The sequence below is a fragment of the Pseudomonas alkylphenolica genome (genome assembly GCF_016009175.1).
Classification (GTDB): Bacteria; Pseudomonadota; Gammaproteobacteria; order Pseudomonadales; family Pseudomonadaceae; genus Aquipseudomonas; species Aquipseudomonas alkylphenolica_B.
In genome coordinates this window covers 114229-171720 of the sequence record NZ_JADUCM010000004.1, presented here as the reverse complement: position 1 = coordinate 171720, position 57492 = coordinate 114229, and the positions used below count along the sequence as shown (strand labels likewise).

At 60.9% G+C, this 57492-nt stretch carries 51 protein-coding genes (2 of these 51 cut by a window edge); 20 read left to right on the top strand and 31 right to left on the bottom strand.

Annotated elements, in window-relative coordinates; translation table 11 throughout:
- Both I5S59_RS06725 and I5S59_RS06720 read right to left on the bottom strand, forming a co-directional pair.
- Positions 1–230: the 5' portion of a RidA family protein gene (locus I5S59_RS06725; protein ID WP_128326247.1), read on the bottom strand. The gene continues 148 nt to the left of window position 1, outside the view; 230 of the gene's 378 nt are visible here — the first part of the coding sequence; its start codon is at positions 228–230; its stop codon lies beyond the left edge, outside the window.
- An 18-nt stretch (positions 231–248) separates the two neighbouring features.
- Entirely contained in the window at positions 249–1379 is a 1131-nt protein-coding gene (locus I5S59_RS06720) for an NAD(P)/FAD-dependent oxidoreductase (protein WP_197875918.1), read from the bottom strand.
- 125 nt (positions 1380–1504) lie between these two features.
- Between I5S59_RS06720 and I5S59_RS06715 the strand changes: the two genes are divergently transcribed.
- Positions 1505–2125 carry a helix-turn-helix domain-containing protein gene (locus I5S59_RS06715; RefSeq protein WP_197875917.1) on the top strand — a complete coding sequence of 207 codons (621 nt, stop codon included), beginning with the start codon at positions 1505–1507 and terminating at the stop codon, positions 2123–2125.
- Between the two features lie 129 nt (positions 2126–2254).
- On the top strand, positions 2255–3040 hold the full coding sequence (locus tag I5S59_RS06710) for a sulfite exporter TauE/SafE family protein (RefSeq protein WP_128326244.1): 786 nt from the start codon (positions 2255–2257) through the stop codon (positions 3038–3040).
- A gap of 13 nt (positions 3041–3053) precedes the next feature.
- On the opposite strand, the gene I5S59_RS06705 is transcribed toward I5S59_RS06710, so the two are convergent.
- Positions 3054–4619: a methyl-accepting chemotaxis protein gene (locus I5S59_RS06705; protein ID WP_197875916.1), complete on the bottom strand. Its 1566-nt coding sequence runs from the start codon at positions 4617–4619 to the stop codon at positions 3054–3056.
- A gap of 105 nt (positions 4620–4724) precedes the next feature.
- Positions 4725–5702 (bottom strand): LysR family transcriptional regulator, encoded by a 978-nt coding sequence (locus I5S59_RS06700; protein WP_197875915.1) that lies wholly within the window; start codon positions 5700–5702, stop codon positions 4725–4727.
- A 436-nt stretch (positions 5703–6138) separates the two neighbouring features.
- Between I5S59_RS06700 and dusA the strand changes: the two genes are divergently transcribed.
- The 3 genes from dusA (at position 6139) to I5S59_RS06685 (ending at position 10262) form a co-directional block, all read left to right on the top strand.
- A complete protein-coding gene (gene dusA / locus I5S59_RS06695) occupies positions 6139–7149 on the top strand; it encodes a tRNA dihydrouridine(20/20a) synthase DusA (RefSeq protein ID WP_197875914.1) in 1011 nt (336 codons plus the stop codon).
- Positions 7150–7272: 123 nt separating this feature from the next.
- Positions 7273–8199, top strand: a complete 927-nt coding sequence (gene tal / locus I5S59_RS06690) for a transaldolase (protein WP_197875913.1) — start codon at positions 7273–7275, stop codon at positions 8197–8199.
- Positions 8200–8357: 158 nt separating this feature from the next.
- Complete coding sequence (locus I5S59_RS06685; protein ID WP_197875912.1) at positions 8358–10262, top strand: alkaline phosphatase D family protein; 1905 nt, start codon at positions 8358–8360, stop codon at positions 10260–10262.
- 42 nt (positions 10263–10304) lie between these two features.
- Here I5S59_RS06685 and rssC read toward each other — a convergent pair whose 3' ends face one another.
- Positions 10305–10787 carry an anti-sigma factor antagonist RssC gene (rssC, locus tag I5S59_RS06680; RefSeq protein ID WP_013971741.1) on the bottom strand — a complete coding sequence of 161 codons (483 nt, stop codon included), beginning with the start codon at positions 10785–10787 and terminating at the stop codon, positions 10305–10307.
- Positions 10784–11968 carry a two-component system response regulator RssB gene (rssB, locus tag I5S59_RS06675; protein WP_128326194.1) on the bottom strand — a complete coding sequence of 395 codons (1185 nt, stop codon included), beginning with the start codon at positions 11966–11968 and terminating at the stop codon, positions 10784–10786. Before rssB ends, rssC begins: the two co-directional genes overlap by 4 nt.
- Positions 11969–12423: 455 nt before the next feature.
- On the opposite strand from rssB, the gene I5S59_RS06670 reads away from it, so the two are divergent.
- Positions 12424–13209 (top strand): hypothetical protein, encoded by a 786-nt coding sequence (locus I5S59_RS06670; protein WP_197875911.1) that lies wholly within the window; start codon positions 12424–12426, stop codon positions 13207–13209.
- A gap of 36 nt (positions 13210–13245) precedes the next feature.
- Here the strand turns inward: I5S59_RS06670 and I5S59_RS06665 are convergent, their stop codons facing one another.
- From I5S59_RS06665 to I5S59_RS06650, 4 genes are all read right to left on the bottom strand, one after another.
- A complete protein-coding gene (locus I5S59_RS06665) occupies positions 13246–15678 on the bottom strand; it encodes a TonB-dependent receptor (RefSeq protein ID WP_197875910.1) in 2433 nt (810 codons plus the stop codon).
- 110 nt (positions 15679–15788) lie between these two features.
- Positions 15789–16766: a FecR domain-containing protein gene (locus I5S59_RS06660; RefSeq protein ID WP_197875909.1), complete on the bottom strand. Its 978-nt coding sequence runs from the start codon at positions 16764–16766 to the stop codon at positions 15789–15791.
- The gene (locus I5S59_RS06655) at positions 16767–17279 is read right to left on the bottom strand and encodes a sigma-70 family RNA polymerase sigma factor (RefSeq protein WP_197875908.1); all 513 of its coding nucleotides are present in this window, start codon (positions 17277–17279) and stop codon (positions 16767–16769) included.
- Positions 17280–17435: 156 nt separating this feature from the next.
- Entirely contained in the window at positions 17436–18143 is a 708-nt protein-coding gene (locus I5S59_RS06650; protein ID WP_197875907.1) for a VacJ family lipoprotein, read from the bottom strand.
- A 196-nt stretch (positions 18144–18339) separates the two neighbouring features.
- Here I5S59_RS06650 and I5S59_RS06645 point away from each other — a divergent pair, with 196 nt between their 5' ends.
- Positions 18340–18906 (top strand): phosphonoacetaldehyde phosphonohydrolase-related protein, encoded by a 567-nt coding sequence (locus I5S59_RS06645; protein ID WP_197875906.1) that lies wholly within the window; start codon positions 18340–18342, stop codon positions 18904–18906.
- A 124-nt stretch (positions 18907–19030) separates the two neighbouring features.
- The gene (locus tag I5S59_RS06640; RefSeq protein ID WP_128326189.1) at positions 19031–19294 is read left to right on the top strand and encodes a DUF4404 family protein; all 264 of its coding nucleotides are present in this window, start codon (positions 19031–19033) and stop codon (positions 19292–19294) included.
- Between the two features lie 46 nt (positions 19295–19340).
- Here I5S59_RS06640 and queF read toward each other — a convergent pair whose 3' ends face one another.
- Both queF and I5S59_RS06630 read right to left on the bottom strand, forming a co-directional pair.
- Positions 19341–20171, bottom strand: a complete 831-nt coding sequence (gene queF / locus I5S59_RS06635) for an NADPH-dependent 7-cyano-7-deazaguanine reductase QueF (protein ID WP_197875905.1) — start codon at positions 20169–20171, stop codon at positions 19341–19343.
- Between the two features lie 68 nt (positions 20172–20239).
- Positions 20240–20734, bottom strand: a complete 495-nt coding sequence (locus I5S59_RS06630) for a cupredoxin domain-containing protein (protein WP_197875904.1) — start codon at positions 20732–20734, stop codon at positions 20240–20242.
- A gap of 156 nt (positions 20735–20890) precedes the next feature.
- Between I5S59_RS06630 and I5S59_RS06625 the strand changes: the two genes are divergently transcribed.
- Complete coding sequence (locus I5S59_RS06625; protein ID WP_197875903.1) at positions 20891–21571, top strand: heavy metal response regulator transcription factor; 681 nt, start codon at positions 20891–20893, stop codon at positions 21569–21571.
- Positions 21568–22926, top strand: a complete 1359-nt coding sequence (locus I5S59_RS06620; RefSeq protein WP_197875982.1) for a heavy metal sensor histidine kinase — start codon at positions 21568–21570, stop codon at positions 22924–22926. Before I5S59_RS06625 ends, I5S59_RS06620 begins: the two co-directional genes overlap by 4 nt.
- Before the next feature lie 69 nt (positions 22927–22995).
- Here I5S59_RS06620 and I5S59_RS06615 read toward each other — a convergent pair whose 3' ends face one another.
- From I5S59_RS06615 to I5S59_RS06605, 3 genes are all read right to left on the bottom strand, one after another.
- A complete protein-coding gene (locus I5S59_RS06615; protein ID WP_197875902.1) occupies positions 22996–24240 on the bottom strand; it encodes a lipoprotein-releasing ABC transporter permease subunit in 1245 nt (414 codons plus the stop codon).
- Between the two features lie 72 nt (positions 24241–24312).
- Positions 24313–24996, bottom strand: a complete 684-nt coding sequence (gene lolD, locus I5S59_RS06610; protein WP_197875901.1) for a lipoprotein-releasing ABC transporter ATP-binding protein LolD — start codon at positions 24994–24996, stop codon at positions 24313–24315.
- 7 nt (positions 24997–25003) lie between these two features.
- Positions 25004–26254: a lipoprotein-releasing ABC transporter permease subunit gene (locus tag I5S59_RS06605; protein ID WP_128326182.1), complete on the bottom strand. Its 1251-nt coding sequence runs from the start codon at positions 26252–26254 to the stop codon at positions 25004–25006.
- 94 nt (positions 26255–26348) lie between these two features.
- On the opposite strand from I5S59_RS06605, the gene I5S59_RS06600 reads away from it, so the two are divergent.
- Positions 26349–26936: a PilZ domain-containing protein gene (locus I5S59_RS06600; RefSeq protein ID WP_128326181.1), complete on the top strand. Its 588-nt coding sequence runs from the start codon at positions 26349–26351 to the stop codon at positions 26934–26936.
- A 27-nt stretch (positions 26937–26963) separates the two neighbouring features.
- A complete protein-coding gene (locus I5S59_RS06595) occupies positions 26964–27686 on the top strand; it encodes a glycerophosphodiester phosphodiesterase (RefSeq protein ID WP_197875900.1) in 723 nt (240 codons plus the stop codon).
- A gap of 42 nt (positions 27687–27728) precedes the next feature.
- Here I5S59_RS06595 and sthA read toward each other — a convergent pair whose 3' ends face one another.
- The 3 genes from sthA to I5S59_RS06580 form a co-directional block, all read right to left on the bottom strand.
- A complete protein-coding gene (gene sthA, locus I5S59_RS06590; RefSeq protein WP_197875899.1) occupies positions 27729–29123 on the bottom strand; it encodes a Si-specific NAD(P)(+) transhydrogenase in 1395 nt (464 codons plus the stop codon).
- A 175-nt stretch (positions 29124–29298) separates the two neighbouring features.
- Entirely contained in the window at positions 29299–30333 is a 1035-nt protein-coding gene (locus I5S59_RS06585) for an FAD:protein FMN transferase (protein WP_197875898.1), read from the bottom strand.
- Positions 30334–30408: 75 nt separating this feature from the next.
- The gene (locus I5S59_RS06580) at positions 30409–31872 is read right to left on the bottom strand and encodes a glyceraldehyde-3-phosphate dehydrogenase (RefSeq protein ID WP_128326178.1); all 1464 of its coding nucleotides are present in this window, start codon (positions 31870–31872) and stop codon (positions 30409–30411) included.
- 169 nt (positions 31873–32041) lie between these two features.
- Here I5S59_RS06580 and mfd point away from each other — a divergent pair, with 169 nt between their 5' ends.
- The 3 genes from mfd to I5S59_RS06565 are packed head-to-tail and all read left to right on the top strand — an operon-like array spanning position 32042 to position 38344.
- A complete protein-coding gene (mfd, locus tag I5S59_RS06575) occupies positions 32042–35491 on the top strand; it encodes a transcription-repair coupling factor (RefSeq protein WP_197875897.1) in 3450 nt (1149 codons plus the stop codon).
- A 10-nt stretch (positions 35492–35501) separates the two neighbouring features.
- Positions 35502–36017, top strand: coding sequence for a CsiV family protein (locus I5S59_RS06570; protein WP_197875896.1), 516 nt, complete (start codon positions 35502–35504; stop codon positions 36015–36017).
- A gap of 2 nt (positions 36018–36019) precedes the next feature.
- A complete protein-coding gene (locus I5S59_RS06565; protein WP_197875895.1) occupies positions 36020–38344 on the top strand; it encodes a DEAD/DEAH box helicase in 2325 nt (774 codons plus the stop codon).
- A 141-nt stretch (positions 38345–38485) separates the two neighbouring features.
- On the opposite strand, the gene nagZ is transcribed toward I5S59_RS06565, so the two are convergent.
- The 3 genes from nagZ to I5S59_RS06550 are packed head-to-tail and all read right to left on the bottom strand — an operon-like array spanning position 38486 to position 40791.
- Complete coding sequence (nagZ, locus tag I5S59_RS06560; RefSeq protein WP_197875980.1) at positions 38486–39484, bottom strand: beta-N-acetylhexosaminidase; 999 nt, start codon at positions 39482–39484, stop codon at positions 38486–38488.
- A gap of 22 nt (positions 39485–39506) precedes the next feature.
- Positions 39507–40031, bottom strand: coding sequence for a L,D-transpeptidase (locus I5S59_RS06555; RefSeq protein WP_197875894.1), 525 nt, complete (start codon positions 40029–40031; stop codon positions 39507–39509).
- 46 nt (positions 40032–40077) lie between these two features.
- Positions 40078–40791, bottom strand: coding sequence for a TetR/AcrR family transcriptional regulator (locus I5S59_RS06550; protein ID WP_128326172.1), 714 nt, complete (start codon positions 40789–40791; stop codon positions 40078–40080).
- A 231-nt stretch (positions 40792–41022) separates the two neighbouring features.
- Between I5S59_RS06550 and lexA the strand changes: the two genes are divergently transcribed.
- Both lexA and sulA read left to right on the top strand, forming a co-directional pair.
- A complete protein-coding gene (gene lexA, locus I5S59_RS06545) occupies positions 41023–41634 on the top strand; it encodes a transcriptional repressor LexA (protein WP_197875893.1) in 612 nt (203 codons plus the stop codon).
- Between the two features lie 10 nt (positions 41635–41644).
- A complete protein-coding gene (gene sulA / locus I5S59_RS06540; protein ID WP_197875892.1) occupies positions 41645–42139 on the top strand; it encodes an SOS-induced cell division inhibitor SulA in 495 nt (164 codons plus the stop codon).
- 65 nt (positions 42140–42204) lie between these two features.
- On the opposite strand, the gene I5S59_RS06535 is transcribed toward sulA, so the two are convergent.
- From I5S59_RS06535 to I5S59_RS06505, 7 genes are all read right to left on the bottom strand, one after another.
- Entirely contained in the window at positions 42205–42438 is a 234-nt protein-coding gene (locus tag I5S59_RS06535; protein ID WP_128326169.1) for a hypothetical protein, read from the bottom strand.
- Positions 42439–42487: 49 nt separating this feature from the next.
- Entirely contained in the window at positions 42488–43009 is a 522-nt protein-coding gene (locus I5S59_RS06530; protein ID WP_197875891.1) for a DUF6586 family protein, read from the bottom strand.
- Between the two features lie 141 nt (positions 43010–43150).
- A complete protein-coding gene (gene topA, locus I5S59_RS06525; protein ID WP_197875890.1) occupies positions 43151–45763 on the bottom strand; it encodes a type I DNA topoisomerase in 2613 nt (870 codons plus the stop codon).
- Between the two features lie 86 nt (positions 45764–45849).
- Complete coding sequence (locus I5S59_RS06520; protein ID WP_128326166.1) at positions 45850–46113, bottom strand: DUF1653 domain-containing protein; 264 nt, start codon at positions 46111–46113, stop codon at positions 45850–45852.
- Between the two features lie 78 nt (positions 46114–46191).
- Positions 46192–47367: an acetyl-CoA C-acyltransferase FadA gene (fadA, locus tag I5S59_RS06515; RefSeq protein ID WP_128326165.1), complete on the bottom strand. Its 1176-nt coding sequence runs from the start codon at positions 47365–47367 to the stop codon at positions 46192–46194.
- A 29-nt stretch (positions 47368–47396) separates the two neighbouring features.
- Positions 47397–49544, bottom strand: a complete 2148-nt coding sequence (gene fadB, locus I5S59_RS06510) for a fatty acid oxidation complex subunit alpha FadB (RefSeq protein ID WP_197875889.1) — start codon at positions 49542–49544, stop codon at positions 47397–47399.
- Between the two features lie 496 nt (positions 49545–50040).
- Positions 50041–50478, bottom strand: a complete 438-nt coding sequence (locus I5S59_RS06505; RefSeq protein WP_197875888.1) for a hypothetical protein — start codon at positions 50476–50478, stop codon at positions 50041–50043.
- Between the two features lie 110 nt (positions 50479–50588).
- On the opposite strand from I5S59_RS06505, the gene I5S59_RS06500 reads away from it, so the two are divergent.
- Positions 50589–51029, top strand: a complete 441-nt coding sequence (locus tag I5S59_RS06500; RefSeq protein WP_128326161.1) for a universal stress protein — start codon at positions 50589–50591, stop codon at positions 51027–51029.
- A 39-nt stretch (positions 51030–51068) separates the two neighbouring features.
- Here the strand turns inward: I5S59_RS06500 and I5S59_RS06495 are convergent, their stop codons facing one another.
- Positions 51069–52988: an ATP-binding cassette domain-containing protein gene (locus I5S59_RS06495; RefSeq protein WP_197875887.1), complete on the bottom strand. Its 1920-nt coding sequence runs from the start codon at positions 52986–52988 to the stop codon at positions 51069–51071.
- Between the two features lie 221 nt (positions 52989–53209).
- On the opposite strand from I5S59_RS06495, the gene I5S59_RS06490 reads away from it, so the two are divergent.
- Positions 53210–55138, top strand: coding sequence for a transglycosylase SLT domain-containing protein (locus I5S59_RS06490; RefSeq protein ID WP_197875886.1), 1929 nt, complete (start codon positions 53210–53212; stop codon positions 55136–55138).
- 104 nt (positions 55139–55242) lie between these two features.
- Here I5S59_RS06490 and I5S59_RS06485 read toward each other — a convergent pair whose 3' ends face one another.
- Together I5S59_RS06485 and I5S59_RS06480 are read right to left on the bottom strand one after the other, a co-directional pair.
- Positions 55243–56046, bottom strand: a complete 804-nt coding sequence (locus tag I5S59_RS06485; RefSeq protein WP_197875885.1) for an MOSC domain-containing protein — start codon at positions 56044–56046, stop codon at positions 55243–55245.
- Positions 56047–56091: 45 nt separating this feature from the next.
- The gene (locus I5S59_RS06480) at positions 56092–57027 is read right to left on the bottom strand and encodes a chemotaxis protein CheV (protein WP_197875884.1); all 936 of its coding nucleotides are present in this window, start codon (positions 57025–57027) and stop codon (positions 56092–56094) included.
- 347 nt (positions 57028–57374) lie between these two features.
- Here I5S59_RS06480 and I5S59_RS06475 point away from each other — a divergent pair, with 347 nt between their 5' ends.
- Positions 57375–57492 carry the 5' portion of a histidine kinase gene (locus tag I5S59_RS06475; RefSeq protein ID WP_197875883.1) on the top strand. The gene runs 314 nt beyond the window's last position, so only the first 118 of its 432 coding nucleotides appear in the window; it begins with the start codon at positions 57375–57377; the stop codon falls past the right edge of the window.

Below are 57492 nucleotides of genomic sequence, written 5' to 3'. Positions count from 1 at the left end.
AGCCACACCGTGGCCTTGACCACCTGATCGAAGCCTACCCCGCACTCCGCCAGGGTTTCGCCAATGCGCTCCAGGGTGGCCTGGGTCTGGGCCTGGATGTCGCCCTTCACCACTTCGCCTGCAGCATTCATCGGGATCTGCCCGGAGAGGAACAGGAAGCCACCGACCTTGACCGCCTTGGAGAACGGATATGGCAGGTGGCTGGGAATACGCTGGATTGTCGAGCTCATGTAAATGTCCTCTTGGGATTAACGAAAACGCGCCGGCGACAAGCGTTGCGGCTCGACACCTTCGGCGCTCAGCGAAGCGGGAAGCGCTTGATCCAGCAGCAGCGCACAGGCCAGCTGGGAAACGCCGGCTGCCGACTGGATGCCATAGCCACCCTGAGCAGCCAGCCAGAAAAATGCGGGGTTCTGTGGCTCACGGCCAATGACCAGGTCGCCATCGGCAACGAACGAGCGCAGCCCGGCCCAGGTATGGTTGGGTCGGCGGATGCTCAGGTGGGTCATGGCCTCGATGTTGTAGATACCGATCGCTATGTCCAGCTCCTCGGCCATCACATCCTGCGGCTCGACCGGGTCGGCATTGGCGGGTGAGCCCAGCAGTTGCCCGGCATCGGGCTTGAAGTAGAAACTTTCATCGATGCCGATGACGGTCGGCCAGCCGGCAATCGTCTGGCCTGTCGGCGCTTCGAAGGTAAATGCACTGCGACGGCAGGGCTGCAGGCCAACCGGTGACACGCCGCAGGCAAGCGCGACCTGATCGGCCCAGGCACCCGCCGCGTTGACCAGCTGGCGCGCCTGTACCACCGCGCCATCGCCCAACTGCACTTGCCATACACCTTCGACAAAGCGTCCTTCGACGAACTCGGCGTTGCAGCGCAGCTCGCCGCCAGCCTGACGAAAGCCGCGCAGAAATCCCTGATGCAGGGCATGCACGTCCAGGTCCATCGCCCCCGGCTCATGGATTGCGCCGGCCAGCACCTCGCCGCGCAGGCTCGGCACCATCGCCAGTGCGGCCTGTGCATCGAGCAGACTGACTTCGGTGCCGTTGGCCAGGTTTTGCGCGTAACTGTCCGCCAGCAGTGCCTGCTGCTCCAGGTTGGCGATGTAAAGGCAGCCGCGCGGCTCCAGCAAGTGGTGGTCGCAGAACCCGGCCGGCGGCGACTCATAGAACGCCCGGCTGGCGCGGGTCAGCGCCTGGATCTGCGCCGTCCCGTAAGCCTCCATGAACATCGCCGCCGAACGCCCGGTCGAGTGGTAGCCGGGCTGCGATTCACGCTCCAGCAGCAGCACGCGTTGCTGGCCGGCCAGCCGATAGCCCAAAGAAGCACCTGCGATACCGGCGCCAATGATCACGCTGTCGAAAATCTGCGTCATAACCTTGCCATTGCCTGATGGAAATCTAAAATTATCACTTATGAGAATTCTAATATATGAGAATTTTAATTTACGCAAGCGGCCACGGTAAGATGCTCGCCCGTAATGCCTGATTGAGATTCTTGATGAGTGACCGCTCCCCTGCTGCCGTCCGCCCTGGCGCGCTCCCCCCGATCGACCGCTCCGAAGTCGGAACCCGCCTGCGGAGCGTGCGAAAGAGCCAGCAACTGACCCTCAAGCAGTTGTCGGAGCGCTCCGGTGTGCCCGTGTCGACCTTGTCGAAAATGGAACTGGCGCAGGTCTCTGTGAGCTACGAAAAACTGGCGGCGGCGGCGCGGGCCCTGAATGTCGATATCGCCCAGTTGTTTCGCAGCGCCGAAGTCGGCGATGTCCCGGCGTCGACCACTGTGGTGGTCAATACCCTGCCCTCTGCCCCGGGCTACAGCACCGGGACCTATGACTACCACGTGATTGCCGGCGAGTTTCCCGAACGCCTGATGACCCCGATGTACGCGCGGATCATTGCCCGTGAACGCCAGCAGTTCGACGACTTCATCCGCCATCCTGGCCAGGAATTTGCGCTGGTGCTCAGTGGCCGGGTGCGGATCGTTTTCGAAACCGGAGAAGCCGTCAGTATCGGCCCGCAAGAGACCGCCTACTTCAACAGCAACATTGGCCATATCTACCTGTCCGAGAGCGACGACGGCGAGGATGCCCATGTGATGGTGGTGATGACGGATCGATGAAGCGGCGGCCTGGGTAAACCTGCGCCCGCTTCAGTTATAACCTAATAACGAACTAGTCTATTTCGCTATAAAAAAACCTTTATGCTGGCTGCCATCCGATCACGGGCCCGTTGAGCGTTTAGGTAGATTATGGATGTAGGATCTTTCGGCTTCACCATTGCAGGCCTTGTCGTTGGTTTTATCGTCGGCATGACCGGCGTAGGCGGCGGTTCCCTCATGACCCCGATCCTGCTCTGGTTCGGCATCAACCCCGCCACAGCGGTCGGTACCGACCTGCTGTATGCCGCCATCACCAAAGCGAGCGGCGTCTGGGTGCATGGCAAAAACAAGAACATCGACTGGAAAATCACCGGCTGGCTGACCCTGGGCAGTGTGCCTGCCGCTGCCGCGACCCTGTACTTCCTCAGCACCCTGGACACCGACACCCAGGCTGCCAACGCCGTGATCAAACAGGGCCTGGCGGTCGTACTGATACTCACCGCGCTGGCCATCCTGTTCAAAAGCAAACTGCAGGCCTTTGCCAGCAAACACGCCGGTGACCGCTATCACCTGAGCGGCCGCGCCCTCAACACACTGACGGTCGTGACCGGCGTGGTCCTTGGCGTGATGGTCTCGCTGACCTCCATCGGCGCCGGCGCGCTGGGTACCGTGGCGCTGTTCCTGCTGTACCCCTACCTGGTCACCCGCCGCCTGGTCGGCACCGAGATCGCACACGCCGTGCCGCTGACCCTGGTTGCCGGCCTGGGCCATGCCAGCATGGGCAACATGGACTGGTCGCTGCTGGGTTACCTGCTGCTGGGTTCGTTGCCAGGCATCTACCTGGGTAGCCACCTGACCGGGCGTATTTCCGACAGCGTGCTGCGCCCGTGCCTGGCCGCGATGCTGCTGATGATCGGTTACAAGCTCGCGTTCTGAGGCCTGCCGCGGCCTAACGGTTGAACCTGTCCACCAACGCGTACATGTCGTGCGCGGTTTGCTGCAGCTCGCGGCCAAGGGTGGCGGAGCTGGCGGCGATATCGACGTTTTGCTCCGACACCTGAGCGATGGTGGTGATCTGTCGGCTGATGTCTTCGGCCACATGGGATTGCTGCTGGGAGGCCGCCGCCATCTGCTCGGTCATCTGGTGAATGCGCTCCACAGCAACGCCAATACCGTCGAGGGCGTTTTGTGTGGCAATCACCTGGTCGACGCCCACATGCGCCTCATCGCTGCCCTGACGGGCAATGTCCACAGCCTGATTGGCTGCGCTGTGCAGCGACTGGATGATGCTCTGGATGGTCTCTGTCGATTCCTGGGTCTTGAAGGCCAGTGCCCGTACTTCATCGGCGACCACGGCGAATCCACGGCCCTGCTCGCCCGCACGGGCCGCCTCGATCGCGGCGTTGAGCGCCAGCAGATTGGTCTGGTCTGCGATCTGCCGAATCATGTTCGAGGCGATCTGGATCGACTGCGTTTCACCGGCAAAGTGCTCAACCGACTGACTGATCTGGTTCACCGTTTGCTGCAACGTCTCTATCACCAGGCGGGTCTTGCCCGCTTCTTGCGAGCCAACCTGGGTCAACTGGTTGACGCCTTCGGCTTCGTCAGCGGTGTCATGAATATGGGTCGAGACCTCGGCAATCGACGCCGCCATTTGTGTCATGGCCGTGGCAACCATATCGGACTCATCACGCTGGCGCTGCAAGGATGAAACCGAGGCCTGTGCCAGCTGCCCGCTCTGGGCCGCCATCGCCTCGGTCCGGTTGGCATAGTCGCTGGAACGGCTCAGAGCCGTACGCAGCTTGGCCTGCTCGCTGATCAGCGACATCATCAGTTGCGCCACTACGCCCTGCTCATCGGTGTACGTGCGGGCGATCAACTCACTGTCGAAACTGTCTGGCGTTGCGCTTCGCACCTTGGCGAATGTGTGCTGCAAACGCCACTGCGACGCGGCCTGCAAAGCAACAAACCCCGCCACCAGCACGCCGATTGCGGGCCAGCGATCCAGGTACATCACCGCCGCCAGGCACGGCACGCCCACCAGCACTGGCACCAGCCCCTGCCCCACCAGCGCACGACCCAGGCCCTTGAGACTCCAGCCGGCTTTGCCTGAGCGCATGCGCTCGTAAAGCGCAGACGCACGTTCAATATCAGCTCGCTGCGGCTTGACCCGGACCGACTCATAACCCACCACCACGCTGCCTTCCAGCACCGGGGTGACATAAGCACTGACCCAATAGTGGTCGCCATTGCGGCAGCGGTTCTTGACGATCCCCATCCAGCTCCTGCCGTCCTTCAAGTAGGACCACATATGGGCAAAGACGGCCTCGGGCATGTCCGGATGGCGGACAATATTGTGCGGACTCCCCAGCAACTCCTCTCGGCTGAAACCACTGATGGCCACTAGCTCGTCATTGCAGTACGTCAGATTACCCTGCAGGTCAGTGGCGGAAATCAGCCGCTGTTCATTCTGGAAAATGACTTCCTGTTGGCTGACCGGCAGATTACTTCTCATGCTCAAGGATCCGTATGTTCTTGAATCAATTCAGATTGCGTTCCCCTTAGTATATGTGCGGCTATTAGCCAGCTCTCATCAACAGACTGATTGTGACTATTACGTTTAGTAATGGCTGGGTGCATCCGTCGACGCCAGCAACGTTTGATTGGCCAGGGTCAGGCACTCCCTGAACAGACGGGTGGCCGGGTCGAGGTTGCGAATGGCGGAGTAAAAACAGCCGATGCTGCCAAAGGTCATCGGTTTGCCCAGATCAAACGCCTTGAGCTTGCCGCTCTGGGCCAACTGCTGAGCAGTTTGCAGGGGAAGGAAGCCTATGGTCTGTTGGTCTTGCATCAGTTCGTAATTGGTTAGGGTCGCGATCGACTCGATCACGTTGGTGGGCGGCCCCAGCTCAAGTGCCTCGAACAGGCCATCGACAGTACGGCGCAACAAGCCGCTGCGCGGCGGTAAAATCCAGGGAAACGGATGCAGATCCGCCAGGCTTACCGGCTGCCCGCTGGCATGCAGCAGGTGGTCAGCGCCAGCAACAATGCACAGCCCCTCTTCGCACAACACGTCGACCTTCAGCCGTGGCTCATACTCGTGCCAGCGCCAGTCATCGGGAATGCGCCCGATCACAATATCCAGCTCGCCCGCCAGCAGGCTTGAGAACAATTGATCCATCTGGCCGACTCTTACAGTCACCAGCACCCCGGGTGCGCGTGCCTTGAGATGGCGCAAGGTGTGTGGCAGCAGCAGGGTCGATGCCGAAGTCAGCGAACCCACCATGACCTGGCCGGTGGTACCACTGTGGTAAGCGTTGACCTCGTCGGTCAGGCTGCGCAGCTCGGTAAGCATGGCGTGGACCCGACGCAGGACCACACTCCCGAGTTCGGTTGCGTGCACACCGCGGTTGCCACGCACCAGCAACGCTGCACCGAGGAACGCCTCCATGTCGTGAATGATCTTGGTGACGGCGGGCTGGGTGAGGTTCAACGCCTGCGCGGCCCCCATCAGTGAGCCGCTGCGCAGTACCTGGTCGAAGACCACCAATTGATAGAGTTTGAGTTTACGGGCGACGGAAACGACAGTTGACTTCATGAGCAAGACCTTGCGGCTATCGTGCGTTCACCGCCTGGTGCGACGAACGCTCGATACAGGGGCGACTCCTTATTATTTTATTGGCGCTCGTACCAACGCTGTGTAGCGAAGGCAAGAGACACTACTCATTCCTTTAACAGCAATATAGAAGGCATGGATGGGGAGAAAATTGATGCACATCATTGGTTTATTGGCCGTAGCTACCAGCCTTTTCACCACGCCCGATAAAGGCCCCGGATCAAATGAAGTTAAAATACAGAGCAGCGCAGGCTGCCGGTTGATCATTTGAGCGACCGGCCAACGGGCGAACACCTGGCAGTCTTGGTAGACTATGTCACCTTTGTTTTTGCACCGACCAGCGCGGCATCACCTGTACCAACGCCCCCTGTGAAACGCCAAAAACGCCCCGAAATTGGTACAAGACACGTCGTAGACCATGCCCCTAGAATCCGCCGCACCCCCAGTAAACCCGCGCCCTGAGCCGTCCCGCCGCTTCAGCGTGGCGCCGATGATGGACTGGACTGACCGCCACTGCCGGTACTTCCTGCGCCTGCTTTCGCGCAATGCCCTGCTCTACACCGAAATGGTCACCACCGGCGCCCTACTGCACGGCGATGCCGAGCGTTTCCTGCGTCACGACGAAGCCGAATACCCGCTGGCCTTGCAACTGGGCGGCAGCGTGCCGGCGGATCTTGCCGCGTGCGCGAAGCTGGCGCAGGACGCTGGCTACGATGAGGTCAACCTCAACGTCGGCTGCCCCAGCGACAGGGTGCAGAACAACATGATCGGCGCCTGCCTGATGGGCCACCCGGCGCTGGTCGGCGATTGCGTCAAGGCGATGCAGGATGCAGTGCAGATTCCGGTGACGGTCAAGCACCGTATCGGTATCAATGGCCGCGACAGTTACGCCGAGCTGTGCGACTTTGTCGGGCAAGTGCGTGACGCCGGTTGCCGCAGCTTTACCGTGCATGCGCGCATTGCGATTTTGGAAGGCCTGTCGCCGAAGGAAAACCGCGAGATTCCACCGCTGCGCTACGACGTGGCGGCGCAGTTGAAGGCTGATTTTCCGGAGCTGGAGATCATCCTCAACGGCGGCATCAAGACGCTCGCCGAATGCCAGGCGCACCTGCAGACCTTCGACGGGGTGATGCTGGGACGCGAGGCGTACCACAACCCCTATGTACTGGCCGAAGTCGACCAGCAGCTGTTCGGTAGCCAGGCCTCGGTGATCAGCCGCAGTGAAGCACTGGCGCAGCTTCGCCCTTACATTGCCGCGCACCTGGCCTCAGGTGGCGCCATGCACCATGTGACCCGGCATATTCTCGGACTGGGCCAGGGCTTCCCGGGGGCGCGCAAATTCCGCCAATTGCTTTCGGTGGATATCCACAAGAGCAAGGACCCGCTGGCGCTGCTCGACCAGGCGGGTGCGTTGTTGCAGGGCCGCTAGCTCCGGAACCTGTGCCGGCTTCGCCACTCCAAGGCATATCCTTTACCCCGCCTGCCAGCCAGCCCTTGAGCGGCTGGCAGCGCTCGGGTAATGTCGATCCATTGCACAGGACAGAGCACGCCCATGACCTCCAAGCTGGAACAACTCAAGCAGTTCACCACTGTGGTTGCCGACACTGGCGACATCGATGCCATCAGCCGCCTGAAACCGGTCGACGCCACCACCAACCCTTCCCTGCTGCTCAAGGCCGCCGCGATGCCCGGCTATGCCGATCTGCTGCGCCAGTCGGTCGAACACAGCAAAGGCGATGTGGGCCTTGCCTGTGATGCCTTTGCCGTGGCGGTAGGCGCCGGCATTCTCAAGGTCATTCCGGGGCGTATCTCAACCGAGGTCGATGCCCGCCTGTCTTTTGACCAACCAGCACTGCTGGCCAAAGCCCGGCAGCTGATCGCGCTCTACGATAAGGCTGGCATCGGCCGCGACCGCGTGCTGATCAAGCTGGCGTCGACCTGGGAAGGTATCCGCGCCGCCGAAGTGCTGGAGAAAGAAGGCATCCAGACCAACCTCACCCTGCTGTTCTCCTTCGCCCAGGCCCAGGCCTGCGCCGATGCCGGGGTGTTCCTGATTTCACCGTTCGTGGGCCGTATCTACGACTGGTACAAAAAAGCTACCGGCAAGGAATACGTCGGCGCCGAAGACCCGGGCGTGCAGTCGGTCACACGGATCTACGACTACTACAAGACCAACGGTTACAAGACTGTGGTCATGGGCGCGAGCTTCCGCAATATCGGCCAGATCGAGCAACTGGCCGGCTGCGACCGCCTGACCATCAGCCCTGAACTGCTGCAGCAACTGAGTGAAGACCAGGGCGAGTTGCCGCGCGTCCTGGTGCCGGGCAACAAGGGTGAAGCCCGTCAAGAACTGACCGAGGCGCAATTTCGCTGGGCCTCCAATGAAGATGCCATGGCCACCGAGAAACTGGCCGAAGGCATTCGCCAGTTTGCCCGGGATCAAGAGAAGCTCGAAGCCTTGCTCGCAGCAAAGGCTTGATACAAAACAGCAATTGCCACTACGGCAGTGAATGCCGAGTATCGCTGTTTTTTACGGCCTAGACGGCCTCATCGCGGGCCAGCCCCGCTCCTGCCGCGCTGTCGATGCAGGAGCAGGTCTGGCCCGCGCTGCTTGCAGTTGTGCTTTTCGAGATGTTGATGCCTGAATCCTCCGTTTTACCCGTCGTCCTTGCCGGCCCTGTGCTGCGCCGTGTTGAACCGGCACGCCTGGTGTTCTGGCTGGTGGGCTCCCAGCCCCTGCAGCCAGCGCTGCAACTGAGCCTCCCGGGTGTTACCTCGAGCATCGACTGCCAGGTCATTCCAATCGGTCGCCAGGCCTTTGTGCACTTGATCGACGTGCAGCTCGACACCCCGCTGCCCTGCAATGAACAGATCGACTACGACCTGAGCCTGGCGACTGCCGAAGGCGCCCAGGGCATCGCACAGTGGGCACCACACCTGCTTTATGACGGTACTCAACGGCCCAGCTTCGTGGTGCATTCGCGTATTGAACAACTGCTCCACGGTTCATGCCGCAAGCCCCATCACCCCGCCGCCGATGGCCTGCTGTGTGCCGATCGGCTACTCAAGGAGTGTTCCGATCCCAGGTCGCGCCCCGCGGTGCTGATGATGAGCGGCGATCAGATCTACGCCGATGATGTCGCCGGGCCCATGTTACGGGCGATCCATGCGCTGATCGAACGGCTGGGGCTATTCGACGAAACCCTGCAAGGTGCGGTGGTTGATGACAGCCGCGCGCTCTATCGACACCCGGCCAGCTATTACCACAGGGCCGACCTGCTGCCTGCACTGGAGAGCAACGAGACCCTGCGCGAGCGCTTTTTCGGTGGCGCACGCAAGCCGATTTTCACCAGCAGCAACGCCGACAACCACCTGGTGACCTTTGCCGAGGTCATGGCCATGTACCTGCTGGTCTGGTCGCCGGTGCCCTGGACCCTGATCACGCCGCAGATGCCGCCGGGGCTCACCCCGGAGCGCCAGGCGCGCTACCGGCAGGAGCAACAGCTGATCGACAACTTTGTCGGCGGCCTCGGCGGCGTGGCGCGGGTTTTGGCCCATCTGCCCAGCCTGATGATCTTCGACGATCACGACATTACCGATGACTGGAACCTGTCGGCACAGTGGGAAGAAACCGCCTATGGTCACCCTTTTTCCAGGCGCATCATTGGCAACGCACTGCTTGCCTACCTGTTGTGCCAGGGGTGGGGAAACGACCCCGACGCCTGTCGCGCGCTGGTGCACAAATGCCAGGCACTGAGCCACAGCGCCCTGACCGACCAGCACCTGGACGCCCCGCTGCAGGATGCGCTGATTGATGAAACACTGCGTTTTCAAGGTTGGCAGTTCGTGCTGCCGAGCAATCCGCCACTGTTGGTTCTGGATACCCGGACGCGACGCTGGCGCAGCGAAAGCAACCTGAAGAAACCCTCCGGCCTGCTTGACTGGGAAGCCCTGAGCGAACTGCAACAGGCCCTACTCGACCACCCCTCGGCCATCATCGTGTCACCGGCGCCGATCTTCGGGGTCAAGCTGATCGAGACCGTGCAGCGGGTGTTCAGCTGGCTGGGTTATCCGCTGCTGGTCGACGCCGAAAACTGGATGGCCCATCGCGGTGCCGCACAGGTGATCCTGAATATTTTCCGCCACTCACGGACGCCCGGACACTACGTGATCCTGTCCGGCGATGTGCATTACTCCTTCGTCTATGAAGTACTGATCCGTCATCGCCAGCGCAGCCCGCACCTCTGGCAAATCACCAGCAGCGGCATAAAGAACGAGTTTCCACGGCGCCTGCTGGATACCTTCGACCGCCTCAACCGCTGGCTGTATTCGCCTCGTTCGCCGCTGAACTGGCTGACAAAACGTCGGCAGATGGAAGTGATTCCGCGCACACCGAGCCACAGCAAAGCGGGCGAGCGACTGTGGAACAGCGCCGGTCTCGGCCAGGTGTTTTTCAATGAACAGGGACAGCCGCAGCGGATTTTCCAGCTGAACGCCAACGGCGGCGCAGCGACGGAGTTTCCACCACGGGTCAAGGATTAACGTCAGGGGTCTGCAGGCGCCTGATGGCGCCTGTGGGGCGCGTCAGGTGCGCTCGAGGGCGTTGACCAGGTCGTGAAAGGCTTCACGGTTGGAATCGTTCAGTCCCATTAGGATCTTGTGCGCTTCCAGCACCTTGGAACGCACCACGTCTTCGTTCTGGTCCTGGGACGGCAGGTCGGTCAAGCACTCCGGGCACGGGATCGGCCGATCAACGATGTTGAACACCTGGTCGAAGCCCATGGACTGCAGCAACCGCGAAATGTCCGGGTTGGTGGTCACCACGGTAGGCAACAGGCCAACTTTTTGCCGCGACAGGATCGAGAGCTTGGCCAGCAAACCCAGGGTGGTACTGTCGATGCTTTCGGTTTCCGTCAGATCAATGACGATCGCCGAGAAATTCAGCGCCGTGAAGATCTTCTCAATAGTCGCATCCAGCGCTGAACACAAAGTCAGACGCACTTCACCGACAAACTTCAGAACGAACGTGCCGCTCTGTTCGGCGAACTGGATTCTACCCGTACTCATTGAAGGTTCCTGCTTAACACCAATAGGGCGATATCATCCGGCATCTCCCCAAGCGTAGCCAATCCGAATCGTTGGCGCAGCCCATCCAGGCTGCCACCCGCGGCCTTGACGATTTCCGGCAAGGCAGCTTCTTTATCTTTGAGTGTATCCCCGGGCAAAAGGTCCAGAATGCCATCAGAGAGTAAGGTCAGGCTGAATTGTGGCGGCAACTCCAGCACATGGTCCTGGTAGGTCGCCTCTTCAAACAGCCCGACCGGTAAGCCGCGCCCTTCCAGGTAGCGGCTCTGGCCCGGTGTGTACAGCACAGGCAAGGGCAGATGGCCGCCGATGCTGTAGGTCATCAGGCCCGTGTCTTCATCTATTACACCACCAACCATGGTCACATGCTTGCCTAGCTTGCAGTTGATCAGGCCGCGGTTGATATGTCCAAGCACTTCTGAAGGCTTGAAGTCGCGCAATCTGGAATTGCGCTTGAATTCGAACAACAGCCGGGTGGTCATGAATTTCAGCAGTACGGTAACGAACGCCGAGGAGGCGCCATGACCGGAAACATCGGCCAGGTAGAACGCGATACGGCGCTCGTCGACCCGGAAATAGTCGGCAAAGTCGCCCGACAGGTACAACGATGGAATGATCTGGTGCTCAAATGACAGCTCGTCCGCCACCCACGGGCTTTCCGGCAGCATGTTCATCTGCACCTGCCGCCCGGCGGTCTGGTCTTCCTGCAACAGGTGCAGACTGGCCTCCAGCTCGCGGTTGGCGGTTTCGAGCTTTTCGCGGTAGCGCTGGTTTTCCAGCACCAGACGTGCCCTGTCCAGCGCGCGGCGTACCGAATGCTCGAGCACCGCGAGGTCTTCCAGGGGCTTGATCAGGTAATCGGCTGCGCCCAGGCGCAAGGCTTCGACCGCGTCGTTCATCACCCCGGCACCGGACACCACAATGACCGGCAACTCGGGTGCGCGCTCAGTCACCTGGCGAATCAGCTCCAGACCGCCCATTTGCGGCATGCGCAGATCGCAGATCACTAGATCGGGCTGTTTCTGTTCGAAGACCTGAAGGCCCTGCTGGCCATTGCTCGCTTGCAGGACACGGAAACCACTGTCTTCAAGGTAGGCGGCAAGACTCGCACGTACGACGTCGTCGTCATCGATGATCAGCAGCGTTGCACTGGTTTTCTGCATGTGGGCAAACGGCGCCAGAATTAGGTTGGCGTAGGCGGCTCGTCAAGGCTTGAGCACGCTTACTGGATTCGCTTCTAGCCTCTCTACTATGAGTTGTAGGACAAGTCGGATTGTCCGGCAACTAGCAGAGGTGCCCTGTAAGGCGCAGACGGTACTCCCATCCGCCGGGCGTTTCAAGGGTACGCCGATGCTTGCGGCGGGTCTTTACCGCTTAAATCACCAAGAGTTATTAGGCGCCGATTTTCAGTTACCACAAGGCATATTAATCGGTACCCCGTTCACTTTATTGCGAACCACGCAGACGCTCCAGCGTGGATGCGATTGATTAGCGTTGATCAATGATGAAACCTTGACCTGCCCCTGACGGCACCTTCACATCCTGCTGCTTACGCTTGCCACCAACCTTCCCACTCAAGAGCGATACCCGCTCATCCACAGGCAGGCGGAGCAATTACATGGCCAGTTCAATCAACCCTCGACAAACACGACTGCTGAACAAGGTTCCAGCAGTGACGTTGATCTTCTGGATCATCAAGATCCTGTCGACCACCACCGGGGAAACGGGTGCCGACTTCCTGATCTTCAAGCTGCACTTCGGGTTGCCGTTGACCTCGTTGATCATGGGCGTCGTACTGGTTGCAGTACTGACGCTGCAACTGCGCACCGAGCGCTATGTACCCTGGGTCTACTGGCTGACCGTGGTCCAGGTGAGCATCTTTGGCACACTGCTCACCGACAGCCTGGTCGATACCTATGGCGTTGCACTGACCACCACAACGGCCGTCTTCAGCGTGCTGCTGGGGCTGACGTTCATTGCCTGGTACGCGCAGGAAAAGACCCTTTCGATCCAGTCGATCTACCGGGGCAAGCGCGAGTATTTCTACTGGACGGCCATTCTGATGACATTCGCGCTCGGCACCGCCGCAGGCGACCTGGTGTCCGAACAGATGCGCCTGGGCTATGCCGTCTCGGCCATCATCTTTGCCCTGTGCATCGGTGCCGTGGCCATCGCCCATTACCTGTTCCGCCTGAACGCGGTGACCACCTTCTGGATTGCCTATGTGCTCACGCGCCCCTTCGGGGCATCGGTCGGTGACTGGCTCTCGCATTCCCTGCACAAAGGCGGGCTTGGGCTTGGTACCGTTGCTACCAGTGAAGTGTTCGCGGTGATCATTGTCGCCCTGGTGGGTTACCTCACCCTGAGGGAGCGCCGCCTGAGCGCTGCGAGCAATAATGTGTAAGCGTTGATTACAACGCTTACACGCGAGCGGAGAGGATCAGAAATCAACGGTGGCCGACAGCTGCAACGTCCGCGGGTAACCGGGAGAGATGGCGCCATAGGAGGCTACGCCCGACCAGTACTCACGATCGAAAACGTTCTGCACGGTGGCACGAAAGGTCGTCGGCCGACCTTCGATTTTGGTCACGTAGCGCGCCCCGGCGTCGATGCGGGTCCAGGCATCCAGCTCCTGGGTGTTGGCCTGGTTGACATACTGGCTGGCGGTGTAGATCGCACCGCCCGTGAGGGTAAAGCCTTCGACCCACGGCGTATCCCACTCGGCCCAGAGGTTGGCCTGCACATCCGGCACGCCCACCGGCTCGTTGCCGCGGTTGGCGCGGGTGGCCGAATCGGTCAGCTCACCGTCAAGCAGGGTGACGCCACCCATTACCCGCGTACCCGTTGCGACCTCGCCGAACATGCTCAGCTCGACACCCCGGTTGCGTTGTTCGGCCTGGACCGAAAACTGGTTACCCGCGCCCAGTTCACCGCTGGGTTTTTCAATTTGAAACAGTGCCAGGGTGGTCATGAACGTGCCGTGTTCGAACTTGACCCCGAGCTCATGCTGTTTGGTCTCGTAGGGCGCAAACGCTTCCCCCGAGTTGGCGGCCGTGGCGGGGGCTATGTCGCCCTTGCTCAAGCCTTCCACGTAGTTGTAATAAAGCGATACGTGTTCCCAAGGCTTGACCACCACCCCCACCACTGGCGTCGTGGCACTGTCGTCGTAACGGGAAGTCACCGCCCCGGTGGCGCTGTAGTTACGCGACTCGATTGATTGCCGGCGTACGCCCAGGGTCAACTGCGCGCGGTCTTCGAGTACGGACAGGGTGTCGGTGATGGCAACGCCAGACAGCTCCGACTCGGAAACGCGCAAGACTTTGGGTGCATTTATGTACTGCTTGGGGACGTCGATCGGGTGGTAGATGTTCGAGCGGATGTCGGTGCCGTTGTTGATGCCTCGGGACAGCTCGTCCTGATACCGCGTCGCCATCACCGTGGTCGTGTGACTGACCGGCCCGGTATCAAACAGGGCGCGCAAGCCGATATCGGCGGTGGAACGGTCGACATTGAATTTGTAGTAACCGGGAATATTGCTGGTATCACCCGCCTCATTGAGGATCCGCGGCACCTGGTCGGACATGCGTTTGACGTCCGCCTTGCCACCACCGGTATGGGCGAACACCGTCACCGCCTCGTTAAGGTCATACTCCCCACCGAGCAACGCCGACTGTTCACTGGTTTCCGACCAGCCCCAGTCCTGTGACAGATTGGTCCGGCCATTGGGCGCCGACGGCACGTCAATGCCCGCCGCCACTGTGAAGGGTCGCGACGCGGCATCCCACTGCTCTTTCTGACTGATGAAGTCGAGGTTCAAACGCAGTCGTTCGCCCTGGTAGTCGAGGGCAATGGCGCCGATGTCCAGTTCGCGCTCCTGGTTATCAATGGCAGTATCCCCCTGCTGGACACTGCCATTGAAACGCACGCCAAACTGCTTTTCTTCACCGAAGCGGCGACTGACATCGATATGCCCGCCCGCCTGGGTATCAGAGCTGTAGCTGGCGGTAAAACGGGTCAGGTCTTCAGGCAGCGCGCGCTTGGGGACGATGTTGATCACGCCGCCAACGCCGCTGTTGGGCGAGATGCCGTACATCAGGGCGCCCGGCCCTTTGAGCACTTCAACCCGCTCGGCATATTCGGTGAAGACGCGGTAGTTGGGGGCCACGCCATAGACGCCGTCAAACGCCAGCTCACCGAGGTTGCCCTCGCCCACGGGAAATCCGCGAATGAAAAACGAATCGACAATCCCGCCGGTCTGCCCGGTGGAGCGCACTGACGGGTCACGCTCCAGCGCATCGGCAACGGTCACCGTCTGCAAGTCGGCCAGGGTTTTTGCGGTATAGCTGGTCACACTGAACGGTGTATCCATCACGTCCTTGTTGCCCAGCATGCCGACTCGCCCGCCACGGGCGACTTGTCCACCGGCGAACGCATCGGGCAACGCACTGCCCTGCAGGCTGTTGGCGTCGATCGTGGTAGCGGCCAGCGTAAGCCCGTCGCCACTGTCGGCAACACGCCTGGTCAAGGTGTAGCTGCCGTCATTGCGCTCAACCAGCTCCAGCCCGCTACCGGCCAGCAGTTGCGCCACGCCGTCAGGCCCCGAGTACGTGCCCGACAGCCCTGCGCTATGCAGCCCCTCGGTCAAGGCCGGTTCAAACGACAGCGCAATGCCCGACTGCATGGCAAAGCTGGACAGCGCACGCCCCAGGGGCCCTGGCGGAATCTCGTAGGTTTGACTGGCGATGGCATCCAGTTGCCGGGGGGTGGCAGCCCAGGAAGAAGTACTTGCTGTGACCAGGGCAACACTGAGCGCGGCAGTGCGAATGGCCATTGCCAACCTGCATTCACCGCGAGGACGACGTACAACTGACATGAGGGGAAGATCCTTAAGACGGAGATAAAAGTGCTGTTCTCTCCTGTTGCCAGTCCAGATGAAAAAAAGTATCACCCCAAGCGCATTTTATTTTTCAGCGCCCAGGCAACTCAGCGGGCAGACAGCAACACCCAATAGCCGCCCATGTGCGTGCTCAGCGTGACGGGATAGGTCTGTACCAGCATGCTCAAGCTGTGTGTGGTATCGCTGAGCGGGAATGCGCCCGAAACAGCCAGGTTGGCAATGGCCGGATCACAGCGCAGGAAACCACGCCGGTAACGCGCCAGTTCGGCAACGAAATCGGCCAGCCTCATTTTGTCGGCCAACAGCATGCCTTGGGTCCAGGCGGTAACCGTGTTGTCGACCATGCTGACCGGGCTGAAGGTACGCGCATCGAAGTCGGCCTTCTCGCCAGCCTGCACAATCAGGCGTTCGCTGGCGACGGCATTGACCGGCTCGACCCGGATGGCACCTTCCAGCACAGCCAGGTAAGTGCGCCCGGCCTGCTCACGTACGCAAAAGCGTGTGCCCAACGCCTGCATCCGCCCTTCGCGGGTCGCTACCCGTAACGGGCGGGACGGCACGAGGTGGTCGGTGGCGGTCTGCACGAGGATTTCACCCCGGCGCAGGTGGATGAGTCGCTGGTCAGCATCGAACTGCACATCGATCGCCGAATCGGTATTGAGTACCACCTGCGTGCCATCGACCAAGGTCAATTCGCGGCGTTCGCCAACGGCGACACTGTAGTCGGCCGTCCAGCCCTGGTGCTCGCCAACCTTCCAGCTCGCCCAGAGTGCAGGCCCGACTGCGAGCAACAGCGCCAGCCGGGTGATTGCTGCCCGGCGATCCGGGTCGGCCGGGCGGTCCAGGGCGGGCATCGACACCGACGCCGGCAAGCTGCCCAGTTTGCTCATCAGCAACTCGGCCCGGCGCCAGGCCTGCTCGCGTTCAGGACTGCTGCTGCGCCAGACAGCCAGCGCGGCTTTCTGCGCGTCGGTTACGTCGCCGTCACTCATGGTCATCAGCCACTCGGCTGCTTCATCGAGGGTGCCGGCATCGATTGCGTCATTACGCCGAATACCTGTCATCTACTCCACCAATGCCAGACACTGCACAAACGCCTGTTTCATGTAGCGTTTGACGGTGATCAGTGACACGCCAAGCTGTTCGGCAATGGCCTCGTACCTCATGCCGCCGATTTGCGACAACAAGAAGGCGCGCCTGACCAGGGGCGGCAGGCTGTCGAGCATCGCGTCGATTTCATGCAGTGTTTCCAGCAGCAGGTAGCGGGTTTCCGGCGACGGCACCTCGGGCGCCGGAAGCGCCGCCAACGCGGACAGGTAGGCGCGCTCCAGGGCTTTGCGTTGACACCAGTTGGCCAGGATGCCCCCTGCAACGCAGTTGAGGTAGGCCCGGGGCTCATCGAACACTGTGACGTTCGAGGCGAGAATGCGGGCAAAGGTGTCCTGCACCAGATCAGCCGCATCCATGGCGTTGCCAAGGCGTTTGCGCAAGCGTGCGTAAAGCCATCCGTGATGACCGCTGTACAGCGCTTCGACGGTACGTAGCTGGTTTAGGGGGGCAGACACAAGTTCGCTCATGACGGGCGGTGTATTTTTGTAAGTGATAACTATTTGCAATATTAATTTAAAGCAGACCCTGCAAGCAAGTGGCGCTCCCCGGCCTGCCAGAAACGGCTGAAAAACAGGCATGAAAAAGGCGACCCGAGGGTCGCCTTCTGTGGACAGACGTGAGGATTAAAAATCGTCTTCGACCTGACCGTCCTTGACCTTGAACTCGCGGTTCTGCAGGTAGGCATTGCGAATGAACACGTACTTGTCACCGCGGATCAGCTTCTCTGCCGACAGCAAGCTGGCCCGCGTGTCGACGACATCCACAGCAAGCGCGGTGTTGCGCGTCGGCACGTGGTCGATATAGCGGTACGGTTCGGTGTAGGTGTCCGGGTACTTGCCGATGGCGTCACGCACGGTGCTTGGGCCCAGCAATGGCAGCATCACGTAAGGACCGCTGCTGACCCCCCAGTAACCCAGGGTCTGGCCGAAGTCCTCGTCATTGCGCTGCAGGCCCATCTTGGTGCCGACATCGAAGAAGCCGCCAATCCCGAAGGTGGTGTTGACGATCATGCGCGCAATATCGACACCGGCGGCATGGGGCTTGAGTTGCAGGACGTTGTTCGCAAGGTTGGTGACATCACCCACGTTGAGGAACATGTTGTGAATGCCATCTTCCAGAAACTGCGGGGTAATCGCCTGGTAACCCTTGGCCAGCGGCTTGAGCGCGTAGGTATCAATGGTGTCGTTGAAAGTAAAGATCGGCCGATTGACGCTTTCCCAGGGGTCTTCCTCGGTTGCCGCCTGGGCTGCACCCAAGGGCGCCAGCATCAGCCCGGCACAGACACAGGCCCGGGCCATCCGATTGATCACGTCTGTACCGTTCCTACGCATAGAGTTACTCCTAGACATTCATTGCAGCGGACGCTACGCGCCCTTCGCTTAAAAGGAAACAAGTATAAAGACTCTTCCACTGATAAACACCCTGACACAAACAAGGTAATAAATTTGTGAATATCTGTGTCGTCACGCCGTAACCAGAACGTAACACGCGAAGTGTAGCCTTCAGGCTATTTACAGGGATGTTGCCATGCCAGACGTTCCCGCCATTACCGCCTTGTTGTTCGGCTTGCGCGACTGCCTTGTTGAAACAGGCACCGAATCGAAATCGCCCCGCCCTGCCCCTGGCGCCTTGCAGACCCTCGACTGGCTGCATCAACAGCAGGTGCCCTGTGCCTGGCTGGATGAACTGCCTGCCACCGACATCGCACACCTGATCCCCCCTTTGCCGACCTGGCTCAAGGCCCACCCGGTGTCGACTCCTTGGCCTGCGCCGGATGCCTGCTGGCACGCGTTGATGGGCCTCAACGCCGGCAAGCTGGAGGGTTGCGTGCTGGTCAGTGGTGAGCCGCGTCTGCTGCAAGCAGGATTGAACGCCGGGCTGTGGACCATCGGCCTGGCCACCGGCAAATCACTGTGCGGCATTGACAGCCAGCAATGGCAGGCCCTGAGCCCGCTGGACCAGGAACGCAAACGCGCCAAGGCGACCTTGCAACTGTTCGCCCTGGGTGTGCATTCGGTGATCGATCACCTCGAAGCGCTAGGCGACTGCCTGGCAGATATCGCCCAACGCCGCCTGAAGGGCGAAAAGCCCTGATACAGGGCCGTTGATCCGCGTCATGCAAAGCGCCGCCTGGTGGATTACTCTAGAAGGCGAGGCATGGACCTTTCGCCCGATACCGGGGTCCATGACTGTGCCTATTCATAAAGGGAGATCACCCATGCCTGCCCGCGAACTGCAAAAGCAACTCGAGACTCTGCGCGAGCAACTGGAACAAAATCCACCGCTTTCCCTGGAAGAGCGCGAGCATCTGCAAGAACTGATGCAGCAGATCGAGGCCGAGATGAAACTCGAAGCCGTGACCCCGGACAACAACCTGGTCGACGGCGTCAACCTCGCCGTTGAGCGCTTTGAGGTCGACCATCCGGGGCTGACCGCCACCTTGCGCAATATCGTTCAGAGCCTGCAAAGCATGGGCATCTGAACCCCGACAGGATAAAAAAGCCCCGTCTTCGAACGGGGCTTTTCAGTTACTGGCGCACCAGGCGCAGGTTCGGCAATGTCACGGTTTCGGTACTGCGGTACGGGTTGATATCCAGCCCGCCGCGGCGCACGTAACGGGCATAGACGGTCAGGAACTCAGGGTTCAGCAGGCGCTTGAGGTCCAGGTAAATACGTTCCACGCACTGCTCATGGAAATCGGCATGCTGACGGAAGCTGATCAGGTAGGTCAGCAGGCTGGCATGATCCAGCGCCGCGCCGCGATAATGCACCGTCACACTGCCCCAGTCCGGCTGACCGGTAACCGGGCAGTTGGATTTGAGCAAGTGGCTGTGCAGGGTTTCTTCAACGAGGCGGCTGCTGTCGCACTGCAGCAACTCCGGCTGTGGCTGTTCGTAATTGCTGATGCTGACATCCAGATCATCGATGCACACACCCGGCAAGGCCACTACGCCCTGCCCTTCAACATCGGCCAGGCTGCGGATCTGCACGGCCACCGGCTTGCCGGCCGCAGCAGACAGGTCTTTTTCCAGGCAGGCCTGCAGGGCTGCGGGCGACTCGAACGCAGTCTGGTTCAGCGAGTTCAAGTACAGCTTGAACGACTTGGACTCGATGATGTTGGGCGAATCAGCCGGAATCGCGAACTCACCGATAGCCACCACCGGCTTGCCCGACGGCAGCAACCAGGACAGCTCGAAGCAGTTCCAGAAGTCCACCCCTTGCCACGGCAGGGTCTGGGCAGTGACACCCAGCTCGGCCCATTTGGCCGCACGGGGGATGGGGAACAGCAGCGAAGGCGTGTAGGTGGCGATGTATTCGCTGGACTTGCCCAGCGGAGAATGTTCGGCGGCGGGATGCATGGCTCAAACCTGAAGGACGAAATACGCCTAGTTTATCGGGTTTGTGCCATGCGTTGGGTAATCGGCTGTTATTGGTCGATGGTCAGCTTGCCGACCATGCCGGCCTGGTAGTGACCTGGCACGTTGCAGGCGAACTCGATCGGGGTCGTCTGGGTGAAGGTCCAGGTCAGCTCGCCACGTTGGCCGGGCGCGACCATCACCGTATTGGGATCGTCATGCTTCATGCTGGCGCCATGCTGCATAGTGCCGTGCCCCATGGCAGCGTGGTCCATCTGCCCCTGCATGGCGAGCATTTCCTGTTGATGCCGGGCATGCATGACCGCATCACCGAGGCTGAACTCATGCATCACCGCACCCTTGTTGACCAGCACGAAACGCACCGTCTCCCCGGCCTTGACCTGCAGGCTGCGCGGCGCGTAGTACATGTCGCCCATGACGATTTCTACAGTGCGATCGGCCTGGCTCGCCAGTGCGGGTGCGCCAAAGGCATAGGAATGCGCCGGTGACGCCAGTGCGGGCAGGCTGAACAGCGCCAGGGCGCCGGCGAAAATAAGGTGTTTCATGTCAGGCCCACTCCAGGGTTGCGACGAATCAGGCTTCACTGTAGAAAACCGGCGCTGGCAGCTACCTGACAAAAAGATTACAACTTTGTCAGCTTGGCCACCCGCCACGTGCAGCACGGTATAACCAACCGGCAATCCATCTCCAAGAGCCAGCCGATGAAACTGTTGATCGTCGAAGACCAGACCAAGACCGGCCAGTACCTGTGCCAGGGCCTCAGTGAAGCAGGCTTTGCCACCGAGCTTGCCGCCGACGGCAATACCGGCCAGCACCTGGCCCTGACGGGCGACCACGACCTGCTGATCCTCGATGTGATGCTGCCAGGGCGCGATGGCTGGCAAATCCTCCAGGCGGTGCGCGCCTCGGGTAACGAAGTGCCGGTCCTGTTCCTGACTGCCCGCGATGCCGTGGAAGACCGCGTGCACGGCCTGGAACTGGGCGCCGATGATTACCTGGTCAAACCCTTTGCCTTTTCCGAGCTGCTGGCACGGGTGCGCAGCCTGCTGCGCCGGGGCTGCAGCCCGACCCAGGAAACCAGCCTGGGCCTTGCCGACCTGCGCCTGGACCTGATTCGCCGCCGGGTCGAGCGCAGCGGCCAGCGCATTGACCTGACCGCCAAGGAATTTGCCTTGCTTGAACTGCTGTTGCGCCGCCAGGGCGAAGTCCTGCCCAAATCGCTGATTGCCTCCCAGGTCTGGGACATGAACTTCGACAGTGACACCAACGTCATCGAAGTGGCGATCCGCCGCCTGCGCCTGAAAATCGACGACAGCCACGAACACAAGCTGATCCATACCGTGCGCGGCATGGGTTATGTCCTTGAAGAGCGGCTGGCCTGATGCGCCGACTGTCCCTGAGCAGCCGCCTGGCCCTGCTGTTCGCCGCCTGCACCGCAGCGGTATCGCTGACAGCCGGCGTGCTGTTCAGCCGCGCCAGCCAGCATCACTTCATCGAACTTGACCAGCAACTGCTTGAAAGCCGCCTGTCAGTGCTGCGCCAGATCCTCGACGGTGTGCATGACCCCGCCGGGCTCGCCACGCGCCTGTCCGCCTTGCAAAGCGAGTTGAGCCATCAGGCCGACCTCGCGGTGCGAATTCGCGGCAGTAACGGCCAGGTGTGGTTCGACAGTCAGGCCAACCTGCCGGACTCCCCCCAGGCGCCTGGTCTGAGCACCTTGCATAGCAGCAGTAGCGCTTACCGCAGCCTGAGCGTGAATCTCGCCGATGGCGAGCCGCAATCGGCGCAACTGACGCTGTTTCTCGACATCACCCACCACCAGCATTTTCTCCAGCGCATGCAGCAGCTGATCTGGCTGACGGTCGGCCTCTCGGCCCTGGCCACTGCCCTGCTAGGCGCCTGGGCCGCGCGAAGTGGCCTGCGCCCCTTGCGCCAGATGGGTGAAGTGGCGTCAAAAGTATCGGCGCGCTCGTTGACCACCCGCTTGCCCGAGGGGCAGATGCCGGTGGAGCTGGCTGAACTGGCGCAAACCGTCAACGCCATGCTGGAGCGGCTGGATGATGCCTTTCAGCGCCTGTCGGCGTTCTCCGCCGATATCGCGCATGAACTGCGTACTCCTCTGTCGAACCTGCTGACCCACACACAGGTCACCCTCACCCGCCCACGTGAACTGGAGGAATACCGCGAAGCCTTGCACAGTAACCTTGAGGAACTGCAGTGGATGGCTCAACTGGTCAACGACATGCTCTATCTGGCCAAGGCCGACCACGGTCTGCTGATGCCCAGCCGCCAGCACCTGACGCTTGCCGAAGAGGCTGATGCCCTGCTGGAGTACTACGCACCGCTGGCTGAAGAGGCCGGTGTGGCACTGCACCGGGAGGGTCAAGGGCGCCTCGAAGGTGACCGCCACATGCTGCGCCGGGCCCTGTCCAACCTGCTGGACAACGCCTTGCGCTTTACCCCGGCACAGGGAGAAATTCGCGTCAGTATCGAAGTGCACGCCGAGCAGGTGCGCCTGCAGGTGGCCAACACCGGCGAGCCGATTGACCCGGCATTGCTACCGCGGCTGTTCGACCGTTTTTACCGGGCCGACCCTGCACGCCGTGAAGGCAGCAGCGAACATGCGGGCTTGGGATTGGCAATTACCCGTTCGATCGTCCAGGCCCATGGTGGCTCCATCCGCGCCGAATCGACGGCGGGATGGACGCGCTTTGTGATCGATTTGCCAGCGGTGTAGCCGGCTCCACACAAGCCTTGTAGGCGCTGGCGAAGCCTGCGATCGAGCGCAAAGCGCTCGCAACAGTGGTCACTCGTAACGCAATGCGTACGCCGGCTCGACTTGCGATGCCCGATATGCCGGGTACAGCGTCGCGAGAAAACTCATCACCAGGCCGGCACTGCAGATCAGCGCCACATCGCCCCACTGCAGCTCCGATGGCAGGCTGCTGATGAAATACACATCGGAGGTAAAGATGTGTTGCCCGCTGACACGTTCCAGCCAGCCGACGATCTGACTGACATTAAGCGCCGCAATCACCCCGAGTACCCCGCCGATCAACGTGCCGACGATGCCGATCAGTGTGCCCTGAACCATAAAGGTGCCCATGATCTGCGCAGGCGTTGCGCCGATGGTGCGCAAGATGGCGATGTCCGCGCCCTTGTCGTTCACCACCATGATCAAGGTGGCGATGATGTTGAACGCCGCCACGGCGATGATCATCAGCAGCAACAGACCGATCATGGTCTTTTCCATCTTCATCGCGCTGAACAGGCTGCCCTGGGTGTGCGACCAGTCATCTGCGCGATACGCCTCGCCCAGTTGTCCGGCAATCGCCTTGGACACCTGAGGGGCGGCGTACAGATCCTTGAGCTTCAGGCGCACGCCCTGAACCTGATTGGGCTGCCAGCGCTGCATCTGCGCGGCGTCGGCCATGTGGATGTAGGCCATGGAACCGTCGAGTTCGGCACCCACCTTGAACACCCCGACCACATTCAGACGCTGCATGCGCGGGGTGATGCCGCCCGGCGCGCTGCTCACTTCCGGTACGATCAGGGTCAGCTTGTCACCGACATTCAGGCGAAAACGCCGGGCAGTGATTTCGCCGATCACCACGCCGTACTCGCCCGGCTCCAGCCCCTGCAGACTGCCCTGGACAATGTGCTGACCGACGATCGACACCTTGCCTTCCTGGGCCGGATCAATCCCGCTGACTTGGATCGGCTGCATCGCACCTTTGTAGGAAAGCATGCCTTCCATCTCGGTCAACGGCGCAACGCCAATCACCTGCGGATTTTTCAGTGCCGCATCGGCCACGGGTTTCCAGTCATCCAGCGGTTGCACACCGAGGATGCTCGCATGCGGCACCATGCCAAGGATCCGCGCGCTCATTTCGCGCTGGAAGCCGTTCATCACCGACAACACCACGATCATTGCCAGCACGCCCAACGACAGGCCGATCATCGAGGTCATGGAAATGAACGAGATGAAATGGTTGCGGCGCTTGGCGCGGGTGTAGCGCGCGCCGATGAATATAGACAAGGGTCTGAACATGAACGGAAGCACCCAGGTAAATAAAAGGAACAGGCTGCCCGGCAATGGCCACGGGCACCCTGTACGGCCAGGTCAGATCGCTACCAGGTGCCCGTCTTCCAGACGCAGCACACGGTCCATCTGCCGCGCCAGGTTAAGGTCATGGGTAACCACCAGGAACGCCGTCTGCGACGAACTGCTCAATTCCTGCATCAGGTCCTGAATGCCCTGGGCCGTGTGATGGTCCAGGTTGCCGGTCGGCTCGTCGAGCATTACCAGTCCCGGACGGTTGACCAGGGCCCGGGCGATGGCGACACGCTGGCGCTCGCCACCGGACAGCTCCGCCGGCTTGTGATTCAGACGATGACCCAACCCCACGCGCTTGAGCAGCGCCGCGGCCCGCTCGCGGGCGTTGGGGATGGCGGTGCGTCCGATCAACAACGGCATGCACACGTTCTCCAGAGCAGTGAACTCCGGCAGCAGGTGGTGGAACTGGTACACGAAACCCAGCGCACGGTTACGCAGCAGGCCGCGGGCCCGCTCGCCCAGGGCCGACAGCTCCTCACCAGCCAACCAGACGCTGCCCTCGCTCGGGGTATCAAGGCCGCCGAGCAGGTTGAGCAAGGTGCTCTTGCCCGAACCCGAACTGCCGACGATAGCCACCCGCTCACCGGGATGCAGCTCCAGCTGCAGGCCGGACAACACCTGAACCTTCTCCGGGCCTTCCTCGTAGGACTTGCCCAGGTTGCGGCAACTCAGCACTGCTTTATCACTCATGCCCAACTCACTCATAACGTAGCGCCTCCGCAGGCTGGGTGCGTGCCGCACGCCAGGCCGGATACAGGGTGGCGAGGAAACTCAGGACCAATGCCGCACCGCATACCATCCACACGTCTTCGGCCATGACCTGGGACGGCAGGTAGTCGATGAAGTAGACGTCGGCATTGAGGAACTTGTGTCCGATCAGGGTTTCGAGCCCGGCGATGGCAGCGCTGACATTGAGCGCCGCCAGAATGCCGACCACGCCGCCAATCAGCGTACCGACCACACCGATCACGGTGCCTTGGACCATGAAGATGGCCATGATCTGCCCGGGTGTGGCACCCAGGGTACGCAGGATGGCGATATCGCCCTTCTTGTCATTCACCACCATCACCAGGGTGGAAATGATGTTGAAGGCCGCGACCGCGACGATCAGCAACAGCAGCAGGCCGATCATGGCTTTTTCCATACGGATCGCCTGGTACAGGTTACCGTGCGTGCGCGTCCAGTCGCGGGCATAGAATTCACGCTCGCCCAGCTGCTGGGCGATATCCCAGGCCACACGCGGCGCCTGGAACAAATCATCGAACTTCAGGCGCAGGCCCTGGACCTGATCGGCTTTCCAGCGGTGCAGGCGCGACAGGTCCGACAGGTTGGTCAGCCCCAGGTAACCGTCGATCTCACCGGCACCGACATGGAAGATGCCGACCACGGTAAAGCGCTTCATGCGCGGGAACATGCCCGCGGGGGTCACCGTTACCTCGGGAGCGACGAAGGTCAGCTTGTCGCCGATGCCCACACCCAGCTTGGCCGCGGCCTTGTCACCGATCATGATGCCGAAGTCGCCCGGCGCCAGGTCATCGAGCTTACCTTCGCGGATGAAGTTGTCGATGATCGACACCTGCCGCTCCTGCGCGGGGTCAATGCCGTTGAGCAGCACCTTCTGCACCTTGCCCTCGTGGGTCAACAGCCCCTGCATCTGGGTGAACGGCGCTACCGCCACAACCCGGGGGTTCTGCTTTACTTGATTGGCAAGGGCTGGCCAGTCGTTGAGCGGCTGACCGGTTTCGAGCGTGGCATGGGGCACCATGCCCAATACCCGGGTGCGCATCTCATGGTCAAAACCGTTCATTACCGACAACACCACGATCATGACCACCACGCCCAGGGCGAGGCCGATCATCGAGGTCAGGGAAATGAACGAGACGAAATGGTTACGGCGCTTGGCACGGGTGTAACGCGTACCGATGAATACGAAGAGAGGTCTGAACATGTCGGGGCTTGTTCGGATGAAAGAGGAACGTCCTTGTGGCGGGGCTTGAATAGCAGCTTTACACTCAGACCACCGCCGCTACCATGGGTTCGCCATGTCGACATTAGATGAAGAAGATCGCCGCGAATACTACCGTATCGAGGATCGGATCGCACTGGAAATTAGCCCGCTGAGCGCCGCCGAAGCCCTTGGCAGTGACTTGTTGCAAGATGATTCACCGCTTTTCAACCTGCTCAGCGAATTGCACCTGAGCGAGTTCGAGTCGCAACACCTGCTGCGCCAGCTCAGCGATAAGGATCGCGTGCTGGCCGCCTTTCTCAAAGCACAGAACAAACGCATCGACCTGCTCAGCGCCGTGGTGGCCCAGACCCTGCTCGGGCAGCTCAGCGCGCCGCAGCCGGTGGTGCTGTCCGAAGGCGGCATCGAGTTCAACCAGGCACAGCCCATTGCCGCTGGCAGCCGGGTGGCGGTGAAGATGGTACTGATGCCTCAGGCCCTGGGCCTGCTGCTGCGCGCCAGGGTGACCCATTGCGACCAGCAGGCCGATGGCCTGTATGAAATCGGCAGTGAGTTCATCGACATGACCGATGCCCAGCGCCAACTGCTGGCTCGCTATATCTTGCAACGCCAGGCGCAACAACGACGCCAGGCACTGGAACAGCACACCCCGAGCGCTCCTTGAGTCTCACCCTTTCTTGAAGGAACAAACGTGACCCAGATTTACGGCCACCGTGGCGCCAAGGGCGAAGCCCCCGAAAACACCCTGACCAGCTTCCAGCACTGCCTCAAGCAAGGCGTGCGTCGCTGCGAACTGGACCTGCACCTGTCAGCCGACAACGAGCTGATGGTGATCCACGACCCTACGCTCAAGCGCACCACCGGCCGGCGCGGCAAGGTGGTGGAGCACGATGCCGCCGCACTGGTGACCTACGATGCACGCAAAGGTGGCCCGGGCTGGCTGACGCCCTGCCCTATTCCACGGCTTGAGGAACTGTTCGAGAAGTGCGATTTCGATCACTGGCAACTGGAGGTCAAGAGTGCCTCGCGCACCCGCGCCGCCACTACGGTCCTGGCCATTCGTGAGATGGCGCAGCAGTACGGCCTGCTCGACAAGGTCACCATCACCTCGAGTTCACGGGAAGTGCTGGGTGCGGCGCTGGAACTGACACCGGACATCGCCCGCGGCCTGGTAGCCGAATACGCCTGGCTCGACCCGCTGAAAGTCGCCCAGAACTATGGCTGCAATTTGTTGGCGTTGAACTGGACACTGTGCACCCCGGAGCGCCTGATCAAGGCTCAGCGCCAGGGGTTGCACGTGTCGGTGTGGACAGTCAACGAGCCGGCGCTGATGCGCAGGCTCGCCGACTTCGGCGTAGACAGCCTGATTACAGACTTTCCCGGTTTGGCCAGCGCCACCCTCGAGAATCGCTGAAATCGGTCTCCCCGGCCGGCTCAGGCCACCGGCCGGAGCCGCTCAAAAAAGCCGGTTGAGGCCGTCGTAGGCCGCTACCCGATAGGCTTCGGCCATGGTCGGGTAGTTGAAGGTAGTGTTGACGAAGTACTTCAGCGTATTGCGCTCACCCGGCTGATCCATGATCGCCTGGCCGATGTGAACGATCTCCGAAGCCTGGTAACCGAAGCAGTGCACGCCGAGGATTTCCAGGGTCTCGCGGTGGAACAGAATCTTCAGCATGCCTTGCGGCTCACCGGCAATCTGCGCTCGCGCCATGCCCTTGAAGAACGCCTTGCCGACTTCGTACGGCACCTTGGCCTGGGTCAGCTCCTGCTCGTTCTTGCCGATCGAGCTGATCTCCGGAATGGTGTAGATGCCGGTCGGCACGTCGTTGACGAAACGCCAGCTGCCATTGTCGACGATACTGCCAGCGGCCGAACGACCCTGGTCGTGGGCGGCACTGGCCAGGCTCGGCCAGCCAATGACGTCACCGGCGCCATAGATGTTCGGGACGTGGGTGCGATAGTTTTCATCGACCTCGATCTGGCCACGGCTGTTGACCTTGATGCCGATGTTTTCCAGCCCCAGCTTGTCGGTGTTGCCAGTACGACCGTTGCACCAGAGCAAGGCGTCGGCCTTGATCTTCTTGCCGGACTTCAGGTGCAGGATCACACCGTTGTCCAGGCCTTCAACGCGCTCGTACTCTTCGTTGTGGCGAACAGTGATGTTGTTGTTGCTGAAGTGGTAACTCAACGCCTGGGAAATTTCCGAGTCGAGGAAGCTCAACAACTGACCACGGTTATCCACCAGTTCCACCAGCACACCCAGACCGCTGAAGATCGAGGCATATTCGCAACCGATGACACCCGCACCGTAAACGATGAGTTTGCGCGGGGTGTGGCCCAGGCTCAGGATGGTGTCGCTATCGTAGATACGCGGGTGGTGGAAATCGATGTCGGCCGGACGGTACGGGCGCGACCCCGTCGCGATGATGATGTGCTTGGCCACCAGCTTTTCAACCACACCGTTGGCGCACACCACTTCGATGGTCTGCTCGTCGGCGAAGCTGCCGGTGCCGAAGAACACGTCGACACGGTTACGGGCGTAGTAGCCGGTGCGCGAAGCGACTTGCTTGGAGATGACCTTCTCGGCACTTTTCAGTACATCCGGGAACGAGAACCAGCGCGGCTCACCAATGGCCCGGAACATCGGGTTGGTGTTGAACTGCATGATCTGGCGCACCGAGTGACGCAGGGCCTTGGACGGAATGGTACCCAGGTGGGTGCAGTTGCCGCCGACCTGGCGACGGCTATCGACCATCGCCACCTTGCGTCCTGCTTTGGCAGCATTCATTGCCGCCCCTTCTCCCGCGGGGCCGGAACCCAGCACCACTACGTCGTAGTTGTAGACAGCCATGCGTACTCCTTTAGAACAGGCCCGGTCGCCACATTGGCAAGCGGGGCTAGATCATGTCGCCAGCGGCGCCATGAAAAAATTCGGTTGCAGTCTAATCAAGCTTCAAGGCCGCGAACATTAACCCTTGGTCGCGTCGTAGGCTATTTTTCTCTGCACTACATGCCACAGCACCCATTCAATGCACCTTCCCTGTGGGAGCGGATGTATCCGTGAAAGGCGGTATCAACAGCTCGAACGCCGGGGTGCTACGAGCGACGAAACCGTCGGCAACCCGGGTCACGAACACCGCGGCGATCTGATGCCTGAGTGCAAAATCCCACCCTTGCTGAGGCCCGAGGATCAACAACAAGGTCGAATAACCATCAGCCATCAGCGTCGAACGATCAAATACCGTCACCGCCGCCAGGTCATGTTTCACCGGCCTGCCCAGGCGCGCATCGAAGGTGTGCGAATAGCGCCGGCCATTCTCCTCGAAATAATTGCGATAGTCACCGGAGGTTGAAACGCCGACACCCTCCACCGCCACCACCTGCTGGGCAATCTGACGATCATCGCGAGGCCATTCGACAGCGACTTTCCAATGACTGCCATCAGGTTTTCGCCCCAGCGCCTTGAGCTCACCAGTCGCCTCGACCAGCAAATCCGCGACTCCCAGGGCTTGTAGCCGCTCAACCAGCAGGTCCACCGCATGCCCGGCGGCGATGCTGTTGAAGTCCAGTTCCACCGCCGCATCCTTGCACAGCTGCTCGCCCACTATGCGCAAATGCCCATGCCCGACACGCTGTCGCGCGGCGGCCAGCGCCTGTTCATCAGGCACCTTTTCCAACCTCGACTGCGGGCCGAAGCCCCATAAGTCAAGCAAGGGCTCCACCGTCAGATCAAACGCACCGTCACTCGACTGCGACAACTGTTCGCCCACGCGCACCAGCGCCAGCACGTCGGCAGGCATGGCTTGGCAGCTGTTGGCCGGCAAGCGGTTGAAGGTTGCCGTCAGCGAATCGCCACGGTAGGTGGAAAAGCGCTTGTCGACGCCCTCGAGAATCGTCTCCACCTCGCGCCTGACCCGTTCTGGCGAGGGCCCTTGAGGCGTGCGCACATACTGCACGGTGTAGCTGCTGCCCATGGTCGGGCCGCTGATACGCTCCAGCGAATCGCCCTGCCCGCAGCCTGCCAGGCCCAGCACCAACCCGACCCCTAGCACTTTGAGCATCCAGCCTCCGCAAATAACCGACCACAAAAAAAACGGGAACCCAAAGGTTCCCGTTCTTTCAACACGCTGTGAAGCTTAGCGTGGGAAGGCTGGCGGGTTTACACCGGCCATGTCTTCCATTACACGCACTACCTGGCAGCTGTAACCGAACTCGTTGTCGTACCAGACGTACAGGACAACACGGTTGTCGTTGCAGATGGTGGCTTCGGCATCGACCACACCGGCGTGACGCGAGCCAACGAAGTCGGTGGAAACCACTTCCTGCGAGCTCACGTAGTCGATCTGCTTGTGCAGATCCGAGTGCATGGCCATCTGGCGCAGGTACTCGTTGATTTCTTCGCGGTTGGTGGCCTTTTCCAGGTTCAGGTTCAGGATGGCCATCGACACGTTCGGCGTTGGAACACGAATCGCGTTACCGGTCAGCTTGCCCTTGAGCACTGGCAGTGCCTTGGCGGCTGCAGTGGCGGCACCGGTCTCGGTGATAACCATGTTCAGCGGCGCGGCGCGGCCACGACGGCTGCCCTTGTGGAAGTTGTCGATCAGGTTCTGGTCGTTGGTGAACGAGTGAACGGTTTCGACGTGGCCATTGACGATGCCGTACTTGTCATTGACAGCCTTGAGCACCGGCACGATGGCGTTGGTGGTGCACGAAGCGGCCGAAATGATCTTGTCGTCAGCGTTGATGTCGCCATGATTGATACCGTGCACGATGTTCTTCAGCGCGCCTTTGCCAGGTGCGGTGAGGATCACGCGGGCAGCGCCCGGGCAGGCCAGGTGCTGGCCCAGGCCGTCGGCGTCACGCCATACACCGGTGTTGTCGACGATCAGCGCGTTTTCGATGCCGTACTGGGTGTAGTCGACTTCGCTCGGGCTCTTGGCGTAGATAACCTGGATCAGGTTGCCGTTGGCAGTGATGGTGTTGTTTTCTTCGTCGATGGTGATGGTGCCATCGAACGGGCCGTGAACCGAGTCACGACGCAACAGGCTGGCACGCTTGACCAGATCGTTCTCGGCGCCTTTGCGCACGACGATGGCGCGCAGACGCAGACCGTCGCCACCACCGGTTTTTTCGATCAGGATGCGCGCCAGCAGGCGGCCGATACGACCAAAACCGTACAGAACAACGTCGGTGCCTTTACGCGCCGATGCATTCTGCTGACCCACCACGTCGGCCATTTCTTCACGCACGAACTGCTCGGCGCTACGGCCGTTGCCTTCTTGCTTGAACTTGTTGGCCAGCTTGCCCAGGTCGACCGAAGCGGCGCCCAGTTTGAGCTCGCTCATGGCCTTGAGCAGCGGGAATGTCTCGTGGACAGAGAGTTCGGTTTCGTCGGTTTGGCGATGACGAGCAAAGCGGTGCGCTTTGAGGATCGAGATCACCGAACGGTTGATCAGGCTACGGCCATAGATCGAGCTCACCACGTTGTTATTGCGGTAGAGCTGACCGATAAGCGGGATCATCGCTTCTGCAAGTGCTTCACGATCAATCCACTCACCAAGACACTGGTCGGGCTTCTGAGTCACGGGAACCTTCCACATGTAGGGACAGAAAAAAGGGGCTACATTATGACGCCCCGCAGCCCATCGGGCAATGAGCGCCTGTCGCCACCCTGTCACTACATGTAATTAGGCTGCGCAAACCTGACAGCACGGGCCTGTGACCGGTACAATTGGCGTCTTTGTCGCAACGCTTGGAGCTCGACCTCCCGTGCCTGTTCTGCGTCTACCGCATCTGCCGGCCACTGCCGGCAAACAAACCTGGGGCAACCTGCCGGGCGCCGCCCTGAGCCTGGCCATTGCCGAAGCCGCCAGCGCCGCAAAGCGCTTCACCCTGTTGCTGACCGCCGACAGCCAGAGCGCTGACCGGCTGGAGCAGGAGCTGCGCTTTTTCGCGCCCGATCTGCCGGTGCTGCCATTCCCCGACTGGGAAACCCTGCCCTACGACCTGTTCTCGCCGCACCAGGACATTATCTCCCAGCGGATCTCCAGCCTGTACCGGTTGCCGGAGCTCGATCACGGCATTCTCGTGGTGCCGATCACCACTGCCCTGCACCGCCTGGCACCGCCCCGTTTCCTGCTGGGCAGCAGCCTGGTGCTGGACATCGGCCAGAAGCTGGACGTCGAGCAGATGCGTCTGCGCCTCGAGGCCAGCGGCTACCGTTGCGTCGATACCGTTTACGAACATGGTGAGTTCGCCGTGCGCGGCGCGCTGATCGACCTGTTCCCCATGGGCAGCAAACTGCCGTACCGGATCGACTTGTTCGACGACGAGATCGAGACCCTGCGCACCTTCGACCCGGAGACCCAGCGCTCGATCGACAAGGTCGATTCCGTGCGCCTGTTGCCGGCTCGCGAGTTTCCGCTGCAAAAAGACGCCGTGACCCAGTTCAAAGCGCGCTTTCGCGAGCGCTTCGACGTCGACTTCCGTCGCAGCCCGATCTTCCAGGACCTCTCCAGCGGCATTACCCCCGCCGGCATCGAGTACTACCTGCCGCTGTTCTTTGAAGAGACCTCGACGCTGTTCGACTACCTGCCACACGACACCCAGGTATTTTCCCTGCCCGGTGTCGAACAGGCCGCCGAGCACTTCTGGAGCGATGTGCGCAACCGTTATGAAGAGCGCCGCATCGACCCGGCGCGACCATTGCTGCCACCTGCCGAGCTGTTCCTGCCGGTGGAAGACTGCTTCGCGCGCCTGAAAAACTGGCCGCGCGTGGTGGTCAGCCAGGATGACGTCGACAGTGGCGCCGGACGCGAGCGCTTCCCGGCCAAGCCACTGCCGAACCTGGCCATCGAAGCCAAGGCCAACCAGCCGTTGGCGGCACTCTCAGGGTTTCTCGACCAGTTCCCCGGCCGGGTGTTGTTCACCGCCGAATCGGCCGGCCGTCGCGAGGTCCTGCTGGAGTTGCTCGAACGCTTGAAGTTGCGTCCGCAGACCGTCGAGAGCTGGCACGCGTTCGTTGCCAGCAAAGAGCGCCTGGCAATCACCATCGCACCGCTGGACGAAGGCCTGTTACTGGAGGACCCGGCCATCGCCCTGGTCGCCGAAAGCCCGCTGTTCGGGCAGCGTGTAATGCAGCGCCGGCGCCGGGACAAACGCAGCGACGGCAACAACGATGCGGTCATCAAGAACCTTACCGAACTGCGCGAAGGCGCACCGGTGGTGCACATTGACCACGGTGTCGGCCGCTACCTGGGCCTGGCGACCCTGGAAATCGACAACCAGGTCGCCGAATTCCTCACACTGGAATACGCCGAGGGCGCCAAGCTTTACGTCCCTGTGGCCAACCTGCACCTGATCGCCCGCTACACCGGTAGCGATGACGCCCTTGCGCCGCTGCACCGGCTGGGCTCCGAAGCCTGGCAGAAAGCCAAGCGCAAGGCCGCCGAACAAGTGCGCGACGTAGCCGCCGAGCTACTCGACATTTATGCCCGCCGTGCTGCGCGCAAGGGTTATGCCTTTGCCGACCCGTCGGTGGACTACGCCACCTTCAGCGCCGGCTTCCCGTTCGAAGAAACGCCCGACCAGCAAAGCGCCATCGAGGCAGTACGCGAGGACATGCTGGCGGCCAAGCCAATGGATCGCCTGGTGTGCGGCGATGTCGGCTTCGGCAAAACCGAAGTGGCCATGCGCGCGGCATTCATCGCCGTACACGGCGGTCGCCAGGTAGCGATTCTGGTGCCGACCACCCTGCTCGCCCAGCAGCACTACAACAGCTTTCGGGACCGCTTCGCCGACTGGCCGGTGACTGTCGAGGTGATGAGCCGCTTCAAATCACCCAAGGAAGTCGCAGCCGCCGTCGCGGACCTCGCCGAAGGCAAGATCGATATCGTCATCGGCACCCACAAGCTGCTGCAGGACGACGTCAAGATCAAGGACCTGGGCCTGGTAATCATCGACGAAGAGCACCGCTTCGGTGTGCGCCAGAAGGAACAACTCAAGGCCCTGCGCAGCGAGGTGGACATTCTCACCCTGACCGCCACGCCGATTCCGCGCACCCTGAACATGGCCGTTGCCGGCATGCGTGACCTGTCGATCATCGCCACCCCACCGGCACGCCGGCTGTCGGTGCGCACCTTCGTCATGGAGCAGAACAAAAGCACGGTCAAGGAAGCGCTGCTGCGCGAGTTGCTGCGTGGCGGCCAGGTCTATTACCTGCACAACGATGTAAAAAGCATCGAGAAATGCGCCGCCGACCTTGCCGAACTGGTACCCGAGGCGCGTATCGGCATTGGCCACGGGCAGATGCGCGAGCGCGAACTCGAACAGGTGATGAGCGACTTCTACCACAAGCGCTTCAACGTGCTGATCGCCTCGACCATCATCGAGACCGGCATCGACGTGCCCAGTGCCAACACCATCATCATCGAGCGCGCCGACAAGTTCGGCCTGGCCCAGTTGCACCAGTTGCGCGGCCGGGTGGGACGCAGCCACCACCAGGCCTATGCCTACCTGCTCACGCCACCTCGCCAGCAGATCACCCCGGACGCCGAAAAGCGCCTGGAGGCCATCGCCAATACCCAGGACCTGGGCGCCGGCTTCGTCCTGGCCACCAACGACCTGGAAATTCGTGGTGCCGGCGAACTGCTGGGCGAAGGCCAGAGCGGGCAGATCCAGGCAGTCGGTTTCACCCTGTATATGGAGATGCTCGAGCGCGCGGTCAAAGCCATCCGCAAAGGCACCCAGCCAAACCTCGACCAGCCACTAGGCGGTGGCCCGGAAATCAACCTGCGCTTGCCGGCGCTGATTCCCGAAGATTACTTGCCGGACGTTCATGCACGGCTGATCCTGTACAAACGTATCGCCTCGGCTGTGGACGAAGACGGCCTCAAGGACTTGCAGGTCGAGATGATCGACCGCTTCGGCCTGCTGCCCGAACCGACCAAGAACCTGGTGCGCCTGACTTTGCTCAAGCTGCAGGCCGAGAAACTCGGCATCAAGAAAGTCGACGCCGGCCCCAATGGCGGCAAGATCGAATTTGAAGCCGAGACCCCGGTCGACCCGCTGGTACTGATCAAGCTGATCCAGGGCCAGCCTAAACGCTACAAGTTTGAAGGTGCTACCCAGTTCAAGTTCATGGTGCCGATGGAGCGCCCGGAAGAACGCTTCAACAACCTCGAGGCGCTGTTCGAGCGCCTGACCCCACAATCTGCGTGAAGGAAGATCCATGCGTGCCATTCGCTGCCTGACCCTGCTGCTGGCGTTGTTCACCCCGGCGGCTTTTGCTGACGGCGTCTATCAGGTCGAAATGATCCTGGTACGGCAGAATGCCGTACCGGCAATCACCAGCCAGTTTGCACCCGAAGACTGGCGCAATGGCGCGCAGTCGCCTGCCGAAGGCGACATGCGCCAACCGGCGATGACCGAGGAAGCGGCCAAGCTGACTGCCGACAGCCAGTACACCGTGCTGTTGCACAAAGCCTGGAAACAGGACGCCGGCACCGTCGCCATCAGCGACGGCAAAGAGCAGTTCGGGCATTTCCCGATCGAGGGCAACCTGAGCCTGAACGAAGAACGCTTCATCAGCGTCGAGGCCAATCTCTGGGTCAACCAGTTTGACAGCAACGGTGCCGTGACCCAGAGCGAGCAGCTCAAGCAAACCAACAGCACGGTAAAAAATGGAGAACTGACCTTCCTTGACGGCGGCCACCTGGCCCTGCTGCTCAAGGTCAGCAAGCCCTGAAAATGCCCGAGCAATTGATTGACAACCTCCAGCCACAACCGCGGTTGTGGCTGGGCAGCATCGAATTCAGTGCCTTCGAACCGCGCAACGGCCGCATGCAGCGTCACATTCAGCACCGCGCTGCATTGGCCTTCGGTTATGCCGGCGAGTACGTCTGCGGCACCCGCAACAGCGCCATCATCAAGCACGACGCCGAACACACGCTACGCATCCAGCGCCAGCCTGCCGCCGAACGCAACCTGCGCGACACCCTCCTGCAGCTGGGCTTCAAGGTGGCCACGCGCCAGAGCAAAGCCCTGCCGGAAAGCGCAGGCGATCCGTTCGAGCTACCCAACGACAGTGCCTGGCTGCGCTTTGTCCTGAGTGAATTGCCGACCTTGCGTGAACGGGGCTGGCAGATCGAATTCGCCGATGACTTTACCTTCGACCTGACACCGGTTGACGACTGGTACGCAAACGTCCAGGAAGCTCCGGAACGAGACTGGTTCGACCTTGAACTGGGCATCGTCGTCGACGGTGAGCGCCTGAGCCTGCTGCCCATCCTGCTCAACCTGCTGCGCACGCACCCGGAACTGCTCAATGCGGCGCAACTGGCCCGGCGCCGCGACGACGAACAACTGCTGGTGACCATCCCCGGCCACGCTGGCGGACGCCGGCCACTACAGGTCGCCCTGCCCTACGGCCGCCTCAAACCGGTGCTGGCCACCCTCGGCGACTTTTACCAGCGCGAACCGGGCGAGACCAGCCTGCGCCTGGCGACCCCCGATGCCACACGCCTCAATGCCCTGGACGACATTCCGCTGAACTGGCAAGGCGGCGAGCGCGTGCGCAACCTGGCCGAGCGCCTGCGCGACATCCGCCTGCAGCCAACCCAGGCACCCGAAGGCCTCAACGCCACCCTGCGCACCTACCAGCTGGAGGGGCTGAGCTGGATGCAGGCCCTGCGCGAACTGGACGTAGGCGGCATCCTCGCCGACGACATGGGCCTGGGTAAAACCCTGCAGACGCTGGCTCACCTGCTCACGGAAAAGAACGCCGGACGCCTGGACCGCCCGGCCATGGTGGTGATGCCCACCAGCCTGATCCCCAACTGGCAGGACGAAGCAGCGCGCTTCGCCCCCGACCTGCGGGTATTGGCACTGCAAGGTGTCGGTAGACGCAAACACTTTGGCAGCCTTCAGGATTACGACCTGCTGCTGACCACGTACGCCCTGCTACCCAAAGACCTCGCGCATTTTGACGGCCTGCTGCTGCACGTGTTGATCCTCGACGAGGCGCAATACATCAAAAGCCCTGGCAGCAAGGCCGCCCAGGCAGCGCGGCAGCTCCAGGCGCGGCAGCGTCTGTGCCTGAGCGGCACCCCGCTGGAAAACCACCTGGGTGAGTTGTGGTCGCTGTTTCATTTTCTGCTTCCCGGCTGGCTGGGAGACGCCAAGGCATTCAATCGCGATTACCGGGTGCCCATAGAACGTCAAGGCAACGACGAACGCCTCCAGCATCTTAATGCCCGGATCAAACCGTTCCTGCTGCGCCGCACCAAGGAACAGGTTGCCACCGAGCTACCGGCCAAGACCGAGATGGTGCACTGGGTCGAACTCAGCGATGCCCAGCGCGACGTCTACGAGACCATGCGCCTGGCCATGGACCAGAAAGTCCGCGCCGAAATCACCCGCAAGGGCGTGGCCCGCAGCCAGATCATCATTCTTGAGGCCTTGCTGAAACTGCGGCAGGTCTGCTGCGATTTGCGCCTGGTCAACAGTCAGGCCTCCACGACACGCGGCGCCCACTCGGGCAAGCTCACCAGCTTGATGGAGATGCTCGAAGAATTGATGGCCGAAGGGCGTCGGGTGCTGCTGTTCTCGCAATTCACCAGCATGTTGCGCTTGATCGAAGCCGAACTGCAGCAGCGTGGTATCGCTTATGCGCTGTTGACCGGAGAAACCCGTGACCGGCGGGCGCCCGTGCAGGACTTTCAGAACGGTCGCCTGCAGATCTTTCTGATCAGCCTCAAGGCCGGTGGCGTTGGCCTCAACCTGACGGCAGCCGATACCGTGATCCACTACGACCCATGGTGGAACCCGGCCGCCGAAAACCAGGCCACCGACCGTGCGTACCGTATCGGCCAGGAAAAGCCGGTGTTCGTCTACAAGCTGATCACCCGCGGCACAGTAGAAGAAAAAATCCAGCAACTGCAGCAGGAAAAATCCGCCCTCGCAGCCGGTGTACTGGATGGCCGGCAGGCCGGTGACTGGCGCCTTGCTGCCGAAGATATCGACGCACTGTTTGCGCCGCTGCCTGGCAAGCGCAAGGCAGCGAAAGCGAGCTGAGTTTATTGCCGGCGCAGGCCGCAATAACTTGCGACCGCTACGCGCTCGATCGCGGATAAATCCGCTCCTACAGGTGTGTCGCAGGCCTGTAGGAGCTGGCGCCAGCCTGCGATTGAGCGCGCAGCGCTCACCTTAGGTTTATCAATCGACCAACTGAGCGTCCTTGAGCGCCCCCAGCGCCTCCAGCCAGCGCGGCTGCTGCCGGTAATCGGTGCGCGCAAAGCCCTGCCCGCGCATCTGCGCGATCCGCGGCGACGGCTTGACGTTCAACCGTTGTGCCGCCGTCAGCGCCAGCTCTGCCGCAGCACGGTCATTGCACACCAGGCCCATGTCGCAACCGGCAGTCAATGCGGCCTCGATACGACTGGCGGCATCGCCGACTACATGAGCACCCGCCATCGAAAGGTCATCACTGAAGATCACCCCGTCAAAGCCAAGCTCGCCGCGCAGGATGTCCTGCAACCAGCGCCGCGAAAAGCCCGCCGGCTGGCTATCGACTTGTGGATAAATCACGTGCGCAGGCATCACCGCTGCCAGCTGGCCGCTGAGGCGGGTAAAAGGCACCAGGTCGGCGGCGCGAATCTGCTCCAGGCTGCGCTCATCGGTCGGAATGGCAACGTGAGAGTCGGCCTCGGCCCAACCATGCCCCGGGAAGTGCTTTCCGCACGCAGCCATACCTGCTGCGTTCATGCCGCGGATAAAGGCACCGGCGAGTACGCTGGCACGCGACGGATCACCCTCGAAGGCACGACTACCGACTACCGCACTGCGCTGGTGATCGAGATCCAGGACCGGTGCGAAGCTCAGGTCCAACCCCACCGCCAGCACCTCGGTAGCCATCAGCCAACCGCACTGTTCGGCCAGGTATTCGGCGTTGTCATTGTCGGCAATCGCGCGCATGGCGGGCAAGCGCACAAAGCCTTGACGCAAACGCTGAACACGCCCGCCCTCCTGGTCCACCGCCAGGATCAGGTCAGGCCGGATGGCGCGGATCGACGCGGTCAGTTCACGCACCTGACGTGGACTGTCGATGTTGCGGGCAAAAATGATCAGGCCGGCCACTTCGGGCTGGCGCAAAAGTTGGCGATCTTCGGCGGTCAGCCAGGTACCGGCGATATCCACCATCAGGGAGCCTTGCAGGCTGGCACTCATACTTGATCCTTCAGTTCAGGGGCGCGCTCGCCCATTCGGGGCACGCGGCTTGTTCAATCCGCACCGGACAATGCAGTGGCACCTGATCGAACAGGCCCAGCAGATCGTCATTGCGCAGGCGCACACAGCCATGGGACAACGGCACGCCCAGTGGTTCGCAATCAGGCGTGCCATGCAGGTAAATGTAACGACGAAAGGTGTCGACCAACCCCATGCGGTTGAACCCCGGCTCGCACCCGCTGAGCCAGAGTATGCGCGTGAGGATCCAGTCGTAACCGGGAAACTGTTCATGCAACGCAGCCGACCAGGTCTCCCCCGTCCAGCGCCGCCCTCGCAGCACTGCACCGCAGGGCAACCCGCTACCGATCTTTGCGCGCACCTGATGCAGGCCACGCGGCGTGCAGCCCGAGCCATTGACCTCGCCAGCACCGTTGATCGCCGTGGACACCGGCAGGCGCACGCGCAACAGCCCTTGGGTGAATCCATAGAGGCATTGATCAGCGAGGGATATATGCAGGAAATCGAGACTGGGCATGGGGCGCTAGCTTAGCCGATGCGACCCGCTGCGCCCAGCCATGGCATCAGGCCTTGGCGGTAACCGGCGTACTGGACGACTTGCTGCGTGGGCGCAGTTGCGCCGCGGCCATGGCCTCGTCCGTGACACCCGTGTCGGCGCGCATGCCCGCCGCGAGAAACGGCACCATCAGGCGCATAACCTGTTCGATCGAGGTATTGACGCCGAAGTCGGTCTCGGCGATGGCACGCAGGGCCTTGATACCGGACATGCTGAAAGCTGCGGCGCCCAGCATGAAATGCACGCGCCAGAACAGTTCGATCGGCGGAATGCGTGGTGCGGCCTCATTGACCAGCAGCATGTAACGACGGAATACCTTGCCGTACATGTCTTCGAGGTAGCGCCGCAGGTGCCCCTGGCTCTGGCTGAAAGCCAGGCCCAGAAGGCGCATGAAAATCGACAGGTCGTTGCCGCTGCGTGGCTGAACCACCAGCGCCTGCTCGACCAGCATTTCCAGCAGCTCTTCAAGGGTGGGCTTGTGCTCGGGGCGGGCCTGACGGCGCTCCAGCTCGCGCTCGAGACTGGTGCAGAAAGGGCCGAGAAAACGTGAGAAGACCGCCTGGATCAGCGCCTTCTTCGAACCGAAATGGTAGTTCACCGCCGCCAGGTTGACGCCGGCCTTGCTGGTGATCAGCCGTAATGAGGTTTCGGCAAAACCTTTTTCCGCGAACAACTGCTCGGCAGCATCGAGAATGCGTTCAACGGTTTCCGACTGGGCCATGACTACTCCGCCTGACAAACACTTGTTTGAAACATACGTTTCAAAGCAGTGTTTTGTCAAGTCCACACAGACGCTTTGCGGCCACTCGGTCACGTATTAAATCACAGCTGCAGGCCGCACGCTGCAAGCCGCTGACGCCCTTGTGCGGCTTTTTCTTGAAGCGTGGCGCTTGCAGCCAATCGCTTACTGTATATAATTACAGTCACTGTATAAAAAGACAGAGCGATCGACATGCTAAAACTGACGCCACGCCAAGCTGAGATTCTGGCTTTTATCAAACGCTGCCTGGAAGACAACGGCTTCCCGCCGACCCGCGCGGAAATCGCTCAGGAGCTGGGCTTCAAGTCGCCCAACGCAGCCGAAGAACATCTCAAGGCCCTGGCCCGCAAAGGGGCCATCGAGATGACCCCTGGCGCCTCGCGCGGTATCCGTATCCCCGGCTTTGAGGCCGCCAAAGCCGAAGACAGTGGCTTGCCGATCATTGGCCGTGTCGCTGCGGGCGCACCGATTCTCGCCCAGCAACACATTGAAGAGTCCTGCAACATCAACCCGGCGTTCTTTCACCCCCGGGCCGACTACCTGCTGCGTGTTCACGGCATGAGCATGCGTGACGTCGGCATTGTCGATGGTGACCTGCTGGCCGTACATACCTGCCGTGAGGCCCGCAACGGTCAGATCGTGGTCGCCCGCCTGGGTGACGAAGTCACGGTCAAGCGCTTCAAGCGCGAAGGCAGCAAGGTCTGGCTGATTGCAGAAAACCCCGAGTTCGCCCCCATCGAAGTCAACCTGAAAGAGCAGGAGCTGGTGATCGAGGGCTTGAGTGTCGGCGTCATTCGCCGGTAAAGGAGGCGTTATGCAGTTCCCCCCAGCGTCACAGCACGTACAGCTACAAGCACAATTGCCCCTGTTCGAAGCATTCCTGGCCCAGCCAGTTCTGCCCGGACTGAAAGCCAGCAAGCCTGCGCCTCACCCTGGCGCGGCGCAGGTTTTCAGCGAGCTGTCCTTGCGCGGCGCATTGGGGAGCTGCCAGAGCTTGCTAGCACCCGTGCTGCGCGAACTGAGCGAGTTAAGTGAAGAACAGGACGAGCGCTGGCTGACCCTGATCGCGCCACCTGCCAGCCTGACCCAGGCATGGCTACGGGAGGCCGGCTTGAACCGCGAACGCATTCTGTTGCTGCGCCCACGCGACAATCAAAGCGCATTGCAATTGGCCTGCGAGGCATTGCGCCTGGGCCGTAGTCACACCGTCGTCAGCTGGCTGAACACCGTCAGTAGCAGCGCCCGCCAACAACTGAGCAATGCTGCCCGCGCCGGAGACGCACAAAGCCTGAACATCCGCCTTGGCTGATATTCAAGAGAGTGATTGATGGGTTTGGCCTGGCTTCCTCAGGACGAGGAAGCCACGTGGGGCGATCAATGCAGGACGCGCGGACCGTCGTCTCGATCGATTTCACCTTCAACCAGCTTGCCCGCCATCTGCACGCCAACGCTGAGCATGGCCTTGGCCACTTCTACGTGCTGACCTTGCAGAAACGCCTTGGCATCCTCGGAGAAATCCAGGGTTACCAGGGAGCCTTCGTCCTCGGCACGGCGCAACTCGATCCGGCCATCAGGCAACTCGACAATTTCTAGAAAGGACGTTGGCATAAAGACTGTTCTCCACGAAAGGCGAGCATTGTACCAGCGAGCGCCTTAATCAGCACTCACTCAAGCCCTCGCGAAAGCGAACGGTCAGCGCCTTGAGGTTCTGACGCCAGCCCTCCAGCTCCTCTCGCGAAAGTGCCACAACCTCCGGTTCATCAAGGCTCACCGCCTGAATCAGCGGTTGGGTCACATCGGCTTTTGCAGCTTTTTTCGCGACCGGCGGTCGGAACAAATCGGCATAAGCGCTCAACAGTTGCGCCAGCCAGGTTTCGCGCTGCTCAGCCAGCTCTACCAGCTCCGCTATTTCAGGAATGGCCACCGCCTCCAGCACTTCACGGGTGAGCAACAGCTCTGCGCGTTGTGCACCGGCCTGCGGCAAGCGGTAAAAACCGGCAATTTCGTGACACAGCCCCAACAGCGCACCGTACAGGTGAAACAACGCCGATTCACGCTCTGCCTGGATCAGCGCCTGGGCGTTCATCGCACGGCTGTCCTGCGCCTTGCCCATGGCCTCAAGAGCCAGGCCGGCGAAGTAAATTTTCTGGTTGGTACGGGTGTAGAGTTCCTGGGCCATCTAAGTGCCCTCCGAAAGGCTGCAAGGCGGTGTGTCAATTTACACTACTGCAGCCCTGAAAAGCATCGCGGGGCACGTCCGCCCCTTCAGGTAAGCCCTGAGGGAGCAGAGGTGCCCCGCGAATGGATCAACCCGAATTGATCAGCGCTTGTCTTCGACCTTCCAGGCATTGCCGTCGTAAAACGCGCGCCAGCCTGTCGGCTTGCCATCAACCTCGGTCTGCACGTACTGCTCCTTGGTCTTGCGGCTGTAGCGGATTACGGCCGGGCGACCTTCGGGGTCTTTCTTTGGTGCTTCGCAAAGGAAGTGGTACTTCGGATCAATTTCGTCTTTGTGCGGAATGATCTCGATCACCAACGGCGCTCGGGTTTCACGGTTTTTCGGAAACTGGCTGGCGGCCAGGAACAGACCCGATGCGCCATCACGCAGCACATAAGTGTCGTTGACCTTTTCGCACTTGAGCTCTGGCATTTTCACCGCATCCATCTTCGGCGGTGCCGCCTCACCACTCTTGAGCAGCTTGCGGGTGTTCTTGCATTCGGCATTGGTGCAGCCGAAGAACTTGCCGAAACGGCCGGTTTTGAGCTGCATTTCACTGCCGCACTTGTCGCACTCCAGGCTCGGACCCTCGTAGCCCTTGATGCGGTAGTTACCTTCTTCGATTTCGTAGCCGGTGCAATCCGGGTTATTACCGCAGATATGCAGCTTGCGCTTCTCGTCGAGCAGGTAGGCATCCATTGCCGTGGCGCAAATCGGGCAGCGGTGCTTGTTAAGCAGCACGCGCGATTCCGATTCACCCTCGTCGTCAGCAGCGATTTCATCGCCCGGGACCAGGTTCACGGTCGCCTTGCAGCGCTCTTTCGGTGGCAGGCTGTAGCCGGAGCAACCGAGGAACACGCCTGTGGAAGCAGTACGAATCATCATCGGCCGGCCGCAATCCTTGCACGGGATGTTGGTCAGGGTTGGCTGATTGGCACGCATGCCCTTTTCGCCGTCCTCTGCCAGTTTCAGCTTGTTGCTGAAATCGCCGTAGAACTCGTCCAGAACGTTTTTCCAGTCGCGTTCGCCCTGCGCCACGTCATCGAGGTTCTCTTCCATGCCGGCGGTAAAGCCGTAGTCCATCAGGTTGGAGAAGCTCTCGGACAGGCGCTCGGTAACGATGTCGCCCATCTTCTCGGAATAGAAACGACGGTTGTGCAAGGTCACATAGCCGCGATCCTGAATGGTCGAGATGATCGCCGCGTAGGTGGAAGGACGGCCAATACCGCGCTTTTCCATTTCCTTGACCAGACTGGCTTCGGAGTAACGCGCAGGGGGCTTGGTGAAGTGCTGGCTCGGATCAAGCTGGATCAGCTTGAGCACTTCGCCCTGGTTCATCTCAGGCAGTACGTCGTCATCACCTGGCTTGCTCTGCTGCGGCAACACACGGGTGTAACCGTCGAACTTGAGGATACGGCCCTTGGCACGCAGCTCGAAGTCGCCAGCGGTGACGCTGACGGTGGTCGACAGGTATTGCGCAGGCGGCATCTGGCACGCCAGGAACTGGCGCCAGATCAGCTCGTAGAGACGCTCGGCATCACGCTCCATGCCGCTGAGCTTGGTCGGGTGCGTGTTGACGTCCGAAGGACGAATCGCTTCGTGCGCTTCCTGGGCACCCTCTTTGCTGCCGTAGACGATCGGCGCTTCAGGCAGGTACTTCTTGCCGAACTCGCTTTCAATGTAGCTACGGGCCATTTCCACCGCGTCGACCGACAGGTTGGTCGAGTCGGTTCGCATATAGGTGATGTAGCCAGCTTCGTACAAACGCTGGGCCATCATCATGGTCTTCTTCACCCCGAAGCCCAGGCGATTGCTCGCCGCCTGCTGCAAGGTGGAGGTAATGAACGGCGCCGACGGCTTGCTGCTGGTCGGACGGTCCTCACGCTTGGCAACGGTGTAGCTGGAGGACTTGAGCTTCTCCAGGGCCGCCATGGCCTGGGCTTCGTTCAGCGGTTTGAACGCTTCGCCCTTCTCCCGCGCTACTTCGAAACGCACCTTGGCGTCCTTGGCGGTGCCAAGGTCGGCATGCACTTCCCAGTACTCTTCGGGAATGAACGCACGGATTTCGCGCTCACGCTCGACCACCAGCTTTACCGCTACCGACTGTACACGGCCAGCCGACAGGCCACGGGCAATCTTGGCCCACAGCAGCGGCGAGACCATGTAGCCAACCACGCGATCGAGGAAGCGACGGGCCTGCTGGGCGTTGACCCGGTCGATATCCAGTTCGCCCGGCTGGGAGAACGCTTCCTGGATGGCTTTCTTGGTGATTTCGTTGAACACCACGCGCTTGTAGCGACTGTCATCACCACCGATGGCTTCGCGCAGGTGCCAGGCAATGGCTTCCCCCTCGCGATCCAAGTCGGTTGCGAGATAAATGGTGTCGGCATCTTTGGCCAGACGACGCAGTTCTTCGATGACCTTTTCCTTGCCCGGAAGGATCTCGTACTTGGCTTTCCAGCCGTGGTCCGGATCGACCCCCATGCGCGCTACCAGCTGCTTGCGGGCCTTCTCTTTCGGCGACAGGGCCGGCGCTTCACCTGCAGCGGCCTTGCCACGCTTGGCGGCAGGCTCTTTGCTGGCGCTGGCCGAACCGCTGGTGGGCAGGTCTCGGATATGGCCGATACTCGACTTCACCACGTACTGGCTGCCCAGGTACTTGTTGATGGTCTTGGCCTTAGCCGGGGATTCCACAATGACCAGCGATTTGCCCATGGATCGGAAAATTCCTGAATACTGAAAATAAAAACACGGCAGGTACCTGACGCGGCACCGCTATATATAGTGGCAACAGAGTGAGGTCAAGCTTGACGCAATAGCTGCTCAGGCGCCGGAGGAGGAAACTGCTCGGCCTCAGGCGTGATCAAAGCAAAGCGCGGTACGCACTTCCCGTCAACCTCAACCGTCTCGGTAAACATCGTCAGCGGACGCAACCAGCAGCTGAAATCGCCATAAAGCGTCTGGTAAACCACCATCCACTCCTCGGTTTCAGAATGGCGCGCAGTGCCGAACACACGATACTCAGGCCCCTTGTAATGCCGGTATACGCCTGGTTGTATCTGCATGTTGCTCACCCTCTTGAAAAAAAATTCCGCAAAAACAAAAACCGGGGCACCAGGCCCCGGTTTCCATCCGCAAAACGCTTAAACGCGTTCGAAGACGGTGGTGATGCCTTGGCCCAGGCCGACACACATGGTCGAGACGCCGAAGGTCCCGCCATTCTGCTTCATGACGTTGAGCAGCGTGCCGGAAATCCGTGCACCCGAGCAACCGAACGGGTGACCCAAAGCGATGGCGCCGCCGTGCAGGTTAACCTTCTCATTCATCTTGTCGAGCACTTTCAGATCTTTGAGCACTGGCAGGGCCTGTGCAGCAAAGGCTTCGTTGAGCTCGAAGAAGTCGATATCAGCGATGGTCAGGCCTGCGCGCTTGAGCGCTTTCTGGGTCGCTGGCACCGGGCCGTAACCCATGATTGCCGGGTCGACACCGGCCACCGCCATGGAACGGATCACCGCCAATGGCTGGATACCCAGGTCCTGGGCGCGCTGAGCCGACATCACGATCATGCACGAAGCACCGTCAGTGATCTGCGACGACGTACCGGCAGTCACGGTACCGCCTTTAGGGTTGAAAGCAGGCTTCAACGCCGCCAGGCTTTCCAGGGTGGTGTCCGGACGGATGGTTTCATCGTAGTCGAAGACTTTGAGGAAGCCATTCTCGTCGTAGCCCTGCATCGGGATGATTTCATCCTTGAACTTGCCTTCGACCGTTGCCTTGTGAGCCAACTGGTGCGAACGCAGGCCGAACAGGTCCTGCTGCTCACGGCTGATACCGTGCATCTTGCCAAGCATCTCGGCGGTCAGGCCCATCATGCCCGACGCCTTGGCGGCGTACAGCGACATGTGCGGGTTCGGGTCAACGCCGTGCATCATGCTGACGTGGCCCATGTGCTCGACACCACCGACGACGAAGACGTCGCCGTTGCCGGTCATGATTGCCTGGGCAGCGGTGTGCAGCGCGCTCATCGACGAGCCACACAGACGGCTGACGGTCTGGCCGGCAGCGGTATGCGGGATCTGGGTCATCAACGACGCCATGCGGGCAATGTTCCAGCCCTGCTCCAGGGTCTGGTTTACGCAGCCCCAGATCACGTCTTCGACTTCGTTAGGGTCGACTTTGGTGTTGCGCTCCAGCACCTTGCTGATCAGGTGCGCGGACATGTCTTCGGCGCGGGTATTGCGGTGCATGCCACCCTTGGAGCGGCCCATCGGCGTGCGACCGAAGTCGACAATCACCACGTCTCTTGGATTCAGGCTCATATATTCTCTCGCTCTCTATCGTTGGGCGCTTAACCGAAGAAGCTCTGGCCGTTTTTGGCCATTTCACGCAGCTTCGCGGTGGGGTGATACAGCGGACCCAGATCGGCGTACTTGTCTGCCAGGGCAACGAATTCTGCTACGCCGATCGAATCGATGTAGCGCAGTGCGCCGCCACGGAACGGAGGGAAACCGATACCGTAGACCAGACCCATGTCGGCTTCGGCAGCAGTCTCGACGATACCGTCTTCCAGGCAACGGACAGTTTCCAGGCACAGCGGGACCATCATCCAGTTGATGATGTCTTCGTCGGTGACTTCGCGTTGCTCGTAAATGACCGGCTTGAGCACTTCAAGCACCGCCGCGTCAGCGACTTTCTTCGGCTTGCCGCGCTTGTCGGTCTCGTAGGCGTAGAAGCCCTTGCCATTTTTCTGGCCCAGGCGGTTGGCTTCGTAGAGCGCATCGACGGCCGAACGGGTGTCGTCTTTCATGCGATCAGGGAAGCCTTCGGCCATCACGTCACGGCCGTGGTGGCCGGTGTCGATACCGACCACGTCCATCAGGTAGGCAGGGCCCATCGGCCAGCCGAACTTTTCCATGACCTTGTCGATGCGCACGAAGTCGACACCGGCGCTGACCAGCTTGGCGAAACCGCCGAAGTACGGGAACAGTACACGGTTGACCAGGAAGCCCGGGCAGTCGTTGACCACGATCGGGTTCTTGCCCATTTTCTTGGCGTAGGCAACGGTGGTGGCAACTGCCACATCGCTGGACTTCTCGCCACGGATGACTTCGACCAGCGGCATCATGTGCACCGGGTTGAAGAAGTGCATGCCGACGAAGTTTTCCGGACGCTTGAGCGCCTTGGCCAGCAGGTTGATGGAGATGGTCGAGGTGTTGGAGGCCAGAATGGCGTCTTCCTTCACCTGGCCTTCCACTTCAGCCAGTACCGCTTGCTTGACCTTGGGGTTCTCGACCACGGCTTCAACGACGATGTCGACATTGGCGAAGTCGCCATAAGACAGGGTCGGGCGAATCGCATTCAGCGCTTCAGCCATTTTCGCCGGGGTCAGGCGGCCTTTTTCAACGCGCTTGCCGAGCAGCTTGGAGGCTTCGTTCAAGCCCAGCTGAATGGCGCCTTCGTTGATATCCTTCATCAGGATCGGGGTGCCCTTGACCGCCGACTGGTAGGCGATGCCGCCACCCATGATGCCGGCGCCGAGCACGGCGGCCTGCTTCACGTCACGGGCGATTTCGTCGTGGGCCTTGGCTTTGCGCTTAAGCTCCTGGTCATTGAGGAACAGACCGATCAGGCTCTCGGCAACCGAAGTCTTGGCCAGCTTGACGAAGCCTGCGGCTTCAACTTCCAGCGCCTTGTCACGACCGAAGTTGGCGGCTTTCTGGATGCTCTTGATCGCTTCAACCGGCGCCGGGTAATTCGGGCCCGCTTGACCGGCGACGAAACCTTTGGCGGTTTCGAACGACATCATCTGCTCGATGGCGTTGAGCTTGAGCTTCTCGAGTTTTGGCTGACGCTTGGCCTTGTGGTCGAACTCGCCGCTGATGGCGCGCTTGATCAGGTCCAGGGCTGCAGCGTGCAGCAACTCGGGAGCAACCACTGCGTCGACAGCGCCTACTTTCAGGGCGTCTTCGGCACGGTTTTCCTTGCCGGCGGCAATCCACTCGATGGCGTTGTCGGCACCGATGATGCGCGGCAGGCGCACGGTACCGCCGAAGCCCGGGTAGATACCCAGCTTGACTTCAGGCAGGCCGATCTTGGCAGTGCTGGCCATGACGCGGTAGTCGGCAGCCAGGCACATTTCCAGACCGCCACCCAGGGCGATGCCGTTGATCGCGGCCACAGTCGGCACGGCCAGGTCTTCAAAGTCGCTGAAAATGCGGTTGGCTTCCAGGTTGCCGGCGACCAGTTCGGCCTCGGGCAGCTTGAAGTTATCGACAAACTCGGTGATATCCGCGCCGACGATGAAGACGTCCTTGCCACTGCTGACAATCACGCCCTTGATCGATGCATCGGCCTTGATGGTGTCTACGGCCTGACGCAATTCGCTCAGGGTAAGACGGTTGAACTTGTTGACGGACTCACCCTTGAGGTCGAACTTCAGTTCGACGATGCCGCTTTCAAGAGCCTTAACCGTGATGGCTTTACCTTCGTAAATCATCAACTGATCTCCACGATATGGAAGCTGAACTGTACACGCCGATCGCTGGTAAAAGGCCCGGCCGGCTGTTTGCCGTGTTTCCGAACCCTTGTGCCAGGCACACCCGTCAGCGCGATAGTCGGGATTCTGTAAGAGCGATCTGACATACAAACGCTCAATTCATACGCCCGTTTGATTTGGGTATGCACACATTCAACGAAAAGATCGCCGTTGTCAAATACCCGAAAGCAGCGTGAAAACGCGACTTTCCGGTCATTTTTCGCCAACTGCCAGCAAACACTCGGTACGGTGATCGTGGCGTATTCATGGCAAGCATGATCGTCAACCGCCGATTCGGGTAAACGCAGAATCAACACAGTCGAGGCTGCACAGGGGAGATGACAAGAAATACAGCGGGTAGCGCAGGGCGCGCTACACTGGGGAAGGAATCAACCACTACTCCGGCCTGCCTGGCCCGTCTGCCCGATGCGTGAATCGGGCTTTTTATTGAGCGCGATCAGGCCAGGGCCTTGAGCACCTCGGCAATATCCTGCAATACAGCTTTTTCGCCGCGCTCCCCCCAGAACAGGGCAACCATTTGCGGACCAGCTTCGATTTTATAAACGCTCTCGGGCAGGCGCGCGAACTGCGCCGCGAGCAACGGATCTGCACAAGGTTCACGCCACTGATTGAGCCAGGTGCCCGGGGTGGTCTGCCAGTAACTCCAGTGGTCTGCCCTGCCCTTTCGCCGGGGCTGCAGGTACTGCGCACAGGGGCTTGGCGGCTCCTTGGGCAGCCAGTGTGGCCATTCCTGAGGCGCCAGCTGCATGCTCAAACCCATGCGCCGGGCTTCCATGCGCAACGCCATGCGCCCACTCTGATTACGTGAAGGACGCAACCAGGCCAAGGGGCTGAGAATCAGCGCAAGGATTGACACCACTACCCAGACCGTCATATCTGTTGTTCCCATAAAGCGTTGCAATTGAGCTGGTTAGCCGGGGGTTCGAAGCGATCAGCCTGAAACCGACCATACTTTAACTATCGCGACTGTCAGGAGAGCTTCTCATGCCCTACGAACACATACTGGTTGCCGTCGACCTGACCGAAGAATGCGACCCGGTCATCAAACGCGCCATGACACTGGCCGCGCCCACCAATGCAAAGGTCTCCCTAGTGCATATCGTCGAGCCGATGGCGATGGCGTTTGGTGGTGATGTGCCCATGGACCTGTCGCAGCTGCAACAGCAACAGTTCGACCAGGCCAAGGAGCGCATGGATCGCCTGTTCAACAAGTACCCGGAAATCAAGCGCGGCGATTCGCACCTGACCTACGGCCAACCCCGCCAGGAAATCCACCAGCTAGCCAAAGAACAGCAGTGCGACCTGATCGTGGTCGGCAGTCATGGCCGCCACGGCCTGGCCCTGCTATTGGGCTCCACCGCCAATGACGTGCTGCACGGCGCTCCCTGCGATGTGCTCGCCGTACGCCTGCTGAAAAAAGAGTAAGCCGGGTCGCCCGGCGCTCACTGCGCCGGGCACCTTCACTCAGCTATCCAGTTCAGCCCAGCGCTCTACCAGCACATCCAGCTCGGCCTGCATCTGCTCAAGGCGTGCCAGCACGGCGGAAGTCTGGTCAATCGGCCGCTGGTAGAACGCAGGATCAGAAATCTCCTCCTGCACGGCAGCCATCTTCTGCTCAAGCTCATCAATCTGGCCAGGCAAGGCTTCCAGCTCGCGCTGCAGCTTGTAGCTGAGCTTTTTCTTCGGTGCCTCGGCAGCCGGTTCCGCCACCGGCGTCGCCACCACCGCCTCGACCACTGCCGTGTTCAGCTCCGACTTGCCCGATTTGCTCTCGGTAACGCCGAGCAACTTCGGCGAACCGCCCTGACGGATCCAGTCCTGGTAGCCGCCGACGTACTCGCGGACCTTGCCCTCGCCTTCAAACACCAGGGTGCTGGTAACCACGTTGTCGAGGAATGCCCGGTCGTGGCTGACCATCAGCACGGTACCCTTGAACGCCGACAGCACTTCTTCGAGCAGCTCGAGGGTTTCCACGTCCAGGTCGTTGGTGGGTTCGTCGAGGACCAGCAGGTTGGCCGGTTTGCTGAACAGTTTGGCCAGCAGCAACCGCGCACGCTCACCACCGGACAATGCCTTGACCGGAGTCCGGGCACGTTGCGGGCTGAACAGGAAGTCGCCCAGGTAGCTCAGGACATGACGGTTCTGACCGTCGATCTCGATGAAATCGCGACCTTCGGACAGGTTGTCGATAACGGTCTTTTCCAGGTCCAGCTGGTGGCGCAACTGGTCGAAGTAGGCCACTTCAAGGCGCGTACCTGACTCGACCTTGCCACCGGTAGGCTCCAGATCACCGAGCATCAGCTTGAGCAGGGTGGTTTTGCCGGTACCGTTGGCGCCGAGCAGACCGATACGGTCTTCGCGCTGCAGGACCATAGAGAAGTCCTTGACCAGCTGCGGGCCGCCCGGGTGACTGAAGCTGACGTTCTCCAGCACCATCACCTGCTTGCCGGACTTCTCTGCCACATCAAGCATGATGTTGGCTTTGCCCTGGCGCTCACGGCGCTCGCTGCGCTCTACGCGCAGGGCCTTGAGGGCACGCACGCGGCCTTCGTTACGGGTGCGTCGGGCCTTGATGCCCTGACGAATCCACACTTCTTCCTGGGCCAGCTTCTTGTCGAACAGCGCATTGGCGGTTTCTTCGGCCGCCAGCGCGGCTTCCTTGTGTACCAGGAAGCTGGCGTAGTCGCCGTTCCAGTCGATCAGGCCGCCACGGTCCAGCTCGAGGATGCGCGTGGCCAGGTTTTGCAGGAAGGAACGGTCGTGGGTAATGAACAGCACGGCGCCGCCAAAACCGTTGAGCGCTTCTTCGAGCCAGGCAATCGCACCGATATCCAGGTGGTTGGTCGGTTCGTCGAGCAACAGCAGGTCAGGCTCGGACACCAACGCCTGGGCCAGCAGCACACGACGACGCCAGCCACCCGAGAGCTCTGCAAGGGTTTTGTCGGCCGGCAACTGCAGGCGGCTCAGGGTACTGTCGACCAGTTGCTGCAGCCGCCAGCCATCACGCGCTTCCAGGTCGTGCTGGACGTGCATGAGCTTTTCAAGGTCGGCATCGGTGTGAATGTTCTGGCTCAGGTGATGGTATTCGGCGAGCAACGCGCCGACGCCATCCAGCCCTTCGGCCACAACGTCGAACACGGTGCGTCCGTCGGCCACCGGCAGTTCCTGTGGCAGCTCGCCAATCTTCAGGCCCGGGGCACGCCAGACGTCGCCGTCATCGGGTTTCTGATCGCCCTTGACCAGGCGCAGCATGCTCGATTTGCCAGTACCGTTGCGACCGATAATGCACACCCGCTCACCACGGGCGATCTGCCACGACACCTTGTCCAACAACGGCATGGCGCCGAACGCAAGGGACACATCGCTTAATTTGAGCAGGGTCATGATCTTCTCCAAAAACCGGGCGCGCATTCTACCTGACTTGGGCCGGCTTCACATTAAGCAGGCGAACCTGCAGGCAGATCCGACGATAGGCTGTCCGATTACAACTGGATACAAGCACAATGCTTTCATCCGCCTGCGGCAAACGGCTAAGCTAAAGCAATGCAATTCAAACAGTGCTGGCCTCGCCGTCACTTTTTATGGTCAAACTGCCCGGAAGTCTCATGCGCAGCCGCCTGTTAAACCTAGTTTCCTGCCTGCTTCTCTCGGCTTCTGCGGCCAGCGTCGCCCAGGCCACCGATATCACTGTGCAACGCCAGTACTACGATGAGGCCAAACGCGCCCTGGCCAAGGGCGACAAAGGCCCGTACCTGCGCTACGCCCAGGCGCTGAGCGATTATCCGCTGACTCCTTACCTGGCATATGACGAGCTGACGGCACGCCTGAAGACCGCCAGCAATGCCGAAATCGAGAAATTCCTTGCCGCCCATGGCGACCTGCCACAAGCCAACTGGATGAAATTGCGCTGGTTGCGCTGGCTGGCTGAGCGTGGCGAATGGGACACCTTCAGTCGCTATTATGATCCGAAGCTCAATTTTACCGAACTCGACTGCCTCAATGGTCAGCGCCAGCTGATCCAGGGCCAGCGCGCCGAAGGTTATGCCTCGGCAGAAAAACTCTGGCTTGTGGGCAAGTCGCAGCCTGCTGCCTGCGACGCGTTGTTCAGCCGCTGGGCTGCCGAAGGCCAGCTCACCGAGCAGAAACGCTGGGAACGCACCAAGCTGGCAGCGCAGGCGCGCAACTATGCCCTGGCCAACAGCCTGACCAAAGACCTCACCTCCCTCGCCCCCCAGGGCCGCTTGCTGGTGGATGTGGCGCAAAAGCCGGAGCTGCTCAACCAGCCAAGCCGTTTCACACCGGTCAACGAAACCATGTCCGACGTCGTCAGCCTGGGCTTGCGCCGCCTGGCACGCCAGGACCCGGAACGCGCCATGGGCTTGCTGGACGACTACGCCAACCGCATGCATTTTTCTCGTGACGAGAAAGTGGCCATTGCCCGGGAAATCGGCCTGACCCTGGCCCGGCGCTACGATCCACGGGCGCTGGACCTGATGACCCGCTACGACCCTGAACTGCGTGACAACACCGTCACCGAGTGGCGCCTGCGCCTGTTGCTGCGCCTGGGACGCTGGGAAGACGCCTATGAGCTGACCAAGCGCCTGCCGCAAGACCTGGCCAGCAGCAATCGCTGGCGTTACTGGCAAGCGCGCAGCCTGGAACTGGCGCAGCCAAAAAACCCGCAGATTCCATTGCTGTACAAGACCGTCGCCCGTGAGCGCGACTTCTATGGTTTTCTCGCTGCCGACCGGGCAAAAACCCCGTACCAGCTGAACAACAAGCCACTGGTACTCAGCCAGGCGTTGATGAACAAGGTGCGCAACACGCCGGGTATTCGTCGAGCCCTGGAGTTCCATGCCCGCGGCCAGATCGTCGACGGTCGACGCGAGTGGTACCACGTCAGCCGTCATTTCAGCCGGGACGAAATGGTTGCCCAGGCCAAACTGGCGTATGACATGCGCTGGTACTTCCCGGCCATCCGCACCATCAGCCAGGCACAGTACTGGGACGACCTGGACATCCGCTTCCCGATGGCTCACCGCGACACCCTGGTGCGCGAAGCCAAGGTACGTGGGCTGCATTCGAGCTGGGTGTTTGCCATCACCCGCCAGGAAAGTGCGTTCATGGAGGACGCCCGCTCCAGCGTGGGCGCCAGCGGCCTGATGCAACTGATGCCGGCCACCGCCAAGGAAACCGCGCGCAAGTTCAGCATCCCGCTGGCCTCCCCAGCCCAGGTGTTCAACCCGGACAAGAACATTCAGCTGGGCGCCGCCTACCTGAGCCAGGTGCACAGCCAGTTCAATGGCAACCGGGTACTGGCATCCGCTGCCTATAACGCAGGTCCGGGTCGCGTGCGGCAATGGCTGCGTGGCGCCGACCACCTGAGTTTTGATGTATGGGTGGAGTCGATCCCGTTCGATGAGACGCGCCAGTATGTGCAGAACGTACTCTCGTACTCGGTGATCTACGGGCAGAAGCTCAACTCGCCACAACCGCTGGTGGACTGGCATGAGCGGTATTTCGACGACCAATAACGATCTCTGCCGGTCAGCCCGGCAGGTTCGCGGGTGAACCCACTCCACAGGTAAGGTGCAATGCCCGAGGTTTGCACCCTGCCTGTGGGATGTTCACCCGATGACTATTCCAGCACGGTTACCGGCATCCCCACTTCTAGCACCCCGGCACCATCAGCTACCAGGTTCTGCCCAAACAGGACATCCCCTTCCTTTAGCCGATAGGTCTTGAGAGTGGTCAGCGGTTCGCGATCAGGGCTGCGTTCGCCGGTCTGCGGATCGATAGTCGTCAGGATGCAGCGCTCGCACGGTTTGAGCACGCGAAACTCCATCTCGCCGATGCGGATACGCTTCCAGCCATCCTCGGCGAAGGCTGCGGCACCCTCCACCACCAGATTGGGACGAAAGCGCTGCATTTCGAGGGGGCGCCCAACCCTCTGCACCAGGTCATCGAGCGAGCCCTGGCCAATCAGCAACAGGGGGAAACCATCGGCAAACGCCACCCGGTCGCTGACCAGGCCATAACCACCTGGCAGGAAGCGGGTACGTTCTTCGGGCACATAGACCAGCCGCACGTCCTTGCCGATAAACTCACTGAGCCAGTGCGCAGCCGCATCGCCGGCATCCGGGACGCGAAAGGTATCGCGCCAGATCGTGACACCGCGCAGCTCGCTGTCGGCCGGCGGCACGGCGACTGTCAACGCTGTTCGCCCGGACGCTTCCAGGGTCAGGTTGCCATCCAAGCCGTGCAACGCCGTCAGCTGGCTCATCTGCGGATATGCACGCTGAGTCAGGAAACGGCCGTTATCGCGCTCCACCAGCATCCAGCGGCGATCACCGCTCAACCCCAATGCATCCAGCGAGGAGGATTGCAGCGCCTGGCCACGCGCCGATTTGAGCGGGTATCGGTACAGCGCACTCAATTGCATTTCTGACCTGCCTTTTACCGGTTCAAAGCCCTAGCTTATACCGACTCAGACGGTCGCTTCATCCAGCATCAAACGTTGGCGCACCACATCGACCAGCTTGTCGGGCTGAAACTTCGACAGAAAATTGTCACAGCCGACCTTTTTCACCATCGACTCGTTGAAGCTGCCCGACAACGAGGTGTGCAGCACCACGTAAAGCGAGCGCAGGCGCGGGTCATTGCGGATTTCGGTGGTCAGTCGATAACCGTCCATTTCCGGCATTTCGGCGTCGGTGAACACCATCAACAATTTTTCGCACACATCTTCCCCGGCATCGGCCCAGCCCTTGAGCATCCGCAGTGCCTTGAGGCCATCACTGGCCACATGCATTTTCACCCCCAACTGCGACAGGGTATCGCGCAATTGCGCCAGGGCCACCGTGGAGTCGTCCACCAACAGCACCTCGCGACCCCGCGCTCGTGCCAGCACCGGATTCTCAAGTTTGTCGCGCGAGACCTTGGCGCTATAAGGCACGATTTCGGCCAGCACTTTCTCAACGTCGATGATTTCCACCAGTTGCTCATCGACTTTGCTGATTGCCGTCAGGTAATGCTGACGCCCGGCGCTGCTCGGCGGTGGCAGGATCGCTTCCCAGTTCATGTTGACGATGCGATCGACGCCCCCCACCAGGAACGCCTGCACCGAGCGGTTGTACTCGGTGACAATGATGGTGCTGCCCGGCCCCGGCGTAAGCGGGCGCATGCCGATGGCCTGGGAGAGATCGATGACCGGCAACGTCTGCCCGCGCAAGTTGACCACGCCGCAAACAAAGGCATGGCGCTGCGGCATCAAGGTCAGCTTGGGCATCTGCAGCACTTCCTGGACCTTGAACACGTTGATCGCAAACAACTGCCGGCCGGCCAGGCGGAACATCAGGATTTCCAGGCGGTTCTCACCCACCAGCTGCGTTCTTTGGTCTACCGTGTCGAGAATGCCAGCCATTAAAGAACCCCCAGGGTTGTTCCAAGAAATGAATCAATTGGCTTTGTATCGGCCAGATCGGGCTCAGCTTGACCCCTTGAAGAAATTGCTGAATCGCCCATTGATGTCACTTTACCATCATGCTTTACTGCACTCACCCCACCCCTGTCGCAAACGCCCGCAATGGGTCGCAAACGATTAGCTATCAGGGAATCCCCTAGTGGCAATCAGGTGAGACCTGATGTTCGCAATATCCATTAGCCATTAATGTGACGCCATTCTCATTGCATGAACGGAGTCAGGCTTTTGTCAGCGATCGCCTCATTGTGGCCAGCCCCCGTTCCAGCCCGTTGCGCTGGAGCCAAATGATGGTTAATGAATCTCTGAACAGCAGCGTCCTGCAGGACTTTCTGCTGGATGCCCAGGTCTTGCTGACCCAGGCCGAAGAGTGCCTGCAGCACCTGAACCTGATCGACAACGATCCGG

Bases quoted from the DNA above. Each gene is read 5' to 3' on its own strand.
- rssC (WP_013971741.1), bottom strand. From the start codon at position 10,787: ATGAGTACGGGTAGAATCCAGTTCGCCGAACAGAGCGGCACGTTCGTT.
- I5S59_RS06655 (WP_197875908.1), bottom strand. From the start codon at position 17,279: ATGAGCGAACTTGTGTCTGCCCCCCTAAACCAGCTACGTACCGTCGAA.
- I5S59_RS06580 (WP_128326178.1), bottom strand. From the start codon at position 31,872: ATGTGGAAGGTTCCCGTGACTCAGAAGCCCGACCAGTGTCTTGGTGAG.
- I5S59_RS06625 (WP_197875903.1), top strand. From the start codon at position 20,891: ATGAAACTGTTGATCGTCGAAGACCAGACCAAGACCGGCCAGTACCTG.
- I5S59_RS06585 (WP_197875898.1), bottom strand. From the start codon at position 30,333: ATGCTCAAAGTGCTAGGGGTCGGGTTGGTGCTGGGCCTGGCAGGCTGC.
- I5S59_RS06665 (WP_197875910.1), bottom strand. From the start codon at position 15,678: ATGTCAGTTGTACGTCGTCCTCGCGGTGAATGCAGGTTGGCAATGGCC.
- rssB (WP_128326194.1), bottom strand. From the start codon at position 11,968: ATGCAGAAAACCAGTGCAACGCTGCTGATCATCGATGACGACGACGTC.
- I5S59_RS06630 (WP_197875904.1), bottom strand. From the start codon at position 20,734: ATGAAACACCTTATTTTCGCCGGCGCCCTGGCGCTGTTCAGCCTGCCC.
- I5S59_RS06570 (WP_197875896.1), top strand. From the start codon at position 35,502: ATGCGTGCCATTCGCTGCCTGACCCTGCTGCTGGCGTTGTTCACCCCG.
- I5S59_RS06700 (WP_197875915.1), bottom strand. From the start codon at position 5,702: ATGAAGTCAACTGTCGTTTCCGTCGCCCGTAAACTCAAACTCTATCAA.
- I5S59_RS06650 (WP_197875907.1), bottom strand. From the start codon at position 18,143: ATGCGTAGGAACGGTACAGACGTGATCAATCGGATGGCCCGGGCCTGT.
- I5S59_RS06520 (WP_128326166.1), bottom strand. From the start codon at position 46,113: ATGCAGATACAACCAGGCGTATACCGGCATTACAAGGGGCCTGAGTAT.
- I5S59_RS06535 (WP_128326169.1), bottom strand. From the start codon at position 42,438: ATGCCAACGTCCTTTCTAGAAATTGTCGAGTTGCCTGATGGCCGGATC.
- sthA (WP_197875899.1), bottom strand. From the start codon at position 29,123: ATGGCTGTCTACAACTACGACGTAGTGGTGCTGGGTTCCGGCCCCGCG.
- lolD (WP_197875901.1), bottom strand. From the start codon at position 24,996: ATGAGTGATAAAGCAGTGCTGAGTTGCCGCAACCTGGGCAAGTCCTAC.
- I5S59_RS06670 (WP_197875911.1), top strand. From the start codon at position 12,424: ATGGCCAGTTCAATCAACCCTCGACAAACACGACTGCTGAACAAGGTT.
- tal (WP_197875913.1), top strand. From the start codon at position 7,273: ATGACCTCCAAGCTGGAACAACTCAAGCAGTTCACCACTGTGGTTGCC.
- lexA (WP_197875893.1), top strand. From the start codon at position 41,023: ATGCTAAAACTGACGCCACGCCAAGCTGAGATTCTGGCTTTTATCAAA.
- topA (WP_197875890.1), bottom strand. From the start codon at position 45,763: ATGGGCAAATCGCTGGTCATTGTGGAATCCCCGGCTAAGGCCAAGACC.
- I5S59_RS06500 (WP_128326161.1), top strand. From the start codon at position 50,589: ATGCCCTACGAACACATACTGGTTGCCGTCGACCTGACCGAAGAATGC.
- I5S59_RS06490 (WP_197875886.1), top strand. From the start codon at position 53,210: ATGCGCAGCCGCCTGTTAAACCTAGTTTCCTGCCTGCTTCTCTCGGCT.
- I5S59_RS06685 (WP_197875912.1), top strand. From the start codon at position 8,358: ATGCCTGAATCCTCCGTTTTACCCGTCGTCCTTGCCGGCCCTGTGCTG.
- I5S59_RS06565 (WP_197875895.1), top strand. From the start codon at position 36,020: ATGCCCGAGCAATTGATTGACAACCTCCAGCCACAACCGCGGTTGTGG.
- I5S59_RS06505 (WP_197875888.1), bottom strand. From the start codon at position 50,478: ATGACGGTCTGGGTAGTGGTGTCAATCCTTGCGCTGATTCTCAGCCCC.
- queF (WP_197875905.1), bottom strand. From the start codon at position 20,171: ATGCATCCCGCCGCCGAACATTCTCCGCTGGGCAAGTCCAGCGAATAC.
- I5S59_RS06480 (WP_197875884.1), bottom strand. From the start codon at position 57,027: ATGGCTGGCATTCTCGACACGGTAGACCAAAGAACGCAGCTGGTGGGT.
- fadA (WP_128326165.1), bottom strand. From the start codon at position 47,367: ATGAGCCTGAATCCAAGAGACGTGGTGATTGTCGACTTCGGTCGCACG.
- I5S59_RS06485 (WP_197875885.1), bottom strand. From the start codon at position 56,046: ATGCAATTGAGTGCGCTGTACCGATACCCGCTCAAATCGGCGCGTGGC.
- I5S59_RS06710 (WP_128326244.1), top strand. From the start codon at position 2,255: ATGGATGTAGGATCTTTCGGCTTCACCATTGCAGGCCTTGTCGTTGGT.
- I5S59_RS06530 (WP_197875891.1), bottom strand. From the start codon at position 43,009: ATGGCCCAGGAACTCTACACCCGTACCAACCAGAAAATTTACTTCGCC.
- fadB (WP_197875889.1), bottom strand. From the start codon at position 49,544: ATGATTTACGAAGGTAAAGCCATCACGGTTAAGGCTCTTGAAAGCGGC.
- I5S59_RS06640 (WP_128326189.1), top strand. From the start codon at position 19,031: ATGCCTGCCCGCGAACTGCAAAAGCAACTCGAGACTCTGCGCGAGCAA.
- I5S59_RS06660 (WP_197875909.1), bottom strand. From the start codon at position 16,766: ATGACAGGTATTCGGCGTAATGACGCAATCGATGCCGGCACCCTCGAT.
- I5S59_RS06645 (WP_197875906.1), top strand. From the start codon at position 18,340: ATGCCAGACGTTCCCGCCATTACCGCCTTGTTGTTCGGCTTGCGCGAC.
- I5S59_RS06600 (WP_128326181.1), top strand. From the start codon at position 26,349: ATGTCGACATTAGATGAAGAAGATCGCCGCGAATACTACCGTATCGAG.
- I5S59_RS06705 (WP_197875916.1), bottom strand. From the start codon at position 4,619: ATGAGAAGTAATCTGCCGGTCAGCCAACAGGAAGTCATTTTCCAGAAT.
- I5S59_RS06550 (WP_128326172.1), bottom strand. From the start codon at position 40,791: ATGGCCCAGTCGGAAACCGTTGAACGCATTCTCGATGCTGCCGAGCAG.
- sulA (WP_197875892.1), top strand. From the start codon at position 41,645: ATGCAGTTCCCCCCAGCGTCACAGCACGTACAGCTACAAGCACAATTG.
- I5S59_RS06555 (WP_197875894.1), bottom strand. From the start codon at position 40,031: ATGCCCAGTCTCGATTTCCTGCATATATCCCTCGCTGATCAATGCCTC.
- I5S59_RS06615 (WP_197875902.1), bottom strand. From the start codon at position 24,240: ATGTTCAGACCCTTGTCTATATTCATCGGCGCGCGCTACACCCGCGCC.
- dusA (WP_197875914.1), top strand. From the start codon at position 6,139: ATGCCCCTAGAATCCGCCGCACCCCCAGTAAACCCGCGCCCTGAGCCG.
- I5S59_RS06715 (WP_197875917.1), top strand. From the start codon at position 1,505: ATGAGTGACCGCTCCCCTGCTGCCGTCCGCCCTGGCGCGCTCCCCCCG.
- I5S59_RS06720 (WP_197875918.1), bottom strand. From the start codon at position 1,379: ATGACGCAGATTTTCGACAGCGTGATCATTGGCGCCGGTATCGCAGGT.
- I5S59_RS06495 (WP_197875887.1), bottom strand. From the start codon at position 52,988: ATGACCCTGCTCAAATTAAGCGATGTGTCCCTTGCGTTCGGCGCCATG.
- I5S59_RS06605 (WP_128326182.1), bottom strand. From the start codon at position 26,254: ATGTTCAGACCTCTCTTCGTATTCATCGGTACGCGTTACACCCGTGCC.